Source organism: Heyndrickxia sporothermodurans (assembly GCF_003055045.1).
GTDB classification, from domain to species: domain Bacteria; phylum Bacillota; class Bacilli; order Bacillales; family Bacillaceae_C; genus Heyndrickxia; species Heyndrickxia sporothermodurans.
Map to the genome: position 1 here is coordinate 57,672 of NZ_NAZB01000002.1, position 57,671 is coordinate 115,342.

53 protein-coding genes, 1 tRNA gene, 1 other RNA gene and 1 pseudogene (2 of these 56 cut by a window edge) are annotated in these 57,671 nt (G+C 37.6%); 11 read left to right on the plus strand and 45 right to left on the minus strand.

From position 1 onward, the window contains the following. The 5 genes from pqqC to B5V89_RS00310 form a co-directional block, all read right to left on the minus strand. A protein-coding gene (pqqC, locus tag B5V89_RS00290) for a pyrroloquinoline-quinone synthase PqqC (RefSeq protein WP_235598287.1) crosses the window boundary here: on the minus strand, positions 1-489 show its 5' portion. It extends 270 nt beyond the left edge of the window; 489 of the gene's 759 nt are visible here — the first part of the coding sequence; it begins with the start codon at positions 487-489; its stop codon lies beyond the left edge, outside the window. A gap of 2 nt (positions 490-491) precedes the next feature. Then, positions 492-1,424 (minus strand): pyrroloquinoline quinone biosynthesis protein PqqB, encoded by a 933-nt coding sequence (gene pqqB / locus B5V89_RS00295; RefSeq protein ID WP_107920534.1) that lies wholly within the window; start codon positions 1,422-1,424, stop codon positions 492-494. Next, complete coding sequence (locus B5V89_RS00300; RefSeq protein WP_066229338.1) at positions 1,414-1,653, minus strand: hypothetical protein; 240 nt, start codon at positions 1,651-1,653, stop codon at positions 1,414-1,416. The genes pqqB and B5V89_RS00300 overlap by 11 nt, the downstream gene beginning before the upstream one ends. 58 nt (positions 1,654-1,711) lie before the next feature. Beyond that, entirely contained in the window at positions 1,712-1,786 is a 75-nt protein-coding gene (gene pqqA, locus B5V89_RS20675; RefSeq protein ID WP_133174944.1) for a pyrroloquinoline quinone precursor peptide PqqA, read from the minus strand. Positions 1,787-2,049: 263 nt separating this feature from the next. Then, positions 2,050-4,023: an outer membrane protein assembly factor BamB family protein gene (locus B5V89_RS00310; protein WP_108069955.1), complete on the minus strand. Its 1,974-nt coding sequence runs from the start codon at positions 4,021-4,023 to the stop codon at positions 2,050-2,052. Between the two features lie 271 nt (positions 4,024-4,294). Between B5V89_RS00310 and B5V89_RS00315 the strand changes: the two genes are divergently transcribed. Then, complete coding sequence (locus tag B5V89_RS00315; RefSeq protein WP_107920536.1) at positions 4,295-4,747, plus strand: hypothetical protein; 453 nt, start codon at positions 4,295-4,297, stop codon at positions 4,745-4,747. Between the two features lie 95 nt (positions 4,748-4,842). Here B5V89_RS00315 and B5V89_RS00320 read toward each other — a convergent pair whose 3' ends face one another. The 4 genes from B5V89_RS00320 to B5V89_RS00335 form a co-directional block, all read right to left on the minus strand. Then, positions 4,843-6,267 carry an aldehyde dehydrogenase family protein gene (locus tag B5V89_RS00320; RefSeq protein WP_108069957.1) on the minus strand — a complete coding sequence of 475 codons (1,425 nt, stop codon included), beginning with the start codon at positions 6,265-6,267 and terminating at the stop codon, positions 4,843-4,845. Positions 6,268-6,302: 35 nt separating this feature from the next. Continuing rightward, positions 6,303-7,610, minus strand: coding sequence for an aminotransferase family protein (locus B5V89_RS00325; RefSeq protein WP_108069959.1), 1,308 nt, complete (start codon positions 7,608-7,610; stop codon positions 6,303-6,305). A 132-nt stretch (positions 7,611-7,742) separates the two neighbouring features. Next, positions 7,743-8,840: an agmatine deiminase gene (aguA, locus tag B5V89_RS00330; protein ID WP_108069961.1), complete on the minus strand. Its 1,098-nt coding sequence runs from the start codon at positions 8,838-8,840 to the stop codon at positions 7,743-7,745. A gap of 182 nt (positions 8,841-9,022) precedes the next feature. Further along, the gene (locus B5V89_RS00335) at positions 9,023-10,411 is read right to left on the minus strand and encodes a sigma-54 interaction domain-containing protein (protein WP_108069963.1); all 1,389 of its coding nucleotides are present in this window, start codon (positions 10,409-10,411) and stop codon (positions 9,023-9,025) included. Positions 10,412-10,596: 185 nt separating this feature from the next. On the opposite strand from B5V89_RS00335, the gene B5V89_RS00340 reads away from it, so the two are divergent. The 6 genes from B5V89_RS00340 to B5V89_RS00365 all read left to right on the plus strand — a co-directional run bounded on the left by B5V89_RS00340 (position 10,597) and on the right by B5V89_RS00365 (position 19,637). Beyond that, positions 10,597-11,835 carry a M20 family metallo-hydrolase gene (locus B5V89_RS00340; RefSeq protein ID WP_107957886.1) on the plus strand — a complete coding sequence of 413 codons (1,239 nt, stop codon included), beginning with the start codon at positions 10,597-10,599 and terminating at the stop codon, positions 11,833-11,835. A gap of 74 nt (positions 11,836-11,909) precedes the next feature. Next, positions 11,910-13,295 carry an aminotransferase family protein gene (locus B5V89_RS00345; RefSeq protein WP_107920542.1) on the plus strand — a complete coding sequence of 462 codons (1,386 nt, stop codon included), beginning with the start codon at positions 11,910-11,912 and terminating at the stop codon, positions 13,293-13,295. A 231-nt stretch (positions 13,296-13,526) separates the two neighbouring features. After that, positions 13,527-15,005 carry an aldehyde dehydrogenase family protein gene (locus tag B5V89_RS00350; protein ID WP_412733868.1) on the plus strand — a complete coding sequence of 493 codons (1,479 nt, stop codon included), beginning with the start codon at positions 13,527-13,529 and terminating at the stop codon, positions 15,003-15,005. A gap of 159 nt (positions 15,006-15,164) precedes the next feature. Beyond that, the gene (locus tag B5V89_RS00355; protein ID WP_108069967.1) at positions 15,165-16,502 is read left to right on the plus strand and encodes an APC family permease; all 1,338 of its coding nucleotides are present in this window, start codon (positions 15,165-15,167) and stop codon (positions 16,500-16,502) included. A gap of 109 nt (positions 16,503-16,611) precedes the next feature. After that, positions 16,612-17,979 carry an APC family permease gene (locus B5V89_RS00360; RefSeq protein ID WP_108069970.1) on the plus strand — a complete coding sequence of 456 codons (1,368 nt, stop codon included), beginning with the start codon at positions 16,612-16,614 and terminating at the stop codon, positions 17,977-17,979. 20 nt (positions 17,980-17,999) lie between these two features. Next, on the plus strand, positions 18,000-19,637 hold the full coding sequence (locus B5V89_RS00365) for an amidohydrolase (protein ID WP_108069972.1): 1,638 nt from the start codon (positions 18,000-18,002) through the stop codon (positions 19,635-19,637). 449 nt (positions 19,638-20,086) lie between these two features. Here the strand turns inward: B5V89_RS00365 and B5V89_RS20345 are convergent. The 12 genes and pseudogenes from B5V89_RS20345 to B5V89_RS00415 all read right to left on the minus strand — a co-directional run. Beyond that, positions 20,087-20,260 (minus strand): annotated as a pseudogene (locus tag B5V89_RS20345) (HD domain-containing protein); the annotation flags it as partial. Between the two features lie 243 nt (positions 20,261-20,503). Beyond that, positions 20,504-22,927, minus strand: a complete 2,424-nt coding sequence (locus B5V89_RS00370; protein ID WP_108069974.1) for a heavy metal translocating P-type ATPase — start codon at positions 22,925-22,927, stop codon at positions 20,504-20,506. An 80-nt stretch (positions 22,928-23,007) separates the two neighbouring features. Beyond that, on the minus strand, positions 23,008-23,214 hold the full coding sequence (gene copZ / locus B5V89_RS00375; protein ID WP_066230449.1) for a copper chaperone CopZ: 207 nt from the start codon (positions 23,212-23,214) through the stop codon (positions 23,008-23,010). Between the two features lie 16 nt (positions 23,215-23,230). Continuing rightward, complete coding sequence (locus tag B5V89_RS00380) at positions 23,231-23,551, minus strand: metal-sensitive transcriptional regulator (RefSeq protein WP_107921408.1); 321 nt, start codon at positions 23,549-23,551, stop codon at positions 23,231-23,233. A gap of 149 nt (positions 23,552-23,700) precedes the next feature. Further along, complete coding sequence (locus B5V89_RS00385) at positions 23,701-24,720, minus strand: DUF3231 family protein (protein WP_108069976.1); 1,020 nt, start codon at positions 24,718-24,720, stop codon at positions 23,701-23,703. A gap of 217 nt (positions 24,721-24,937) precedes the next feature. After that, the gene (locus B5V89_RS00390) at positions 24,938-25,150 is read right to left on the minus strand and encodes a hypothetical protein (RefSeq protein WP_066230441.1); all 213 of its coding nucleotides are present in this window, start codon (positions 25,148-25,150) and stop codon (positions 24,938-24,940) included. A 71-nt stretch (positions 25,151-25,221) separates the two neighbouring features. After that, on the minus strand, positions 25,222-26,088 hold the full coding sequence (locus tag B5V89_RS00395) for an alpha/beta hydrolase (RefSeq protein ID WP_066230439.1): 867 nt from the start codon (positions 26,086-26,088) through the stop codon (positions 25,222-25,224). 44 nt (positions 26,089-26,132) lie between these two features. Then, positions 26,133-27,323 (minus strand): macrolide family glycosyltransferase, encoded by a 1,191-nt coding sequence (locus B5V89_RS00400; RefSeq protein ID WP_108069978.1) that lies wholly within the window; start codon positions 27,321-27,323, stop codon positions 26,133-26,135. Between the two features lie 40 nt (positions 27,324-27,363). Further along, positions 27,364-27,942 (minus strand): YitT family protein, encoded by a 579-nt coding sequence (locus B5V89_RS00405; protein ID WP_066230428.1) that lies wholly within the window; start codon positions 27,940-27,942, stop codon positions 27,364-27,366. Positions 27,943-28,000: 58 nt separating this feature from the next. Beyond that, positions 28,001-28,789: a hypothetical protein gene (locus B5V89_RS00410; protein WP_321165984.1), complete on the minus strand. Its 789-nt coding sequence runs from the start codon at positions 28,787-28,789 to the stop codon at positions 28,001-28,003. Further along, positions 28,743-28,991 carry a hypothetical protein gene (locus B5V89_RS20655; protein WP_321165983.1) on the minus strand — a complete coding sequence of 83 codons (249 nt, stop codon included), beginning with the start codon at positions 28,989-28,991 and terminating at the stop codon, positions 28,743-28,745. The genes B5V89_RS00410 and B5V89_RS20655 overlap by 47 nt, the downstream gene beginning before the upstream one ends. Before the next feature lie 425 nt (positions 28,992-29,416). Next, positions 29,417-30,178, minus strand: a complete 762-nt coding sequence (locus B5V89_RS00415; protein ID WP_066230420.1) for a methyltransferase domain-containing protein — start codon at positions 30,176-30,178, stop codon at positions 29,417-29,419. Positions 30,179-30,754: 576 nt separating this feature from the next. Here B5V89_RS00415 and B5V89_RS00420 point away from each other — a divergent pair. Next, the gene (locus B5V89_RS00420; protein ID WP_066230418.1) at positions 30,755-31,162 is read left to right on the plus strand and encodes an LAGLIDADG family homing endonuclease; all 408 of its coding nucleotides are present in this window, start codon (positions 30,755-30,757) and stop codon (positions 31,160-31,162) included. 370 nt (positions 31,163-31,532) lie between these two features. On the opposite strand, the gene ssrA is transcribed toward B5V89_RS00420, so the two are convergent. The 13 genes from ssrA to rpoN all read right to left on the minus strand — a co-directional run bounded on the left by ssrA (position 31,533) and on the right by rpoN (position 45,134). Then, positions 31,533-31,872: a transfer-messenger RNA gene (ssrA, locus tag B5V89_RS00425) on the minus strand. Between the two features lie 144 nt (positions 31,873-32,016). Further along, a complete protein-coding gene (smpB, locus tag B5V89_RS00430) occupies positions 32,017-32,484 on the minus strand; it encodes an SsrA-binding protein SmpB (protein WP_066230416.1) in 468 nt (155 codons plus the stop codon). Between the two features lie 77 nt (positions 32,485-32,561). Then, a complete protein-coding gene (gene rnr / locus B5V89_RS00435; RefSeq protein ID WP_108069982.1) occupies positions 32,562-34,901 on the minus strand; it encodes a ribonuclease R in 2,340 nt (779 codons plus the stop codon). A 12-nt stretch (positions 34,902-34,913) separates the two neighbouring features. Beyond that, positions 34,914-35,660, minus strand: a complete 747-nt coding sequence (locus B5V89_RS00440; RefSeq protein WP_108069985.1) for an alpha/beta hydrolase — start codon at positions 35,658-35,660, stop codon at positions 34,914-34,916. 189 nt (positions 35,661-35,849) lie between these two features. Beyond that, complete coding sequence (gene secG / locus B5V89_RS00445) at positions 35,850-36,083, minus strand: preprotein translocase subunit SecG (RefSeq protein ID WP_066230408.1); 234 nt, start codon at positions 36,081-36,083, stop codon at positions 35,850-35,852. Between the two features lie 175 nt (positions 36,084-36,258). Then, a complete protein-coding gene (gene eno, locus B5V89_RS00450) occupies positions 36,259-37,551 on the minus strand; it encodes a phosphopyruvate hydratase (protein ID WP_107920636.1) in 1,293 nt (430 codons plus the stop codon). A gap of 38 nt (positions 37,552-37,589) precedes the next feature. Then, on the minus strand, positions 37,590-39,125 hold the full coding sequence (gene gpmI / locus B5V89_RS00455) for a 2,3-bisphosphoglycerate-independent phosphoglycerate mutase (protein ID WP_108069987.1): 1,536 nt from the start codon (positions 39,123-39,125) through the stop codon (positions 37,590-37,592). Then, positions 39,118-39,879: a triose-phosphate isomerase gene (tpiA, locus tag B5V89_RS00460; protein WP_108069989.1), complete on the minus strand. Its 762-nt coding sequence runs from the start codon at positions 39,877-39,879 to the stop codon at positions 39,118-39,120. Before tpiA ends, gpmI begins: the two co-directional genes overlap by 8 nt. 26 nt (positions 39,880-39,905) lie before the next feature. Continuing rightward, on the minus strand, positions 39,906-41,090 hold the full coding sequence (locus B5V89_RS00465; protein ID WP_066230394.1) for a phosphoglycerate kinase: 1,185 nt from the start codon (positions 41,088-41,090) through the stop codon (positions 39,906-39,908). Between the two features lie 200 nt (positions 41,091-41,290). Then, on the minus strand, positions 41,291-42,298 hold the full coding sequence (gap, locus tag B5V89_RS00470) for a type I glyceraldehyde-3-phosphate dehydrogenase (protein WP_066230391.1): 1,008 nt from the start codon (positions 42,296-42,298) through the stop codon (positions 41,291-41,293). An 80-nt stretch (positions 42,299-42,378) separates the two neighbouring features. Further along, positions 42,379-43,401 (minus strand): sugar-binding transcriptional regulator, encoded by a 1,023-nt coding sequence (locus B5V89_RS00475; protein ID WP_066230388.1) that lies wholly within the window; start codon positions 43,399-43,401, stop codon positions 42,379-42,381. A gap of 126 nt (positions 43,402-43,527) precedes the next feature. Beyond that, on the minus strand, positions 43,528-43,776 hold the full coding sequence (locus B5V89_RS00480) for a glutaredoxin family protein (protein WP_108069991.1): 249 nt from the start codon (positions 43,774-43,776) through the stop codon (positions 43,528-43,530). Positions 43,777-43,793: 17 nt separating this feature from the next. Further along, positions 43,794-45,134: an RNA polymerase factor sigma-54 gene (gene rpoN / locus B5V89_RS00485; RefSeq protein ID WP_108069993.1), complete on the minus strand. Its 1,341-nt coding sequence runs from the start codon at positions 45,132-45,134 to the stop codon at positions 43,794-43,796. A 151-nt stretch (positions 45,135-45,285) separates the two neighbouring features. On the opposite strand from rpoN, the gene B5V89_RS00490 reads away from it, so the two are divergent. Both B5V89_RS00490 and clpP read left to right on the plus strand, forming a co-directional pair. Next, positions 45,286-45,357, plus strand: a tRNA-Arg gene (locus B5V89_RS00490). 544 nt (positions 45,358-45,901) lie between these two features. After that, positions 45,902-46,528, plus strand: a complete 627-nt coding sequence (clpP, locus tag B5V89_RS00495) for an ATP-dependent Clp endopeptidase proteolytic subunit ClpP (protein ID WP_268766454.1) — start codon at positions 45,902-45,904, stop codon at positions 46,526-46,528. Positions 46,529-46,571: 43 nt separating this feature from the next. On the opposite strand, the gene B5V89_RS00500 is transcribed toward clpP, so the two are convergent. From B5V89_RS00500 to hprK, 11 genes are all read right to left on the minus strand, one after another. Next, positions 46,572-46,826, minus strand: coding sequence for an HPr family phosphocarrier protein (locus B5V89_RS00500; protein ID WP_066230377.1), 255 nt, complete (start codon positions 46,824-46,826; stop codon positions 46,572-46,574). A 38-nt stretch (positions 46,827-46,864) separates the two neighbouring features. Beyond that, a complete protein-coding gene (gene whiA / locus B5V89_RS00505) occupies positions 46,865-47,824 on the minus strand; it encodes a DNA-binding protein WhiA (RefSeq protein ID WP_107920643.1) in 960 nt (319 codons plus the stop codon). A 120-nt stretch (positions 47,825-47,944) separates the two neighbouring features. After that, complete coding sequence (locus B5V89_RS00510) at positions 47,945-48,928, minus strand: gluconeogenesis factor YvcK family protein (protein WP_280523945.1); 984 nt, start codon at positions 48,926-48,928, stop codon at positions 47,945-47,947. Beyond that, a complete protein-coding gene (gene rapZ, locus B5V89_RS00515; RefSeq protein WP_066230371.1) occupies positions 48,925-49,812 on the minus strand; it encodes an RNase adapter RapZ in 888 nt (295 codons plus the stop codon). The genes B5V89_RS00510 and rapZ overlap by 4 nt, the downstream gene beginning before the upstream one ends. Before the next feature lie 44 nt (positions 49,813-49,856). Continuing rightward, on the minus strand, positions 49,857-50,315 hold the full coding sequence (locus B5V89_RS00520; protein ID WP_066230369.1) for an 8-oxo-dGTP diphosphatase: 459 nt from the start codon (positions 50,313-50,315) through the stop codon (positions 49,857-49,859). A gap of 312 nt (positions 50,316-50,627) precedes the next feature. Continuing rightward, the gene (gene trxB, locus B5V89_RS00525; RefSeq protein ID WP_066230366.1) at positions 50,628-51,572 is read right to left on the minus strand and encodes a thioredoxin-disulfide reductase; all 945 of its coding nucleotides are present in this window, start codon (positions 51,570-51,572) and stop codon (positions 50,628-50,630) included. Positions 51,573-51,906: 334 nt separating this feature from the next. After that, positions 51,907-53,418 carry a tetratricopeptide repeat protein gene (locus B5V89_RS00535; RefSeq protein WP_108069997.1) on the minus strand — a complete coding sequence of 504 codons (1,512 nt, stop codon included), beginning with the start codon at positions 53,416-53,418 and terminating at the stop codon, positions 51,907-51,909. Between the two features lie 160 nt (positions 53,419-53,578). Next, on the minus strand, positions 53,579-54,082 hold the full coding sequence (locus tag B5V89_RS00540) for an acyltransferase (RefSeq protein ID WP_066230361.1): 504 nt from the start codon (positions 54,080-54,082) through the stop codon (positions 53,579-53,581). A 112-nt stretch (positions 54,083-54,194) separates the two neighbouring features. Next, a complete protein-coding gene (locus B5V89_RS00545) occupies positions 54,195-55,142 on the minus strand; it encodes a nucleoside recognition domain-containing protein (protein ID WP_066230359.1) in 948 nt (315 codons plus the stop codon). A gap of 25 nt (positions 55,143-55,167) precedes the next feature. Continuing rightward, on the minus strand, positions 55,168-55,980 hold the full coding sequence (gene lgt / locus B5V89_RS00550) for a prolipoprotein diacylglyceryl transferase (protein ID WP_108069999.1): 813 nt from the start codon (positions 55,978-55,980) through the stop codon (positions 55,168-55,170). Between the two features lie 34 nt (positions 55,981-56,014). Then, complete coding sequence (gene hprK / locus B5V89_RS00555; protein ID WP_066230353.1) at positions 56,015-56,953, minus strand: HPr(Ser) kinase/phosphatase; 939 nt, start codon at positions 56,951-56,953, stop codon at positions 56,015-56,017. Positions 56,954-57,136: 183 nt separating this feature from the next. Between hprK and B5V89_RS00560 the strand changes: the two genes are divergently transcribed. Continuing rightward, positions 57,137-57,671, plus strand: the 5' portion of a protein-coding gene (locus tag B5V89_RS00560; RefSeq protein WP_341118621.1) for an N-acetylmuramoyl-L-alanine amidase. The gene runs 170 nt beyond the window's last position; the window shows 535 of its 705 coding nt (coding positions 1-535); the start codon lies at positions 57,137-57,139; its stop codon lies off the right edge, out of view.

Here is a 57,671-nt window from a genome sequence, read left to right on the forward strand (position 1 = left end):
TTCAGTTAATGAGGAGGCTACTGCTTCAATCCATGGCTTTGACCGCGCGAAGTTAACATAAGCGTCGACGGAAAAACGAACACCCGGTACAACATGCTCCTCCCGTACAATTTCTTCACGAGACAACCCTACAGCTTCGCCTAGTCGCAACCATGCTTCAATACCGCCATCTTCTCCGTGCGTGCCGTCGTGGTCAATGATGCGCCCGATCCATTCACGACGAAGCTCACTCGATGGTAAATTAGACAAAATGGCTGAATCTTTAATTGGAACCGATTTCTGATAATAGTAACGGTTAGCTACCCAACCACGGATTTGCTCACGACTTAGTTTTCCTTCGTGCATCGCCGTATGAAAGGGATGTTTATCATGATAGGAAGAACGCCCGACATCCCTCAATCGTTCAGTAAATTCTTCCCGTGTCCACACCTTTTCTTTCTTTTGATCCGGCTCCATTTCCCTATTAACGAACTTACGATGTTCGAGCACGATTACACCTCCACTTCCATTCCATCATAGGCAATCTCAAAACCAAGTTGTTCCAATGTATACCTCTCCCTTGAATCCTTTCTCAAAATAGGGTTGCTGTTATTTATATGGACCAAAATTTTCCGTTCTGCAGGGAATGATGCTAATTTTTGAGCGGTTCCTGATAATCCGCTAATTGGCAAATGTCCCATGTTTTTTGCGTTGCGATTGGTTGCCCCCATCCTTGTCAATTCATCTTCCGACCAAAAGGTTCCGTCGATCATTAAAACATCAGCCTTCCGCAAGTGTGCTTCTATATCCGGCGAAATGTTTTCTAAAGTAGGGAAATAAGCGAAACGTTTTCCGGTACCTTTATTGTGAAAAACTAAGCCAACTTCCCATACATCAACAAGACTATCATCCTCTTTATTTAATCGGATATAAAGCGGGGGTTTTCTCGAAACGGGTACAGTCTCAACAATTAATGTCAATTGCTCTTCTTCATCAAAAGCTCCGATTTTTTGCATAAATTCGGGATAAAGAGTTTGCCATTCCCATGAACAGTAGTTTTTAAGCATTGGAAACACCGGAAAAGCTGAATGCAAACTCTTTTTAACAGCCTCCGTTCCATATATAGTCAATCTGGACCCCTCGCGCAATGATAATAATCCAATCGTATGATCAAGCTGGGCATCTGTTAAAATAACACCTGCTAAAGGGGTTTCTCTTATTTCAGGACCTGCATGCAGTGGTTCAAAGGATTCAATTTGTTTCGTTACATCCGGTCCAGCATTGATAAGGTACCAGTCTTTTTCATTAGCACTTATCGCAAGAGATGATTGTAATAAAGGAGTGAGTGCTGTATCCCCTTCCCGAACATCTCGGCAGTTTGGACAGGCACAGTTCCACTGTGGGAACCCACCTCCTGCAGCGGTTCCTAAAACTCTAATTCGAATTTGTCTTCAGTCCTTTCCGAGAAGTTTCAAGATTGCCGTTATCAACATTTCGCTTTCTTTCCAAAACTCTTCCAACTTGCCATCCAATTGCAGCATTTGCAAGTCCCATGATGCCAAATAAGAGATAATCTCCAATTGGTTCCGGAAGCAGAAGATCAACAACCAACCAACCTCCTGCAGTTGCAGCCCCGATAATTGCACCGATCACCGCCTTTAAATAACCATTCATACTATCTAACACCACCTTGCGTATATTTATAAAGTGCTAAAATCGAGTATTAACATTGCTATTTTCCGATATAAGCATACATTGTCACTTCAGAAGATGTATTGATCTCTTTGTACTCAGGCTTCATCCACATGTAGTTCACCCCCTTTTATGTCATACGTTATAAAGACTATTGTTTTTATTAGTGTCTTATGTTTTTCCCTTTCGACTTTATCTTATGTCGATGGATTACTCGAAATAACCAGAATTTTGAATAATGGTTGTCCATTTTCGTAAGAAATGAGCCGTTACTTTCGTTAAAAAGGAGCCTAATAAAAAAACTGAGTCCGTATTCATGGACTCAGTTTTTATTGATAGTTCATAAAAGGTTAGGTTGACAATTTGTGCCTTAAAAAGTTATTTCTTTTGAGACAACCATTTCGCTAGCGCTTTTGCTTGGTCACCTTTAACAAGATTCCCCGGCATCCGTCCGCTTCCATTAATGATTTGATTTAAAATGTCCTCCTCAGACATGGTTCTACCAACATGACTAATGTCAGGGCCGACTGATCCTTCAAGATTTCCACCATGACAGGAAGCACAGCTCTTTTTATAAATAGCTTCGGCGTTAACACTATTATTTGCCGGCTGCTTCTTATCTTTTTCCTTATTACCGCTGCTGCCATGATTTGCCTCAGTTTCCTTACCTGATCCTTGAGGGTCTTTTGCTGGTGTAACGGTTTTGTTACCACCAAGGCCATAGGCAATAACCTTGGTTCCTGAAACGTACACTACATATTGTTTACCGTCCTGCACATAAATCGATGGCGCCATCATAATCTGGGCTCCTCCGCTATTCATGTTCCATAATACTTTTCCGCTTTTAATATCAAGAGCGTTAACCGTTCCATCCAGCTCCCCGTAGAAGGCCAGTCCTGTGGCCGTGCTCGTAAAGCCTCCGCGCATCGGTTGTTTCGTCTTATTCTGATACGCCTTTTTGCCGGTATTCATATCGATAGCCGTAATCGTTCCTGATATCTCAACATCTTTAGGAGTAGGTAAAATTTCCGTTCCCGGAAATAATCCATCCCTTTCCTCAATATCACTTATATCCTTTGCACCGACAGATAAAGATGGTTTGTTTATACCAGGTATCAAAACATAATTGCTTTTTGGATCATATGTTTCGGGCGCGTAATTTTGTCCGCCTTCCGTTCCCGGCCATTGGAGAACCGCCTTATTTTTATCAGTTGGCGGAGATGTGTGTTTGATTTTGACAAATGGTACACCATCATAAATGGTATCCCCTGTTTTCGCATCCCATGCATACCATTTTCCGTTCTTTCCCCCATGAACAACTGCTTTTCTCTTTTTGTTACCTACTTTGGCATTAACAACCATCGGAGTAGACCCTGCATCATAATCCCATTCATCCTCATCGACTTCAGACTTCGCCCAAATCAATTTCCCTGTTTTACTATCAAGCGCAACTACTGAATCAGTATGAGGATTTGTGCCAGGTCGAACTTTTTTAAAATAATCAGGGGCAGGATTCCCTACGCCAAAATACATCATATCGGTATCCGGGTCAAAAGACATCGGACACCATACAGCACCGCCACCTGTATATTTCCCTTTCATCCAACCTTTTCCCTTCTCGGGAACAGTATAGAATGGTTTTTCCCAAGCCGGAGTCAAATCACTCGCTTTAAAAGCCATTACAAAGCCTCGGAAACCTCCACTATCTCCTCCACTACTTCCAACATAAATGTTTCCTTTATAGTACATTGGAGCATTTGTTTCATAGTATCTATTTTCTAGTGTGGCTCCTTTTATCGTGTCCCAAAGGTTAATCATTTTCACGAGTTTTCCGGTTTTTGCATCCAGTTTCGCCAAACGATTATCCGCAATCAGTACAAACACGTTTCCCTCCGCAACCGCAACACCTCGACTAGCAATAATTGAAAAGGCTTCCATTTTTGCACTATCAAAATGATCCTGTACTTCTTTAGGCGGCTTCCAACTCCAAATCTTCTTACCAGTTGAAGCGTCCATCGCAAACACACGGTTATAGGAAGTTGTTACGTATATTACACCATCTTTAACAACCGGGAAATCTTCTGAAGCATTTGGAACGTTCGGGTCCCAATCTGCCAAATCCTTCTGCCAGACAATGCCTAGCTTTTTAACATTATCTTTTGTAATTTTGTCATAAGGTACATGCCTTGTTTGTTGATAGTCGTAGCCCCAATTGGGAAATCCGGTTTCGTTATTATTTTTGGCGGCTTGATTATTGGCATTGTTCTTGTTTTTGTCAGTTTTTGTTTGACATCCAACAACTAATACCAAAGCCATCAAAGCTATACCTATTACTTTTAAATAGCGTCTCAAGAAAAGACCTCCTATGCTTTAAATCTGAATTAGAATTTTCTCTTTTTCTATATTGAGTAAAACAATCCTTAATTATGCAAAAGAGCAAACAAAAAATACTTATACAAAGAAGATCAACGTTGTTCGTATGAATTTTCATAAAGCTCATTTGGAGTTAGCATATTTAAGAAAAATGGAGACAATCTATAAATGAGGTAGTTCACGAAGGGCTTTACATATATTTCCATACTTCCTTCTTGAACGCAAAATTACATGTTTAGGATGTGATTGAATGAAAGTTTTCTTAAATGGATTTAGTAGAATGATCTTTTTGCTTTGCTTACTTGTTGGGGTGGCATCTATTCCTCTTCAAAGTTCATTCGCCCAATCAGAAACAGTTATCGGGTCTGCAGAAAATAACGGTATCAAACTGATAATAAATAATTACACCATTACAAACCGTGGTCAGGAGATGGTGGTGTATTATACGATTCAATCAAAATCGAGGCATCAGATGGATGAAAACGCCAAAGGATTAATGGATAATCCTGTTATTTCCATTGGTGATAATCTCGTTCAAGGAAATCATACGTGGCATAAAAAAATAAACAACCAAACCTATCAAGGTGCTGTAAAGGTAAACTTGCCACAATATATACCTGCTACATCAAACGTGGCATTTAATACAAATGCCATTCTTCATCAAAAAGGAGAATGGACGATTAACTTCCAAATAAAAAAATAATGACGCTTGAAAAAAAGAGGCACATTTTTTAGCAGCCAAAGCGCTAAATTATGTGCCTCCACTATTAAAGTTTCTATTTAACATGTGAGCTCCAACTAATTATTATTAAAGATTACTAATTTAAGCTCAGTCATGTCTTTCATTGCATACTTGACTCCTTCTCTACCAATCCCACTTTCTTTGACGCCGCCATATGGCATATGATCAACCCGGAAGGTAGGTATATCATTTACCAATACACCTCCAACATATAGCTTTTTTGAGGCATACATAGCTGTATGAATGTTCTCCGTATAAATACCTGCTTGAAGACCGTAGCGTGAGTCGTTTACCAAATCAATCGCTTCTTCGACAGATTCAACTTTATTAATTAAAACAATTGGGGCAAAAACTTCCTGGCAAGAAACTTTCGCTGATTTTTCTACTTCTAGTAAAACTGTTGGATGTAAAATACTTCCTTCACTTGTCCCACCAATGGCAATTTTTGCGCCTTTTTGTTTGGCTTCCTCAATCCATGAAAGTGCACGATCCACTTCCTTACGATGAATTAAAGCCGATACATCTGTTTGTAGATTTAAAGGATCACCGACTTTAAGATTTTTTGTTGCTGTCACAAACTTTTCTACGAAAGTATCATAGCAATCTTTATGTACATAAATCCTTTGAAGAGAAATACATACTTGTCCTTGAGAACTAAATGCCCCTGTAACGCAACGCGGGATAATTTTTTCAATGTTAACGTCTTTATCAATGATTACTGCTGCATTTGATCCTAATTCAAGGGTAACTGGCTTTAAATTCGCTTTGTTACGAATACCAATACCGACCTCTGGACTACCCGTAAAGGAAATTTTCTTCACACGATTATCAGTGACAAGTTTTCCGCCAACTACAGATCCACTTCCAGTTATTACATTAAGACCACCTGGTGGTAATCCTGCCTCCTCCATAAGTTCAGCAAGAAAATAAGCTGAAAGTGGGGTTTGACTAGCTGGTTTTAAAACGACCGTATTTCCGGCAGCAATTGCCGGACCTACCTTATGCGCAACTAGATTCATTGGAAAATTAAATGGTGTAATAGCACCAATTACCCCAAGCGGCATGTTTACCGTATAGGCTAAGCGCCCCTCGCCTCCTGGTGCAGCGTCCATAGGAATTGTTTCACCGTTTATTCTTTTTGCTTCCTCTGCTGAAAATTTATAAGTTTGTACTGTTCTTGCTATTTCACCTTTTGCATCTTTAAGAGGTTTAGCAGATTCTTTAGAAATAAGAATGGCTGCTTCTTCCGCGCGATTTTCAAGTAAATTCGCAAGTTTTTCAAGAATTGTAGCCCGTTGGTGGATTGGCATTTCCGCCATAGTGTTCCTAGCTTGATAGGCAGCTTCGATAGCAAATTCTACTTCTTCCATCGTTGCATCGGGAACATTTGCAATCACCTCTCCCGTATATGGAGAAAGTAGAGGGGTATGTTTTTTTGCCTCAACCCATTCACCATTGATAAACAATTGTTTTTTTATCACAAAATTCCCCTCCTAATATCTGTACTAGGTCATTATTATAGAAACTTCTGTTCAATCGCATAAATTGAATCGTGAAGAATATTTATTAAACTTTCTATCTCTTGTTTATTAATGGTTAATGGCGGCGAAAATACTAGCGTATCCATATCATCAAATACTACAGATCTGCAAATTAGTCCTTGTTTTGCAGCTTCATTTACTATTATTGGAGATAATGGACCTTTATTACTTTTAATTTCCACTGCTCCCATTAAACCTAGACCTCTTACATCCCCAACGAGTTTTCTTTCACCTTGAATCCATTTAAAGCCTTTAAGCAGTTCTTCACCCATATTTTTCGCGTTTTCAATTAGGTTTTCATTCTCTATTATTTCAATATTCTTTAATGCTACAGCACATGCCATCGGATGGCCGCTATATGTGTAACCATGTAAAAGAGTGCCAACAGATCGTTCTTTAAAATCATCAAACATAGATTCTGAAAGAACAACCCCACCAAGTTGTGCATAGCCACTAGTTACTCCTTTTGCAAAACACATCATATCCGGGACAACACCATAATGTTCGATCCCGAATGTTTTTCCTGTTCTGCCAAAACCGGTAATTACTTCATCTGTAATAAATAAAATATCGTAGTCATCACACACTTTTCGAACTTCTTTGAAATAATTTTCCGGTGCAATATGAACCCCGCCAGCACCCTGCACAGGTTCTGCAACATATGCAGCAATGGACTCAGGACCTTCTGCTTCAACCATTTCACGTAAGGATCGAGCTGATAAATTATCGACATAATAAAAATCAGGCGCCAGTGAATTTGTGAAGTCTCTAAAAGGTTTAAGACCTGTTGCACTCGTTGCTCCCATCGCTACCCCATGATAGGATCTTTTTCTGGATATAATCTTCTTTTTTTCTGGCCTCCCTTTTAAAATCCAATAATGCCTGGCAAGTTTGTAAGCTGTGTCGTTTGCTTCGGATCCACCGGATGTAAAAAAGGTTGTATTTAAATTACCCGGAGTGATCTCAGCCAACTTTGCCGCTAAACGAATCGCAGGCTCATTACTGAATGTTGCGAAACAAGAACTAAAAGCCAATTTATTCATTTGTTCCATTGCTGCCTGCCCTAATTCTTTTCTTCCATGTCCAATATTCACATTCCAAAGAGAGGACATGCCATCAATCACTTTTTTCCCGCTTACATCTTCAAGATAAACACCTTCACCCTTAGTGAAAATAAACCCTGGACCTTGTTCTTGTTGTTGTTGAATGGAAGAAGTCGGATGTAAGAAATGTTTTTTATCAAGATCTGCCAACTCTTGAGCTACTATTTTGCTTTCACTCATGATCATCACCTCATAAATTCGTCTTTAAAAATATGAAAATATTTACTTTATCAGTTCGTGTTCTTACAGAAGAATGTTGCAAATTTCATGCCAATTATTTCATCTTATTCACACAATCCTTTACTCTATTTTTTAAGGTAAAGGTTGCTGTTGTGTAATACAATGTATATTTCCTCCGCCTACTGAAATTTCACGGGTGTTTACCGTAACAATTTTTCGATCCGGGAACATCTTTTCAAAAGCTGCAATCGCATGTTCATCTTGAGGATCATTAAACGTAGGTAATACGACACCACCGTTACATAGATAACAATTTACATAAGTTGAGATAAATGTTAGATTAGGCGATCGGTTGGAGCTATGTCTCGAGAAGTCAATTTCCATGCTTTCCGCTTCACTTAAAGTAATTTGTTCGGGCATTTGTATTTTATTTATCTTTAATTTTCTTCCTTTGGCATCTGTTGCCTCTGCTAATCGTTTATACGCATCTTGAAGTACATCGTATTGTGGATGATTCGGATCATCCGTCCATCCCATCGCTACCTCACCCGGCTTAACAAAAAAAACAACTTCGTCCACGTGACCATCTGTTTCATCGCCAACCAATCCATCTTTTAACCAAATTATTTTCTCTACATTTAAATATTCAATTAATTTATTTTCAATTTCCTCTTTTGATAGATTTCTATTTCGATTCGGGTTTAATACACATTGCTCTGTCGTTATTAATGTTCCTTCGCCATCTACAGTAATGGCCCCACCCTCAAGAATAAAATCAGTGGCATCATATCGGCTTATTTGCTCAATATCCATTACTTTATGTTTTACTAGCAGATCTAAATCCCATGGGAAATATAACCCTTCATCCAATCCACCCCAAGCATTAAATCCCCAATCGATCCCCCGAACTTCACCTTTATCATTTTTAACAAATGTTGGTCCGATATCACGCATCCATGCATCATTAGATGAAATTTCAACGATACGTATATTATGTGGTAATAAAGCACGTGCGTTTTCATATTGATCTGCTTTCACACACATAGTGACCGGTTCGAATTGTGAGATCGCTTTCGCTACTTCAATATATACTCTTTGAGCAGGTTTAGCACCGGACCTCCATGTATCTGTTCGGGTTGGCCAAAGCATCCACGTCCCCTTATGTTCCTCAAATTCTCCTGGCATTCTAAATCCATCTTTTCTTGGTGTACTATTTATAGTAAAAACCATGTCCAATTCCCCCTTTAAAAAGAAATCTCTATATAATTACATGCAAATTTTGTGCCACGTTTTCAAACTGTTCAGAAATTCAATTTTAGATAGTTGCAAGACAAATATACGTGATTCAGAAATTCGTAGAATAAATTCGAACCGAAATCGAATCATCGTTTATTTATTTAAAATTTGTATGATTAAATGTTGTACTTCTTTATTCTTCGCATCAATGAAGATTGGGTTAACCCTAACGATTGTGCTGCTTTTCGTGTCGATTTATGTTTATTTTGCGCTTCAATTATAATTCTTTTTTCGATTTCCTCTAGATAGTTTGGTAAACTTTTCCCATTTAAATAAAAATCATTACTTTCTTTTTTGTCAAACTCCTCCAATACTTTATTTGAAAGAGCAGTTTTTTCAATAACACCTGGTTTCGCAGTAACAACAAGCCTTTCGATCATATTTTCCAATTCACGAATATTCCCGGGCCAACTATAATTCTGTAAGTAATCTAGTAATTCTTGACTTAAAACCGATGCCTTATTGTACTTCGTTTTAAATAACTCAAAATAGTAATATATCAAGGGAAGAATATCATCTTTTCTTTCTCTTAATGCGGGTATATGTATTGAAACGACATTAATTCGATAATATAAATCCTCTCGGAAACGTTTTTCCTCCACCATCTGTAAAAGATTTTGATTTGTAGCCGTTATGATTCGAATATCGACTTTTTTTAGTTCAGTTGATCCAATAGGGATAAATGATTTATTTTGAACTAATTGAAGAAGTTTCGGTTGCAGTGTCAACGGAAGTTCGCCAATTTCATCAAGAAAAAGCGTCCCCCCATTTGCCTTTTCAACTAATCCGATTTTTCCGCTGCTATTTGCCCCAGTAAATGCCCCTTTTTTATAACCAAATAATTCAGATTCTAACAGTGATTCTGGGATTGCACCGCAATTTATTTGGATAAAAGGTTTCTCTTGTCGATTGCTTCTTTGATGTATAACCCTTGCTATCATACTTTTTCCCACACCGGTCTCACCATTTAATAAGATAGTAGCGTCCACCGTTGCGACCCTGTCTATTAAATCAAGCATTTCTTCATGTTTCTTGCTTTTACCAATGACAAATTGATGGCTGTCAGCTACATTTTGTTTTCGTTTTATTTGTTGAAGTTGCTCCCAATAGTTTTGTAGAAGTGTTTCAGCTTGCTCTAGCTTCAGAGAGTTCTTTACCGTCTCTGTGACATCCTTAACATGTACAAGAACATATTCCGTGTTATCTTCCTTTATATTCACCAAATATCCGGTCGCTAAATATTGTCTACCTTTAGATACTTGTACCTTTGTTACAGTCTCCTTTTTTTCTAATACAATTTTTGTTACGGAATGAGTAAACATACCATTATTCTCTAATTCCGTTACCGTTCTTCCTATTATTTTAGATCGTGGTGCACCTTGCTGCTTTGTACTCGTATCGTTAACCCATAATGCAACTCCATTATGATCCGCTATGAAAATACCATCTTTTAATTTGTTAAAAATATGATAAAAATGGCGATCTTCAAAAAACTTTTTGCCCATTTATATCCCCCCTTGTGAATTTTGTAAATGAAATTGAATCGAATTCGCTTCATTTTTGATTCGAATGTGGTTCTAAATTATTTATATAATACTAATTTTCTGAATTACAGTCTATTTTTTAGGCTTTTTTTTCTGATTGTTTTTTGGCACGCAACTTGCATTAATTACTAGTGAGGAGGTAGCATATGAATTCAATCTTACTAGAAGTAAATAGAAAGCGTTTACTTGAATCACTTAACATAAGCTCTTCGATTGGATCTTCTAAAAATGGCGGACTTAATCGTTTAGCCTTAACCGAAGAAGATAAAGTCATGAGAGACCTATTTATAAAATGGCTCCATGAAGAAAAATTAGAAGTTCGTGTAGATGACTTTGGCAATATTTATGGAAAAAGAAAGGGAACAATCCATAATGGTCCAGTCGTTGCTATGGGGTCTCACTTAGATACCCAACCTTGTGGAGGGCGTTATGACGGAATTGTTGGCGTTTTATCAGCTTTAGAGGTTATCCGTGTCTTAAATGAAAATAATATTGAAACGATTTACCCAATTGAAATTATTAATTTTACCAATGAAGAAGGTGCTCGGTTTGCACCACCAATGCTAGGGTCCGGTGGGATTGCAGGAGAATTTACAAAAGAGTTCATCTATAACTCAAGGGACAGCGCAAATATTAGTTACAAAGTTGCATTAGAGACGATTAATTACATGGGGGATGAAAAAAATCGATTGAAGGATGTTAAGTATTTCATCGAGCTCCATGTAGAACAGGGACCTATTTTAGCTTCCCAAAATAAATCAATTGGTGTTGTTGAAGGAATTCAAGGCATGAGTTGGTTAAGTGTGAAAGTAATCGGCGAGACAAATCACGCGGGTCCGACACCGATGGATAATCGCCGGGATGCTTTAGTACCCGCATCTAAAATGATTGCAAAAGTGAATGAGATAACAAAAGAAATTTTCGGGTTAAAAACGACGGTAGGCAAGATGAATATTAAGCCCAATGTTTCAAATGTAATACCTGGAGAAGTAGAATTTACGATTGATATACGACACCAGGATGACGAAATTAGATTAGAGGCTATTGAAAGATTAAAAGAGAAATTAAGCACCATTGCACTAATGAATAACGTAGATGTCACGATTACGACAGAATGGAACTCCGATGCCGTTAAATTTTCTCCAACAGTCATTGAAGCGGTAAATGAAGGCGCTGACAAAAGAGGCTACTCATCCTTAAAATTATTTAGCGGACCTGGACATGACGCAAAATACATGAATAAAATTGCCGATACAGGAATGATTTTTCTGCCAAGTATTAATGGAATTAGTCATAATGAACAAGAACTTACGTTAGACGATGATATCGAAAAAGGAGCTAATGTGCTTCTTTATGTCATTCACAAACTAGCAAATATGAAGTGAATTTCCTATTCAAGTAATCAATCATTATGCCTTATAACAAATCAAATTAGAAAATTAACATAGGAGTGATAGATATGAGTCAAAATCAAATCGTTCAAAAGGAATCTTTAGCCGCTGAATTAACGAAGCTTGATGTTAAACATCTTCTTCACCCATCTACCAATCCAAAAGCTCAAGCTGAAAGTGGACCAAAAATTATTTTTACGAGTGGAAAAGGGATCAATCTGTATGATATGAAAGGAAACACCTATATTGATGGTGTATCTATGCTTTGGAATGTCAATCTAGGGCACGGAAATAAAGAATTGGCGGATGCTTCTTATAAACAAATGACCGATATTGCATATGCTTCCGCTTTCTACGGATATGCCAATGAACCAACTGTCCGCTTAGCCGAAAAAATCGCATCCTTAACACCTGGAGACTTAAATACCGTTTTCTTTACATCTGGCGGTTCGGAGTCAAATGACACAGCATTCAAGCTTTCAAGATTTTATTGGCAGTTACAAGGGTATAAAGAAAAAAGAAAAATTATTTCATTAAGAAGAGGATATCACGGGGTAACTGTTGCAGCACAAAGAGCAACGGGAATCGATGTGTATCGTGATTTTTCTGGTTCAATGGATCCCGACATTGTAAATGCAAAAGCCCATGTTACTGAATGTGAACTTGGTGATAAGAATCACCCAGAATATGAAGGCAGTATTAGAAGCATTATCGAAAAAGAAGGAAAAGATAAAATCGCTGCTGTGATTGTCGAGCCTATTCAAGGTGCGGGCGGGGTTCATATTCCACCAGATGAATACTTACAAGCAATTAGAAAATTGTGTGATGAAAATGATATTCATCTCATTGCAGACGAAGTAATTTGCGGTTTTGGCCGTACTGGTAAAATGTTCGGCGTTGATCATTGGAACATTGTTCCTGATTTTATGTCGATTGCTAAAGGGATTACAAGTGGATATGCCCAGCTTGGCGGCGTAGTCATGCGGGAAAAAATTAGAGATGCGATTTCACAATTTGATGGGATGCTGGCACACGGATTTACCTATAGTGGACATCCAACTGCCTGTGCCGTCGGCTTAAAAAATATTGAAATATTAGAACGGGATGGTCTTGTTGAAAATGCGTATCGAATGGGGATTGAATTAGAAAAAGCACTGCATTATTTAGAAGATAAATATGAATTCGTTACAAAATCAAGGGTGAAAGGTTTATTGGCAGGTTTTGATTTAATGAAAGATCCTGATGCAATCATTCCATTCGACGAATCAGTAAAAGCGTCTGTTTCCCTCGTCGATGAATGTTATCAAAGAGGCTTACTAATCAGACCATTTGACTTTGAACCCGGAATGAATATTATCGCAATCGCTCCACCTCTTATCATCACGAAAAACGAGTTAGAACAAATTATCCATATTGTCGATGACTCGCTTTCAGCTCTGTCAAAAAAACTTTAAACTCTTTTCTAAAAGATTGTTGCATTAATTGAAAACGCAGAGTGGATTGGAGTGGAAGGAACCTGACTCCTGCGGGATATAGAGGAAAAGTCGAGACCCCACAAGCGCAGGAGCGCTGAGGAGGCTCGACTTCTCACCGCGAAAAAGCAGGTTCCTGCAGTGGAAAGGAACGGTCTATTATTTATTAAGAAAAGTAGTGAGAACAATTTTTAATATAGGAGGTTCGTTGTGATAGATCATGTCGTAAAACTACATCCCAAGGTGAGTGAATTTTTAAAAGGACCAAAAAAATTATTTATAAATGGAAAAGAAGTTGAATCTGTCAAAGGTGACACATTTCATACGATTAATCCGGCAACAGGTGAAGCGCTGGCAACGATTTATGAAGCGAGCGAAATTGATGTTGACCTAGCAGTTGAGGCCGCATCAAAGGCTTTTGAATACGGAACTTGGCCAAAAATGAGCGCCTATGACCGTTCAAAATTAATGTATAAACTAGCCGATTTAATGGAACGGGATTTTGATGTTTTAGCTCAACTAGATACATTAGACAATGGTAAATCGATCAATGAGATGGTCCATGGTGACTTACCAAATGCGATTGAAAATCTTAGGTATTTTGCTGGATGGGCGACAAAAATGATGGGTCAAACCATCCCTATTTCCAATTCCTTCTTGAACTATACACATCATGAACCTGTTGGTGTTGTTGGACAAATCATTCCATGGAATTTTCCTATCCAGATGGCACTATGGAAAATAGCACCAGCTTTAGCAACTGGTTGTACGATTATTTTAAAACCTGCAGAACAAACACCATTGTCTGCATTATATTTAGCAAAACTAATAGAAGAAGCAGGATTCCCTAAAGGGGTTATTAATATTATTAATGGGTTTGGGAAAACCGCCGGAAATGCTCTTGTTAAACATCCAAAAGTGAATAAAATTGCTTTTACCGGGTCCACTCCTGTCGGCCAGGCAATCATGAAAGAAGCAGCAAATACGATGAAACGTGTGACCTTAGAATTAGGCGGAAAGTCGCCAAATATTATATTGCCTGATGCCAATTTAGATAAAGCTATTCCCGGTGTATTTTCCGGCATAATGGTGAACCAGGGTCAAGTTTGCTGCGCCGGTTCCCGAGTGTTTATTCCAGACCATCTTTACAATGAAGTTGTCGATAGACTAGTAGATTATGCGAAAAATGTTAAATTAGGCAATGGACTTGATGAAACAACCGAAATGGGTCCACTAATTTCAGAAAGACAACAGGAAATAGTGACTTCCTATGTAAATAAAGGCGTTGAGGAAGGGGCATCTCTCTTAATTGGCGGAGAGAAGTTAGAAAAAGGGTTCTTTGTGAAACCAACAGTATTTGCCGATGTTAAAGATGAGATGACTATTGCAAAAGAAGAAATTTTTGGGCCAGTTGTTGTGACAATGCCTTATAGTAGTTTAGACGAAGTTGTTTCCCGTGCGAATAATAGTCGTTATGGCTTAGCAGCAGGACTCTGGACTGAAAACCTAAAAAATGCCCATACAATTTCTCGAAAATTAAAAGCTGGGACCGTTTGGGTCAATTGCTATAATCTCACGAATGCAGGCGTTCCTTTTGGTGGTTATAAACAATCCGGATTCGGCCGCGAAATGGGGTCCTACGCATTAGACAATTATACTGAAGTTAAAAGTGTGTGGGTTAATCTAGATTAAATACCGAACCTAACAATCCTTTATCTGATGAGGATTGTTAGGTAAACTTTTTCAATTTCTGAGTTTTTCCTTTTAAAAGCCGATTCAAAAAGTCTTATATAACCTTACTACAATTAGTAACGTCCGAAAATTCCAAATTGTATAGATAGGAATGGTTTTATGAATGAAACGAATCGATTGAAACGGAGGCTAAATTTATTCCATATTATTGCAATAGGGATTGCCTACATGTCACCTTTTGCTGTATTTGACACGTTTGGAATTGCATCTGATATTTCCTCAGGTCATGTCCCAGCAGCATACATAGTTGTCTTTACCGCAATTCTTTTTACTGCTTTAAGTTATGGAAAACTAGTAAAAAGATATCCTGCTGCAGGTTCTGTTTACTCTTATACTAAAAATCTTATAAATCCATACGTTGGGATAATGGTTGGTTGGGTCTCCTTTATCGATTACTTAGCACTTCCAATGATTAATGCTTTATTAGCAAATATTTACCTTTCCGCAGCATTACCCGGCGTTCCCGGGTGGGTCTGGATTGTAGGACTAATCATTATCATAAGTGTTTTAAACATCTTCGGTGTAAAGTTAGCAGCATCGGTAAATATGTTGCTCGTTGTGTTTCAAGTTCTAATTGGGATCATTTTTATTTTCCTAACGTATCATTCGATTGCACAAGGACCTGAGCATTTTATTGCTCCAATAAATCTATTTCCTTCTGGCAAGGAATTTTCCGGTCTTTTCACTGCTGCAGCATTACTAGCCCTAGCTTTTATCGGATTCGATGCAATCACAACACTTTCTGAAGAAACAATTAAGCCAAAAAAGACCATTCCTAGGGGAATTATCCTAGTTGCAACGTTTGGTGGAATTTTTTTCTTCACGGTCACATACTTTATGCAATCCCTATTTCCAGATGTATCTACATTTAAAGATATCGAAGGAGCTTCCCCAGAAATTGCATATATGATTGGCGGAAATCTATTTCTATCTATTTTCACGGCAGGAGCTTTGTTCTCCGTATTTGCTTCCGGTTTAGCAGCGCAAATGAGCGCATCACGTTTGTTGTATGCAATGGGTAGAGATAAGGTATTACCGCAACGATTCTTTGGGTATTTACATCCAAAGTTCAACTCACCGGTGTACAGTATTCTATTAATTGGGGTTTTAGCTTCAACAACCATTTTCTTAGATTTAGAAACAGCAACTTCTTTGATTAATGTCGGTGCCTTTACTGCGTTTTCCTTCGTGAATATTTGTGTCATCGTGTTGTTTTTTACATCTAAAGAGCAAAAAAACCTCGGCTTTACACTAGGGTATTTGATAGCTCCCCTTATCGGTCTAGGTTTTATCCTATACCTTTGGAGCAGTCTTAATATCATTGCGATTACACTTGGAATTAGCTGGGTTATTGTTGGTGTTATCTACCTAACTATATCTACAGGTTTTTTCAAAAAGGAGCCGCCAAAAATTGATTTTCAAGAACAGGAAATGTAAAGATCGTACCAGGGCATTGGTGAAATTTACTGTTATCACGCTGCGCTTTTCTTTGGGCGGTGTCATGGATAATAAATTTTTTAGACGTTTGGGGATGGAGGAATGGTAAATGAATGATACAAACTCACCAACTCTAAAGCGCTCCCTTTCATTAAAACATGTTGTCTTTTTTGGTTTAGCCTTCATGGCTCCAACAACGTTGTTTTCAACATATGGAGTTGCTGCTCATAGCACAAATGGAATGATTTCAACCGCTTATATTGTCGCCCTATTCGTTATGTTATTTACAGCCTACAGTTATGCGCAATTGGTGAAAGCCTATCCAAACGCGGGCGCAGCCTATACTTTTACGCAAAAATCACTTAGTCCGCACATTGGGTTTATCATTGGCTGGACAATTATACTAGATTATATGTTCAGTCCAATGATTAGTGCTTTATTACTAGGGATAGCCATGAGGGCTTATTTCCCTTCCATTCCTATGTACGTTTGGATCATTCTTTTTATCCTAATAATTACTGTTATAAATATACTAGGCATAAAGGTAGCAGCTAAAGTTAATACAGCACTTCTAATCCTGCAATTCGGAACACTTGCGTTGTTCGTTGTCTTTTCAATAAAAGGGCTTTTAAATGGTCAAGGAGCGGGAACACTTTTTTCAATCCTTCCATTTATTGATTCAAATGTAGATTTATCGTCTTTCATGTCTGTGATTCCAATTCTACGCTTTTCCTTTTTAGGTTTTGATGCAGCTACAACTCTTTCCGAGGAAACGAAAAATCCTCGAAAAACGCTCCCTAAGGCGATTTATCTTATTACTATCATTGGTGGATTGTATTATCTTATTGGGTCCTATTTTTTACAGCTAATCTGGCCGGATTACCAATCATTTAAAGACCCAGAGGCCGCTTATATGGAAATTGCATTTTATATTGGGGGCAACTTTTTGATTAGTTTTTTTCTTGCAGAAGGAATCATCGCAAGTTTAGCTTCATCAATTGCATCAGGAGCAAGCGCTTCACGTATTTTGTATGCCATGGGACGTGAACGTGTACTTCCTGCAAAAGTATTTGGATATCTTTCACCTAAATTTCGGACACCTGTCTATAATATATTAATTATAGGAGTCATTGCTTTAAGTTCACTTTTCTTAAGTTTAACAACAGCCGTATCTCTCATAAATTTTGGGGCACTTTTTGCTTTTACTTTCGTTAATCTTTCGGTTATCTCAAACTTTTTTTTCCGAAAAAAACAGAGATCGATGATCGGAACGATTCGGTACCTTATAATTCCGTTAATCGGAGCTTCACTAACAGGATTATTTTGGATAAAACTAGACATACATTCACTGATACTGGGGGGAACTTGGCTTCTTATCGGGGTTATCTATCTATTAAACTTAACAAAAATGTTTAGAAAACCACCTCCCGAACTTAGTTTTGATGAAAATTTGAGTAATAATGAAGCTAATCTATAAAAAGAGAGGATAGATTGATAATGAATCAACAACTAGCTGATATAATCGTTTCAAGTAACGCTGTATTTACAGGGCTTTCTGACCAACCGGAACCCGCTTCTATTGCGATAAAGGACAAGACAATTATTGCGATTGGTTCTGATGAGCAGATTAAACCTTATTTAGGAGAGAATACGAAAATCTATCAATTTAATGATCAATTAATTATGCCGGGATTTCATGATTTCCACCTGCATATTATGGATGGGGCGGTTGCGATGAACAGTGCCAATTTATTTCCTGCACGTTCGGAAGAAGAAGCGTTAGAAATCATTCGCAAATTTGCCGAGTCAATACCGGAAGATCAATGGGTGATCGGCACAACATGGGATGCAGGTTATTGGGATACGCAACAATTACCGAATCGCTATTCATTGGATCGTATTCTCCCCGATCGTCCAGCACTTATGTTTCACGCTGAAGGACATTATGTCTGGGTAAATTCGAAAGCTTTGGAAATTGCAAACATTCATCGAGATACAGAAAACCCCTCTTACGGCATTATCGGTAAAGATGAAAACGGGGAACCAGATGGCCTTTTATACGAAAAAGCAATGGGTTTAGTTATTCGTCATGCCTATAATTTTACAAAAGAAGAAAAGAGAGAACTATTCGCAAATTTCCTCGAACATGCTGCCAGTTCAGGCGTAACGGCCGTTCACGACTTATTTGCAACGGAATCATTGGAGATTCTTAATGATTTTGATGTTTTCAAAGAATTTGAAGACAATGGGAAATTAACAACGCGAGTTCATTTATGGCCTGCTTTAAATGGCAATCTTGAACATGTCAAACGATTAAGAGATACCTATCAATCGGATAAACTTCGTGTGTCAGGTCTCAAACAATTTATTGATGGCGTCATTACCCCTCGCACCGCCTATTTACTCGAGCCATATGCGGATCAACCCGAAACACGTGGAGAAATGTCATTTCCTTCTGATACGATAAAAAAATGGGTTGTTGATGTGGATAAAGAAGGATTCAGCATTCGTTTTCATGCAATTGGCGATGGCGCAATTCGTCTTGCTTTAGATGCCTATGAAGAAGCACAAAAGAAGAATGGTAAGCGAGATTCACGTCATTCGATTGAGCATGTTGAAGTGATTCACCCTGATGATATCGGTCGCTTCAAAGAGTTAGACGTTACTGCTTCCATGCAACCAGATCATTTCGCAATGTCTGAACGAGGTGTCTACACGGATCGAATTGGAAACGAAAGAGAAAAGTATGTCTTTCTAATTAATACATTACAAAAATCCGGTGCAAGATTAGCGTTTGGAACGGACTTCCCAATTGACGTCCTTAATCCACTCCTACAAATTTATCGGGCCGTAACGAGAATCGACAACAGCGGAAAAACGGTATGGCATCCACATGAACGGATCACACTTGCCGAAGCATTGAAGGCGTATACCGCCGGACCGGCTTATGGTACATTTAGAGAGCATGAACTAGGTACATTAGAAGCAGGTAAGCTTGCTGATATCGTCGTCTTAGAACGGAACCTCTTTGACATCCCTGTTGAAGAGATACCCGATACAAAGGTACAGCTAACAATTACTGACGGGAATATTGTTTTCGATGATACTAAGTCGTTAAACAAACAGTACACTTAAGTTAGGGGTCCCTTTTGAAGTGCAAAAAGTGAAAAAACAGGTTAGATAATTACGAAAAAGCATGGAAATTTAATGCCATGCTTTTTATATTCTTTAACCCCATGTAAAACTCCAAAATCAACCATCAAAATGCTGATATAATGGGATTTAGTTACACCGAGACGTGGTGTTCTTAAATGTAACTAGAATTTACATACGATAATTTGGAGGAAAATAGATATGAGAATTCATAGGCGGAGAAATTCCGGCTAATGCACATTAAAGAGGCTTAAGAAGCAGAAATAACCGGAAGTTTTCCGGTTAACTGCTCTAAAAAAGACAAAATCCAACGATTTTGATAAGATAACCGGAAAAACTTCCTTTATTTTTAGGGAAATATGGGTATTTCCCGATTTAGACGGAATTTTTCCGTTTATTTTACAACTTTCATTATATGATATTTTAAAAACTTATAGCTCATTTTTTAATTTAGAAGTATCAATACCTGCATCTCTCAACTTCTTTTCACCTTCAGCTTCAATTAATTCTTTGAATGCCGATAGAACAGGGTCAAAATCGGTATGTTTACCGAGCATAAATGTCATTTTTTGTTCAATCGGTAGCCATGTATGTATGTCAGCTTCTCAAAAAAGTCCGATACCGTATTCGGTGTATCGGACTTTTAAAATAACATTAATCTTCAGCAGGACAAGTCTCGTAGGCATAATCCATGCCCATTTATTATTTACGAATTAGAGGGTTCATCTGCTTTTGGATTTATGCTAGCAAAAAACACTGTATACTAAGATGATGATCCCAAGGTAAGCGATTGCTGAAGTCGCCCAAATCATGACACTTTTTTTCATGGAAGCTACTCCTTTCTATAATTAAACTTTTAACTTAACCCTCTGCAGTCTTAGAGCGTTGAGAACAACCGATACGGAGCTAAATGCCATCGCTGCACCGGCTAACCACGGTGCTAAGAAACCTACCGCTGCAATGGGAATGCCTATACAGTTATAAGCAAGCGCCCAGAAAAGATTTTGCTTAATATTAGTAATCGTCTTTTTACTCATGAATATTGCGTCCGCAATACTCTTTAAGTCACCACGAATGAGGGTAATGTCGGCAGCTTCCATCGCTACATCGGTACCTGTACCAATCGCCATCCCAATATTAGCTGTTGCAAGTGCCGGAGCATCATTAATTCCATCCCCGACCATTGCTACTTTTTTACCAGCTTTCTGAAGTTTTTCGACTTCTTCTGCCTTGCCTTCCGGTAAAACCTCAGCAATGACTTTCTTTATCCCCACTTGATCCGCAATGGCTTGTGCTGTTTGGGTATTATCCCCTGTAATCATCACAACATCTAATCCCATACTGTGCAAACGAGAAATGGCTTCTTTTGAAGTTTCTTTAATGGTATCTGCAACGGCCACAATCCCGGCAAAGTGTCCATCGATGGCAACGAGCATTGCCGTTTTCCCTTGCTTTTCCAAGTTCTCCATTTTTGCTAATTGATCCTGCACACTAATATTTCGCTTCGCCATGAGTCTGCGTGTTCCGATGAATAATTGTTTGCCATTCACTGTGGATTGAATGCCGAAACCGGGAATAGCTTCGAATGTTTCAGATGCCAGCAGCTCAATCCCTTTTTCTTTTATCCCTTCAACAATTGCCTCTGCAAGTGGATGTTCAGAGTTGCTTTCAGCCGTACCAACCAACGTTAGAAATTCCTTTTCATCCATGCCTTCTGCTAATATAGCATCTGTTAAAGACGGTTTTCCGTTTGTCACTGTTCCTGTTTTGTCAAGAATAATCGTGTCGATGCGGTGGGTTGTTTCAAGATGTTCTCCACCTTTAAATAAAATCCCAAATTCGGCTGCACGACCGGAGCCAGCCATAATCGAAGTTGGAGTAGCTAGACCTAGTGCGCAAGGGCAAGCGATAACCAATACCGCGATAAATTTTTCAAGGGCTTCCGCAAACTCACCAGGACTTACGAAGAAATACCATATTAAGAAAGTAATAACCGCAATACCGACTACAATCGGTACAAATATCCCTGATATGACATCAGCTAATCTCTGAATCGGTGCTTTTGAACCTTGTGCTTCTTCAACTACCTTAATAATTTGTGCTAAAGCTGTATCTTTACCGACTTTTGTTGCTTTGATTTTTAGGAAACCATTTTTATTAATCGTGGAACCAATAACTGCATCTCCAACCGCTTTATCAATCGGAATACTTTCCCCTGTTAACATCGATTCATCAAGTGCCGACTCGCCTTCTACAATTTCTCCGTCTACCGGAATTTTTTCTCCCGGCTTAACATACACAATATCCCCTTGTAAAACTTCTTCTATCGGAATAATCATCTCCCTGCCATCGCGAACGACAATTGCATTTTTAGCCTGTAATCCCATTAACTTCTTAATCGCTTCAGAAGAACGCCCTTTTGCTTTTGCCTCGAACAGTTTTCCTAACAGAATTAAAGTAATAAGGACAGCGCTTGTTTCATAATAGAGTTCTACCATATGAGCGCCGGAGCCAATCGATCTAATACTTAAATATAGACTATAGAAATAAGCAGCCGATGTTCCTAGTGCAACAAGGACGTCCATATTTGCGCTTTTATTTCTTAACGCTTTAAAAGCGCCCACATAAAACTGTTTACCGACGATAAATTGCACTGGTGTTGCAAGGGCAAATTGTACCCAAGGATTCATAAACATATCCGGAAGCCAAATGAAAGACGTAAATTTAAAGTGACTAACCATTGCCCACAATAACGGAAATGACAAGATTAGCGAGAATATAAATTTTCCTTGTTGTTTTTCAATTTCTTTTTGGCGATGGTCCACCTGTTCCTCTGCATTTTCTTTCTTTTGTTCAAGGCTATATCCAAGCTTTTTTATCGCCTCTTTCATTTCTGGTATAGAGACGTGTTCAGGGTTGTATTCCACAAGAACAGTCTCTAATGCAAAGTTAACAGCGGCATTGTCCACTCCATCTAATTTATTTAATCTTTTTTCAATTTTATTCGCGCAAGCAGCACAGGTCATTCCTGAAATATCGAATTCTGTTTTTTCCTTTACAACATCATATCCTAAACTTTGAATTTTCTTTTGAAAATCTTGATCAGATACTACCTCAGGATCGTATTTAATAGAGGACTTTTCGAGTGCTAAATTAACATTGGCTTCTTTTACGCCATCCATTTTTTTGAGCCCTTTTTCAATTCTTGTGGCACATGCTGCACAGGTCATTCCTATAATTTGATAATCTGTTTCTTTGATTTCATTACTCATATCTAGCACCTCTTTTATACTGGTGGGGGGTATATTTCATTGAAAAAGATAACGTGCTTTTTTAGGCACGTTTTCCTTTTTTATTCAACGTCATACCCCTGATCGTCAATTGTTTCCTTGATTTCATTTAAGGATACATCGGATGGATTAAATTCTACGTCTACAGTTCCTGATTCCAAATGTACTTTTACTGATTTCACACCTTGTAATTTCCCGACGCTTCCTTCAACAGCATTTACACAATGACCACATGACATTCCATTAACATTCAAAGTAATTGTTTCCATTTATACTCACTCCTATTTATTTTTTCATTAATTTTCCTATTGTTAAAAGTACTTCGTCTAAAACTTCTGTGTCACCCTCGTTCACTCGTTCTAAGACACACGTTTTTAAATGTCCTTCTAGAAGGATTTTTGCCACACTGTTTAGAGCTGACTGTGTAGCCGCGATTTGGGTAATAACATCGTCACAATAAGTATCTTTTTCGATTAATCCCTTTATTCCACGAATTTGGCCTTCAATTCGATTTAAACGAGTAACTAAGTTTTTCTTCACTTTATCGGAATGATGACTCTTTCTTCCTTCAGAAAGATTACAATCATGATTCATGTTTTCTCCCATCCCTTTCACCTCCACACTCAAAATATACAATACCCCCCTAGAGTATGTCAAGAGATTAAGAATACCTTTTTTTACATTTAATCACCCATTTTTAAATCAGTATTCATGCTCAAAGAAAAAAGCCCTCTACTAAGTCAGGGCTATATTGCCTATTCCTTCGTCTTTTGCATTGCTAATTCCTCTCTATCAAGAGCCATCGGGGGTTGTTCAAGAAACCCATTTTTAATCATGATTTTTGCACCGTCCTCAGCATACTTTGCAATTTCAGCGGAAAGTCTTACATATTGCAAAGCCAAATCCTTTCTTGGGCTCATTGCCATACTTGTGCCATAAAATCCTATACTGAGTGCAATAAGTGCTGTTGTATAAAACATCATTAGTTTGTCTGAAAAAGTATAAGAGGTTGAGTCTGTTACCTCTATATTCCATGTCATAGGTGCAGGAAGATAAGCCTCATTAAGAGTAGATTCAAAAATATCACAATGCTTTTTAGCAATCTCCACTCCCCTGAACAAAAACTCGGAAACCTCTTTTGATTGAGCAACCTGGCTAAATCCTAGTAAAGTTGCTGCTCCAAAAGCATTTCTCTCAAAATTGGTAATAAGATTCGTAATTTCTGTACCAGTTAAGGGTCTTTTTTCACCAAAAAAGCCTTTAAGGAAACTTTGCTTTTTAACAAAATCAATATCCTCTGGGATTGGTAAATAAGGAGCCCTAATATAAAGACCTTTGGATAATAACAGCTCCTTTATCTCTCTGAGAAATGTAGTCAATTGTGAAATACACTCACTGAAATAGCTGTATACATCTGCTCTAACTGATAAAGACAAATTAACACTGTAACCTTGAATGGCAATTTGACATGCTTGATGGAGGTAATACAAAACATAGGTATCTGAGTACAATCTAGCAGCTGATTGATCAACATCCTCATTCGTTTTAAACCCATATGGTATTGGGTACTTTTCTTTATTAAAAATTTCAGTTAAAGTTCTTAAATTACCTTGAGCAATCTCTATAGCATGTTGGATTATTGGTTTAATTTCTTTATCCTCCACTTTGGATAAAAAATATTCCAGTTTACACGAAATAGCACTGTCATTAATATAAGATCCCCAAAGAGCTGTAATTTCTGTTGATGTAAGCTTCACCTGATATTCTTTTTCCATGATGCACCTCCTATAATTCAGACTTTTTTTGTTATTTTTCACAAAATCTTCTGTAATATGTATATGGATAAAAAGTTAGTAAAAAAACACTACATTAGTGGATAGTTCGTTCTAAATCACCTGATATGCTCAAGAAATAATCCTTTTGGATTCCAATCTTGGGCTGCATTCACTCGCTTTGACGACCAAGTTTCCTTTTAGATTTCGATCTTGGGATTCATTCACTCGCTTTGACGACCAAGTTCCCTTTTGGATTCCAATCTTGGGCTGCATTCACTCGCTTTGACGACCAAGTTCCCTTTTGGATTCCAATCTTGGGATTCATTCTCTCATTTTGACGACCAAGTTCCCTTTTGGATTCTGATCTTGGGATTTCATTCTCTCGTTTTGACGACCAAGTTCCCTTTTGAATTCCAATCTTGGGCTGCATCTCTCATTTTGACGATTAATAGAAAGAAGAGGTGCTGCCTAATGTTGGACAACACCTCTAATTATTTTTAGTTATTTATTTAAATTGCTCAAAAACTTAAACACAGCGTTGGTCATGATGGTTGCTTCTTCGGTTTTGAATGTCCCTAGAAGCTCGGTTAATTCGCTATGGGAGAGAGTTCGGGCTTGAAAATATCCGACTGTGTTACCGGCTAATTTTGTTGTATCCATAAATTTTTTAATAGAGTTACTTCCGTGGTCAATCAAAAACATTGGTGGAAGGTTTTTACTTGCTGCATAAGTAATTGGTGACGCTTCTTCCCATACTTTTTGATCTTTTCCGAATACCTTTTTGTAGCTTCCAATTCTACTGATAAAATCTGTTAAATCAAGTGGACCTTCAATGTTCACAACAGAATTAATGACTTTGGGTGAAAGTCCAACATTATTCAAATAGTTAGGATTTGAAGCGACTAGCATGATTAAATGACCGCCGGCAGAATGACCCATTAGATTTATTTTCGACCGATCAAATTGATAATTATCAGCATTGTCATACACCCATTTTATCGCATTAGTAACGTCATTGGCCATTTCCTCATAGGTCGCTTTTGGAGATAGTCGATAGTTAATTGAAATAAATGCATATCCTTTTTCAGCAAAGAAATCAGGTTTTGCAGAAACATTTGATTTATCCCCTCCGCTCCATCCGCCACCATGTGCATAAATGATAACTGGCAATTTCTCCCCGTTCTGAACTTTAGGTGTGAAGAGATCTAATGTTTGCTTTCGGTTACTGCCATATTTAAGATTCGATTCTTTATTCCCTTGTCCATTAACATGCTGATAAAAATAAAATGTTAATCCTAAAACGACAATAAGGAAAATAATAAACGATATTAAAAGTTTTGGTTTCAGTTGTTTATTCCCTATTTCCATCTTTTCTCCTTCCTGAATCTACGGTTGTTGCGGTAATTATTATTTTAGATAGCATTTTGACTTTTAAAATTAAAAATATCATCAACTGCTTGATGATAACCACCCGATTTTTGAAAGGAATCCTTAACTTTTGCAACCGTATTATGGAAGGATGGTTGATGTAATACATGGTCTACAGCTTCATGGAGTTGATTTGCAGTCAAGCTTTGCATTTGCAATTTAATGCCAGCTCCAATAGTAGCAACTTGCTCGGCAATCATCGGCTGATCCGCACTTTGTGGAATGACAATTAGCGGAACCCCGTAATAAAGACCTTCATGTACACTGTTCATTCCACCATGTGTGATAAATAATTTGGTGTGTTTCAGCACCTCTGTTTGCGGAACATAGTTTTTCACAATGAAGTTATTAGGGATCTCACCCAAATCAGATAGTTGAACTTTCTCCCCAATAGACATGATGACACTATGATCAGTATTTTCTAATGCCTTTAAACAAAGCTTATAGAAATCTATTGCCTGATTTACGACAGTACCTAGTGAAATATAGATTGGGTTCTTTCCTTTGATTGAAGTAATGTCGAAAGTTTCTTTCTTTGATCTTGAAGAGATAGATGGTCCTACAAATTTATAAGTTTGATCGAAGTCTTCTCCAAAAGGTTGAAATTCTTTAATTGTATAAACGATTGTAAGTGATGCTGGATTACAAAAAACTTCGTATGGGGAACGGATCTCAACATCATACTTATCCTTTACCATTTCTGTTAACCTTTGAAACTCATCAAATGTTTCTTCGGGGATTTTTTGTGAAAGCTGTTCGAACATTTTATTGAACGATTCTTGGGTCTCAGCAAAAGTAGTGCACGAATTGACTGCCGGAAGTTTAAGGATTTGAGCAAGTATACGTCCACAACCAAACATGGAATCGTGGATAATGTAATCAAAATGTTCGCCTTCAATCTGTTCAAGAACGCTTGGTATGACAATATCTGCAGTATGTAAGAGACCATTAATTCTTTCGAGTACATTATTTCTGCCACCCGAGATAAACGCTTTAATAAATTTTTGACCGTCTACGGTTCGTACCGTTGCTCCCGTCTTTTCAATACGCTCTCGAAAATCTTCAATCGTAAAATACACGACCTCTTCTCCACGCGAAATAAGCTCTTGTACAACTCCGACCGTTGGATTAATATGCCCTTCAGATCCAATATTAATAAATAATACACGTGCCACCTTTGTCACTCCTTAAGTAATTTGATTACAATTTTAACACTTAGTTGGGGACAGACCCATTATTCGGACGTTCATAACAGATATTTGCTAGAAGCCCAGCAGACAAAATGGTGATGCTTGAAAATACGACGCTCCAAAGTCCCAACGTTTGAAACCCGATTAAGACGATGATACCATCCAATATAGCAATAATTAGCCCTATACTCAATGGGGTAGCTTTGGCTATGAAATAAGCAATCAAGTCGGTTCCCCCAGTGCTTGTCTTATAACGAAGCATTAACCCCACTCCAATTCCGCAAATGGCTCCACCTAAAATAGCACTTATCCATATAGGCAAAGGAAATTGATAAGGAGCTAGCAGATCCAGAAAAATAGCTGTCACAATCATTCCGTAAATACTGCCGTGAAATTGGCCGCGATCCTTCACCCATGCATAAAGGATCAATGGAATACTTAACAGCGCCGACCATAACCCTGTTTGAAAGTCAAAATAATAATGCAATATAAGAGCTAGACCGATAATTCCTCCATCTAGTAAATGATGAGGAACCAAAAAGCCATTCACTCCAATCCCTATAAGACCACTTCCTATTATCATTGCAGCAATTCTGGCAAACATGTTAATCCCCCCCCTATTTACTCTATTCATATGGGGGTTGTCCTAAAAACATTCTAAACTAAGGGTCGTTTTCAGTTTTTCCTATCGAAGGCATTCCCGTTACGAGATTGAGCTTTTTAATCCCCATTGTCCCACCTTTCGAATGATGTTGATTTTCCCAAGGCGCCTCATAGAACCTCACCAATGCCTTGGCACAGGCTATTTTCATGGCATTTACAATCATTTCCTTCGGTTGTAAAAAACTTGAATCATCCAACGACGACAACAACTGCTCTTTTGCATTTACATTCGTTAAACCAAATCCATTTGTATCCCAAAACTCGATAATTTCCTTCACATCATCATTACTCAGTGACGGATTCACTATGCGTAGATTATTCGCTATACTTGGATAGAGATCTTTTTGTTGTTTTTGTTTTTCTTTTTGTTTTTCTTTTTCTTTTTGCCCACGTGTCGTAAAACGAGTCGGCAACGTATCGTCAAATTCGATACAGAGAGCTTTTTCATCCTCTTCTTTTTGTCCACCAATCGTATAACGAAGCGGTAAAGCATCGTCAATTTCTTCACATGGAACTTTTTCATCATCCTCTTTTTCTTCCGTCTCCATGAGCATCTCTTTTTGCTGATAAAAAGCTTCATATAAGCTGCGGATCTCTTCTTTATGTATGCATTCCGAAACATATTGGATAAGCGAGTGATCCTCTACCTCTTTTAATTCGGAAACAATACAATCCATTACTGGTTTTCCAACTTTTTGAAGGTTCTCTCTTCCCCAGTTCTTAATAGCTAGCTCCCTTGTTTCAGGATTGTAAAGGATCAATTGATGGTGTTTCTCGAAAAGCTCCATTAGCGAATGAATACTCTCTACTCTCAATGGAATATCCCAGATCAAAAGCTATTTCCTTTTTCGTAATTTGATAGATTCCAATTTGCGTCGTACGCGGATTCGTCAGCAGATAAAAGTAAAAGTACTTTTCCTCAGGGGTCATCTCTTCTATAACAATCGGATTCTTCCAAAAATCCGTACGCACCATTCTATACTTTGCCATTTTCATCCCTGCCCTTTCTTCATTTAAAATTGCCTTCATATATGAAATATAAATTTATGAAGAAAAAAGGCACCCCCTTCTGAAAAATTGCGAACAATTTGTTTATCGTTCGAATTAAGTAAAAAAATTAACGATAGTCGACATTATAATAGCAATTGCCTTTAGATTACTATCATTTATTACGATTTGTAGCCGCTAAAATTCTGATATCGACTGGAATTCTATTCAGATCTCCCAATTCCGACTTTCACTAGCACATTGAACCAAATGCTTTTATGGCAGTATGTTGTATTAATGGAAAAATAGCCCAAATATACAAAAAGTGTACATTTAGGCTCTTTAATTAACTCCTTGTTGTGTTAAAGCACCCTTTAGCACAATAAGAGTAAAGTCGAGGTCTCCTTTTATAAGAAGACTTCATTTATTTATATCGCTTTAGCCTTAATAATAAAGCGATGCTGTTTCACATCATAAAATCCTTTTGACTGAATATGTTTGTGTATATCATATAAACTTTCTTCATATTTTTCGATACTAAAGTCGGGAACTTGCCAAGGTATTGCTTTTAGATAATATACTAATGCACCCACATCATAAAATCGTTGAATTGGGAACTCTTCATTTCTATACAATACTTCGAAATTATTCTTTTTAAGTTCCTGTAAAGCTGTCTTTAGGTTCCAATTTTCAAACTCAAGGTTCAATGAAACAGCAAATGATTCATTAATTTCTTTACAATCTAAGCCACCAACTTGCTGTGTTAGAAATACACCATTTTTTTGAATCGTCCTTCTTATCTCTTCGGATGAATATGATTCATGTTGATTTAAAATCAATTCGAACTGATTATCATTAAATGGTAGTTCAGAATCCTCTTCAAGTTGAACAACTTTTATTCCTAAAGGCTCAAGGTTTTCTTTTGCTATTTCGAAGTTTGGTTTGTAACCTTCTGTTGCATAAACAGAACGAGGAAATGGTCTCAACATTGATAAGAATTCTCCACCACCAGTTCCCATGTCCAACATAGAATCAACATTTTGAATTAGATGTCTTGCCATACTCCCATAAGACCAAGAAAGTAAGCCACTTCTCATTCGTCCAGTTCCCGTAATAAACGAGAAGTCCCATCCAGAAAATTCTTTATTTACATCGTTTAAATAACTTAAAAATTGATTATCTCTTATCATAATTTACCTCCCAAATTGTTTAAAGCTAGGTATGAAACGTATAATGGGAGGTCCTCTTACATAAAAAGTAAGTTGTTATATTTCATGTTCTAATAAATTCATATTTAAACACCCCGAATAATAGTAAGTATTTATTATCTAATTATATCAGAAAATTACATTTATTACATATTATTTGGCTTATTCAATAATCCTGCCCCGATAGTGATAGATGCAAAACTCCACAGATTTTTATTTCTTTTCCAATTCCAGTCGGTAGCTTTATGAGAGCATTTTTGTTACTTTACTTCTAAGATATTATTCAATTGTAAGTAGCGCTTCTTACAGAAAAGAGTATAACTTCCGAAACAATTCAATGTGACTACAATGGTTATAAAAAACCAAGCAGAATTTAAGTGTATCTGTTTGGTTTTTTTATGAAACCAGTTTTCTATTATTTACACAAATTCATTTAAATACGAAACTGCTTACTTTTCTGCGAACTATTTTTAGTTTAATATTGCAAATGAAAATTATCTAAAATACAATAATACAAGAACATATGTTTGTTTCAGTTTAAAAACAGGAGGAATCATAATGAAAAAATGGGAAGCCTCTTATGTGGCTGGCATTATTGATGGAGAGGGTAGCATTACATTAACTAGAATGCACGAAAAAGAAAATCGACGTCCATGTATAACAATTGCATCAACAGATAAAGAACTTCTCATTTATATCCAATCTATTACCGGTGGAACAATAAACAATAAAAAGAATTATCATCCAGATAAGTATAAAGATTCATATACTTTATATATAAAAAAGAAATCAGATGTTTTCTATACATTGCAGAATGTATTACCATTTCTAAGAATTAAACAAAAAAGATTGCGCTCGATTTGGATTCTCGAAAATTATGATTCGGTAACTCCTCGTAATGGGAAATATACTCCGGAGCTTCTTAAAAAGAAGATATTGTTTGAAGATAACTTTTTTAAATTATAAAAAGCGACTCATTATTATATGAGTCGCTTTTATAATATATTGGTTATTTTCCACCAATGTACATTAAATATGTATTTGGTGGAGACGGTGGGACGTGCTATTCCATACTTTCGTAATGGCACTGACTATATCTTGTACCTGAATATCCTTCAGGTACCCCGGCGTATTATGCGAAATATAAATTTACACGAGTTCCTTCATGCAGAATTCCGCATCCTAGTACTACCCATGAGGCAGCCTATAAGTCGATACACGGCTGTTGGATTGCTCCACATACCGCTCGGCATTGCCCTATCACTATTTGTGACTTAGGTTTCACCGATAAAGCCGGATTTTCACTTATGTGTTACCACATAAGGCGACTATTTACTAATCGAACCCACGTCCAGAAACATTGCCACTTAAGCGTCTACGAGTGTAGTCGATATATTCGCATTTCGCAGCTTCATCTGCCTATCGACGGGCGTCCGAAGTGCTAGCCTGATTGGTCTCTTCCATCGTCCTCAGGCGGAGGACAACCGGCGTAGCCCACTAAAGTTGAGACCCTGACCCTACCACATGGGCGATGGAGGGAGGATCCGCTATGCTAGCTTACGCTGCAAAAGCGAGGTTATTGTTGTTTTTGCCAGTTATTATTGGCTTTGGCGTTTTTACGAGGACGACCCCCTCGACTCGCAACTTAAGCTCAAACTGTCCCTGTCGAATCCGTAACGTCCCCATGATAGAAAGGTTACGATCTCTTTTATAAAGAGAAAGACGCTCGAGACAACTGAGCTTAACATTAAAAGTAACTGGCTGTTACATGTCTTATTATACCATGTTTCGCGATAAATGCAATTGTAAATTTGTGTAAGCTACATTTGCTGACGTGCTTTAAACGCTTTTTCAATCTCACGTTTTGCTTCTTTTTTCTTTAAATCTTCTCGTTTGTCATATTTCTTTTTCCCTTTTCCAAGTCCAATTAAAACCTTTGCATAGCCATCTTTTAAATACATTTTAAGAGGAACTAATGCATATCCTGCTTCCTTCGTTTCACCGATTAATTTATTAATTTGTTTACGATGAAGCAATAATTTTCTTTCCCGCAATGGATCATGATTATAGCGATTTCCTTGTTCATATGTGCTGATGTGCATATTATAGATGAACACTTCACCTTTATGAATTCGCGCATATGAATCCTTTAAGTTCACACGTCCTGCACGAATCGATTTAATTTCCGTTCCTTGAAGGACGATCCCTGCTTCAAATGTTTCCTCGATAAAATAATCATGATTTGCCTTTTTATTTTGGGCTACAACCTTGCCTTCTCCTTTTGGCATATTTTCAACTCCCCCTAGATCTTAAGACCTAAAAGGTGCCTGACACCAGGTGCCTGACACCTAATTGATGCTACAATTTATTTGCGTTTTTTTGTTCGTTTATTTTTTGGTGTGTTCGCAAAAGATTTATTTTTTTTCTTTTTTGCTTTCGGTGGGCGTGTGGACCATTCGCCTTCATCTTTATTTCCTTGTGGGCCTTTTTGTTGCGAATCTTTTTTGTATCCCCGTACTTTTACGATTCGCGGTTTTTCTTGTGCGCCCCTTCTTGCTCGATTATTTTTCATACCTACAATTTCAAAGTCGATGTCGTGCTCGTCTTTATTTACGTTTATAACACGAATAGTAATTTCGTCGCCAATCCGAAAGACATTCCCTGTTCTTTCCCCTATCATAGCATATTGACGCTCATCATAATGATAATAATCATCTGTCATATAGCTGACATGAACAAGTCCTTCAATCGTATTTGGTAATTCTACAAACATACCAAAGTTAGTTACAGAACTGATAATTCCATCAAACTCTTCGCCCACTTTGTCTTCCATGTACTCTGCTTTTTTCAACTCATCTGTATCGCGTTCGGCATCAACAGCCCGTCTTTCCATTTTCGATGCATGATCAGCAATTTCCTGTAAGGATGCATCCCATTTGGCTCTTGTTGCTTCATCCATTTTGCCTTCGATTAAATACGTACGAATTAATCGATGGACGATTAAATCGGGATAACGTCGGATAGGTGAAGTGAAATGTGTATAGAATTGTGTTGATAATCCAAAGTGACCAAGACTTTCCGGGTCATATTTTGCTTGCTGCATAGAGCGAAGCATGACGGTAGAGATGACCATTTCCTCCGGTTTTCCTTGGACCGCTTCGATAATTTCCTGAAGTGCACGTGGATGAACAGAATTAGCAGTTCCACGGACAATTAATCCGAAGTTTGTAATAAATTCAAAGAATCGTTGCAGCTTTTCTTCTTTAGGATCTTCATGGATTCGATACATGAACGGGACATCGAGCCAGTGAAAATGTTCTGCAATCGTTTCATTCGCCGCCAGCATGAATTCTTCGATTAATCGTTCCGCTACAGAACGTTCACGTGTAACAACGTCAACAGGTTTTCCTTCATCATTTACAATCACTTTTGCTTCTTTAAAGTCAAAATCAATGGCGCCGCGTTCCATCCGTTTCGTTCGTAAAATTTGTGCCAACTCTTCCATCGTTTCAAACATCGGAACAATTGGCTCGTACCGCTCTCTTAATTCCTCATCTTTATCAACTAAAATTTTATTTACATCGGAATATGTCATTCGCTCCGTCGTCTTAATGATACTTTCGAAAATTTCATGATTAACGACTTCACCTTTATCATTGATTTCCATTTCACAAGATAATGTAAAACGATTCACTTTTGGATTCAATGAACATATCCCATTTGATAAACGATGTGGAATCATCGGGATGACTCGATCGACTAAATAAACACTTGTGCCTCTTTCTAAAGCTTCCCGATCAATTGGGGAGCCTTCCGTCACATAATGTGTGACATCTGCAATGTGTACCCCTAATTTATAATGGCCATTTTCTAATTTTGATACTGTCACCGCATCATCTAAATCTTTAGCATCGGCACCATCAATGGTCACGATTGTCTGATCACGAAGATCCCGGCGGTTTCCTATTTCATTTTCATCAATTTCTTCCGGTACACTATTCGCCTGTTGCAGTACTTCTTCCGGGAATGCCAGCGGAAGCCCGTGTTTATGGATAATAGATAAGATGTCTACACCTGGGTCATTTTTATGACCAAGAATTTGGACAACTTCACCCTCGGCATTTTTATGTCCTTCAGGATATCCCGTTATATGTACAACAACTTTATGTCCTTCAACTGCACCTTTATTCGCGTTTTTCGGAATAAAAATGTCGCTGCCAAATTTTTTATCGTCCGGAATAACAAAGCCAAAATATTTACTCTCGGTATAAGTTCCGACAACTTCTGTAATACCACGTTCTAAAATTCTTACAACTGAACCTTCACGTCTTGAACCGGAACTTTCAGATGAAACGCGAACTAATACGACATCACCATGGATGGCATTATTTTTTTCATGTGGTGGGATAAAAATATCATCAAATCCCGGTTCATCGGGTGTTACAAAGGCAAAGCCTTTCGCATGACCAATCATTTTTCCGCGGACTAAATTCATTTTGGCCGGGAGTCCATAGCGATTGCTTCTTGTTCGGACGACAAGTCCTTTCTCTTCCATTAACACGAGCGTTTTTACAAAATCTTTAAATCCAGTAGAGTCTTCAATTCCGAATACTTCTTCCAGTTCCTGCACTGTCAATGGTTTGTATGCTTCGTCTTTCATATAGGTTAAAATACGTTCAATCTGCGATTGCGTTTTTTCATCCATTTACATCCCTCCTTATTCGGACCAGTTTAGTTGTTCAAGAAAATGGAAAACATCTTGATGCAATTGTTCTTTTTCCTTATCTAACGTAATAACATGTCCGGATTCTTCATACCATTTTATTTCTTTCTGTTCAGATTCCACATGATTATAAATAATATTCGCACTGTCAGTATTAATCATTTCATCATGTCTTGCCTGAACGACAAAGGTCGGTGAGTAGATCATATCGACATTTTCCCTTACCTCTGATATCAAGTTTTGTAATCCTTTTAATGTTTCCATTGGCGTTTTCTTGAATTCCTCAATTTCTTTATTAATTTGAAGATCATCTTTTCCTTCAAATTTTTTATACTGGCGCGCATAGTCGACAACACCGTTGTACATTGTTTCTTCACTTTTAATATACATCGGAGCACACATAGGAATTATTCCCTTTACAGGTACAGTGTAACCTAATTTCAGGGAAAATACCCCACCTAGTGATAATCCGGCTACAGCTATTTCTTCGTATCCTTTATTTTTTAAATGTTCATAGCCAGCCATGACATCTTTCCACCAATCGTCCGGACCTGTATGTACTAATTCTTCGGGTGGAACTCCGTGTCCTTTGTAGATGGGTGCGTGAGAAGTATATCCTTGTTTTTCAAGAAATCGTCCTAACATCCGAACATCGGCTGAACTGCCTGTGAAACCATGTAATAACAAGACAGCACGTTTTCCAGCTTCGAATGTAAAAGGCTTTGGTGGTACTATTTTCATGATGTGAACTCCTTTACATACGTATTCTTACCTTATTTTTAACAGAGAAATAAAGAACAATCCAGAAATATGATTTAAATAAACCGTTCCTTTCAACTCTGAGCTTTGCTAAAAGCAACGGTTTTATAGAAAAGGGGCAAAACAAAAAACCCGACCAACCGTACGGTAAGTCAGGTAGCTTTAGTATTATTATATTCCGAAATACGACACGCCTAACGCTAAAATAATAAATAATACTGCAAGAACAACTGTAATTCGGTGTAAAACTAAATCCATCCCGCGAGCTTTTTGCTTTCCGAATAACTGCTCTGCACCACCGGAAATCGCTCCTGATAATCCAGCACTTTTCCCCGACTGTAAAAGCACTACAATAATTAAAGCAATCGCATCAATCACCAATAAAGTCAAAAATAAAGTATGCATGAGACCCCACCTCCAAATCGAACATCTAAACGTACTTTAAATGTACCACACTTCCAACTTGTACACAAACGAAATTTTGGTGCCTGACACCGGATATTCATTTTTCTGCATAATTATTCTAAAAAGTGAATAAAGTGAAAAATGCCGGCAGTTTAGTGCCGGCATTTTTGGTTTACTATTTTTTTAGGTTGTAGAATGTGTCTTTTCCTAAGTATTGAGCTGTGTCTGCTAAGCCGTCTTCGATGCGAAGTAATTGGTTGTATTTTGCGACACGGTCTGTTCTTGAAGGAGCACCTGTTTTGATTTGTCCTGCGTTTGTAGCAACGGCGATGTCTGCAATTGTTGTGTCTTCTGTTTCACCAGAACGGTGAGAAATGATTGCAGTATAACCAGCACGTTTAGCCATTTCGATTGCATCAAATGTTTCAGTTAATGTACCGATTTGGTTAACTTTAATTAGGATCGCGTTACCTACGCCTTGTTTAATACCTTCAGAAAGTTTTTTCGTGTTTGTTACGAATAAATCGTCACCAACTAATTGAACTTTATGGCCGATACGTTCGGTAAGAAGCTTGTGACCTTCCCAGTCGTTTTCATCTAAACCGTCTTCGATAGAGATAATTGGGTATTTAGAAGTAAGTTCTTCATACCAGTCAACCATTTCAGCAGATGTACGAACAACACCTTCACCTGATAAATGATATTTTCCGTCTTCTTTATTATAGAATTCAGAAGATGCAGCATCCATTGCTAGCATAACTTCTTCTCCTGGTTTGTATCCGGCTTTTTCAATTGCTTCAATAATTGTTTGAAGTGCTTCTTCGTTAGATTTGAGGTTAGGAGCAAATCCACCTTCATCACCAACAGCTGTGTTTAAGCCTTTTGCTTTTAATACAGATTTAAGGTTATGGAAGATTTCAGCACCCATACGTAATGCTTCTTTAAAAGTAGGAGCACCAACTGGCATAATCATGAATTCTTGAATATCAACGTTATTGTCGGCATGTTCTCCACCATTAACAATATTCATCATTGGCACTGGAAGTTGTTTAGAGTTGAATCCTCCAAGATATTCGTAAAGTTCTACTCCAAGGAAATCAGCTGCTGCACGAGCGACTGCCATAGAAACACCAAGGATCGCATTCGCACCTAGTTTCCCTTTATTTTCAGTTCCATCAAGCTCAATTAACAATTTATCAATAACAACTTGTTCTGTAACATCATAACCAATTAGTTCTTCAGCGATGATATCATTTACATTTTTTACTGCAGTCTCTACACCTTTACCTAAATAACGGCCTTTATCGCCATCGCGAAGTTCTACTGCTTCATATTCTCCAGTTGATGCACCACTTGGAACAAGTGCACGTCCGAATGCACCTGAAGCTGTATAAACTTCAACTTCTACAGTGGGATTTCCGCGGGAATCTAGTACTTCTCTTGCATATACTTCAGTAATATGTGGCATGTTTATTTCTCCTATTCTTAAATTAGTTTTTTATAAAATTAATGTTTAATAATGGTCTTTCCAGTCATTTCTTTAGGTTGTTGAACACCTAGTAAATCAAGCATCGTTGGAGCTAAATCACCTAAGATTCCTCCATCACGGAGCTCAATTCCTTTTTTCGTAACAATCACAGGAACCGGATTTGTTGTATGTGCAGTCATTGGCTGCCCTTCAAGTGTAACTACTTCGTCGGCATTACCATGATCAGCTGTGATGATGGCAGTACCACCTTTTTCGATAATAAGGTCAACAATACGACCTAAGCACTCATCAACTGCCTCAATTGCTTTAACAGTCGGCTCAAGCATACCTGAATGACCAACCATATCCGGATTCGCGAAATTCAATATGATTGCATCTTGTTTATCCTCTTCAATTTCTTTCAACAAGGCATCCGTCACTTCGTAAGCACTCATCTCCGGTTTCAAATCATATGTTGCCACTTTCGGTGAGTTAATGAGAATTCTTGTTTCGCCAGGGAACTCTGCTTCACGGCCCCCACTCATAAAGAAAGTCACATGCGGATATTTTTCAGTTTCAGCAATACGTAACTGTTTCAAACCATTTTGCGATAAAACCTCACCAAGAGTATTATCAAGGTTTACTGGTTTAAAAGCAACATATCCGTCTACTGTTTCAGAAAAATGAGTTAAGCAAACGAAAAATAAGTTTTTAGGATGCTTTGGTCCTCGATCAAATGATCGAAAATCTTTATTTGTAAATGTATTAGAGATTTGGATCGCACGGTCAGGTCTAAAATTATAGAAAATTACCGAATCATTATCCTTTATCGTTGCAACGGGTTCACCATTCTCTTTTGTAATAACAGAAGGTATGACGAATTCATCGAAAATTCCATGTGAATATGAATCTTCTACAAGTTCCAATGGATCAGTATAAGTAGGTCCTTCTCCATATACCATTGCACGATATGATTTTTCTACACGATCCCAACGTTTATCCCGGTCCATCGAATAATAACGGCCGGAAATCGTAGCAAATTCACCAACACCGTATTCATCCATTTTTTCTTGTGTTTCTTTAATGTATTTTGCAGCAGTTTTCGGTCCAACATCACGCCCATCTAAAAATGCATGAACATAGACATTTTTCAATCCTTCATTTGCAGCAAGTTGTAATAAGGCGAATAAATGATTAATATGACTGTGAACACCGCCATCAGATAATAAACCAAATAAGTGAAGACTCGTGCCATTTTTTTTCGCATGTTCAATCGCTTGAAGGAAAGTTTCGTTTTTAACAAACTCCCCTTCACGAATCGCCACGTTTACACGGGTTAAGCTTTGGTAAACAATTCGTCCTGCACCAATGTTTAAATGTCCTACCTCGGAATTACCCATTTGTCCTTCCGGCAGTCCTACTGCTTCACCACTAGCTGTTAAAGTATTATGCGGGTAATTTTCCCAGTAGCGGTCAAAGTTAGGCTTTTTCGCATGTGTAACGGCATTTCCTTTCGTTTCTTGGCGAAGGCCAAACCCATCTAAAATGATGAGAGCAACAGGTGATTTACTCATGGCTTACCGCCTCCAAAAGTTGTAAAAAGCTTTGCGGCTCAAGACTTGCTCCGCCGACTAACGCACCATCTATATCCGGTTGGGACATATATTCATTAATATTTGTTGGTTTTACACTACCACCGTACTGAATGCGAACAGCGTCTGCTGCTGCTTTTGAAAATTGACCTTCAACTACAGAACGAATATGGGAGCAAACTTCATTTGCATCTTCTGCTGTCGAAGATTTTCCTGTTCCAATCGCCCAAATAGGTTCATAAGCAATAACTGTTTGTTTCACTTGATCTTCTGTTAAACCTGCTAATGCTTTTTGTACTTGAGAAGCGACTAAATCTTTTGTTTCATTGTTTTCTCTTTGTTCAAGTGTTTCACCGACACAAACAATTGGAACTAAGTTGTGCTTGAATGCAGCTAATACTTTTTTGTTTACTGCTTCATCTGTTTCATTGAACATTTCACGACGCTCAGAATGTCCTAAAATGACATAGTCAACATTTAAATCTTCAAGTGCTTTCGGACTAATTTCTCCTGTAAAAGCGCCACTTTCTTCAAAATGCATGTTTTGAGCTCCGATCGCTACATCAGAGCTATGAGTTGATTCAACAAGTCGATCTAAAAATAATGCTGGTGCACAAATAACGGAATCAACAACATCTTTTTTAGGGACTAAACTAGCTACTTCTTCAGCAAATGCTTTCGCTTCAGACATTGTTTTATGCATTTTCCAGTTTCCAGCGATAATTGGTTTACGCATTTCTAACACCCTTTCTTCATTATTGATTATTTATCGTTTAAGGCAGCTACTCCTGGTAATGTTTTACCTTCCATAAATTCAAGGGAAGCTCCGCCACCTGTTGAGATATGGCTCATTTTATCCGCAAGATTGAATTTTTCAACTGCGGCTGCAGAGTCTCCGCCGCCAATGACAGAATACGTATTTGATGCTTCAGCTAACGCATTTGCGACACCTTTTGTTCCATTTGCAAATGATTCAAGTTCAAATACACCCATTGGTCCGTTCCAAATGACAAGCTTAGATTGTCCAATCACTTCACGATAAATTTCAACTGTTTTTGGACCGATGTCTAGCGCTTCCCAATCGGATGGGATTTCATCGATTGCTACGACTTTTTTGTTGGCAGAATCAGAAAAATCGTCGGCAACTACTACATCGACAGGCATATAGAATTTCACATTTTTTTGTTTAGCTTTTTCCATAAAGGATTTTGCTAAATCAATTTTATCTTCTTCTAATAATGATTTCCCTACTTCATGGCCGTTCGCTTTCACAAATGTATAAGCAAGCCCGCCACCGATAATGAGATTATCGACTTTATCAAGCAAGTTATCGATAACACCAATTTTATCTTTTACCTTCGCTCCGCCAATAATCGCTGTGAAAGGACGTTCAGGATTTGAAAGAGCCTTACCAAGCACTTCAAGTTCCTTTTCCATCAAGAAGCCGGCAACTGCTGGTAGATATTGAGCAATTCCTTCTGTTGACGCATGGGCACGATGAGCAGCACCAAATGCATCGTTCACATATACATCCGCTAATTCTGCAAAACTTTTCGCTAATTCCGGGTCATTTTTTTCCTCACCAGGGTAGAAACGAACGTTTTCTAAAAGGAGGACATCACCATTTTCTAACTTATCAATTTCTGCTTGGGCAATTTCACCATAAGCTTCGTTTGATTTACGGATATCTTTTTTTAATAGTTCACTTAGTCGTTTCGCGACCGGAGTTAATCTCAATTCTTCAACTACTTGACCCTTTGGTCGGCCTAAATGGCTAGCTAAAATTACTTTTGCACCTTGGTCAATTAAATACTGAATTGTTGGTAATGCGGCGCGGATACGTGTATCATCCGTAACATTTCCATTTTGCAACGGTACATTAAAATCAACACGGCAAAATACTTTTTTCCCATTTAAATCGATATCTTTAATGGTTTTCTTATTCATCTGTAAGGTACCCTCCTTTTTGTGTACAAAAACTATGTAAAAAGGGAGAGGGGAATGTTCCCCGCTCCCCTTTGTCCACTTCATAGAAAAGCTAAAAGTGCCTCGACCAGCCCCGACAAGCAAAGGGGCTAGACACTGTAGCTAGACATAATAGAAATGGTTCAAGAAAAATATACCATTAGTTTACGTTATTTAAAAGATTACAAACCTTTTTTTGCAATATATGCAGCTAAGTCAACTACACGGTTAGAATAGCCAGTTTCATTGTCATACCAAGAAAGTACTTTTACCATGTTGTTTTCAAGAACCATTGTTGATAACGCATCAACAGTTGAAGAAACTTTAGCACCATTATAATCGCGTGATACAAGTGGAAGATCACTGTATGCTAAAATTCCTTTTAATTCACCTTCAGCTGCTTCTTTTAAAGCTGCGTTTACTTCTTCAACAGTTACATCTTTATCAAGTTCTGCAACTAAGTCAACGATAGAAACGTTTGAAGTTGGTACACGCATAGCCATACCATTTAGTTTTCCTTTTAATTCAGGTAATACTAACGCAACAGCTTTAGCAGCACCAGTTGTTGTAGGAATCATGTTTTCTGCAGCTGCACGAGCACGACGGTAGTCTTTATGTGGTAAATCAAGAATTTGTTGGTCATTTGTGTAAGAGTGAACAGTTGTCATCATACCACGTTTGATACCAAATTTTTCGTTTAAAACTTTAGCAAATGGAGCTAAGCAGTTTGTTGTACAAGATGCATTAGAGATCACATTATGATTTGCTGCATCATATTTATCTTCGTTAACACCCATAACGATTGTAATATCTTCATCTGTTGCAGGAGCAGAGATAATTACTTTTTTCGCACCAGCTTCTAAATGTTTAGCAGCATCTGCACGTTTTGTGAAGCGACCAGTAGATTCTACAACGATATCTACTCCAAGATCTCCCCAGCCAAGTTGTGCTGGTTCACGTTCAGCTAGAACTTTCACTTTATGACCGCCAACAACTAGGCTATCACCGTCTACTGTTACATCTTGTTCAAGAGTTCCGTGAACAGTATCATATTTCAAAAGATGTGCAAGCATGTTTGCATCTGTTAAATCATTTACAGCAACTACTTCTACATCAGGATTATTTAAAGCAGCGCGAAATACATTACGTCCAATACGTCCAAAACCATTAATACCAACTTTTACAGTCATTTATAATTTCCTCCTTAAGTTCACTTAATTATTTATTTAATTTCAAAAGTAAATTCTTTTGAAAAAGAATAACTTAACTACTAGCTTAATATTTTTTTTGCGGCACCTTCATCAGTAATTAACACGGTTGAATTAGTAGCACTTTTCATGCAAGCCTTTATTGCTTTTGCTTTTGAAGATCCGCCTGCAACCGCAAGAACATGCTCGATATGAGAAAAATCATCAAGTTTCAATCCAACAGTAGGAACTTTATGTACTACCTCTCCGGCTTCATTAAAATAATAACCAAAAGCCTCCCCTACCGCATGTCCATCCTGAATGATTTTCATATCTTCTTCCTTCGTATTACGGCGCTCCGCCATTACGTTAGCATCCCCAATACCATGTAAAACCATGTTGGCTTTCTTAATTAAACTTAAAACCTCTTTAATAATAGGTTCTTTGACAAAGGAGTCATAAACCTCTTTACTTACTTGATCAGGTACATATAGAACACGATGTTTGCAGCCGGTATTTTCAGCCATTTTTGCACAAATGGAATTCGCTTCGTTTTTGACATCTTCACCTATCCCGCCTCTTGCCGGGACGAACAGCGTATTGGTATTCCCAATAAAATCAAATGTCAGCATATCAGCTACAGCCGCCATCGTCGTTCCGCCAGCTACTGCGATGATATTTTCCCCAACTAAGCGCTTTTTCATTCTTTTTGCACAAGCTCTTCCTAGTTCTTGTTTAACCCATGGCGTTTCATCGCTATCTCCGGGAACGATTACTACTTCTTGAAGATTTAATTCCTTTTTTAATCGCTCTTCCATTTCATTAATACCCGATACATCTCTCATTATTCCTTCCAAACCTTGTAAAACGGATAGGCCTTGCTGAGAAATAGTCATACCACTTGTTTTAATCGTGATTAACTTTTGGTCATTTAAAAATTCAACTTCACTACGCAATATGCGTTCTGATAGACCAAGTGCTTGTGCCAAAGTTCTTCTACCAACAGGCTCCATAAATCGAATAGAACGAAGAATTTGGTATCTCTTTTGCATAATTAAAAGCATGTCAGGTAATAATTTCTTTTGAAGCTCAATTAAAGAATACATAGAATTAATCCCTTCAGTTCTTCTGGTCGTATTACGTCCCGCGTAGACATATTATGTCCCATTAGCAATAAAAAAAATTACCCTTGCTACATCTTCTATTTTAGCAGGGTAAATATAGAAATTCAACTATGATGGATCAACTTTTTTTTGCAATCGTTTACTTAATGTATAATAATCAATTTGTCCATATTGAACGATATCTTTATTCATTTCAATGACTGGTATCATTAAGCCGTATTTTTCTGTCAGCTCATCACTATCGTCAATATTTTTCTCTATTAATTCAAAATCATAGTCACTTTGAAGAATTTTTAATACTTCCTTTGCTTCCTTACAAAGTTGACATTTCTCTCTTGTATAAAAAATTACTTCCATATAAACGCTCCTTACTATTATCCATACCGTTTCCGCTTTGCAGAAGAAGGTATCTTCAATTGTTCACGATATTTTGCAATCGTTCTTCTTGATACAACGATTCCGTGGTTCTTTAATTTATCAACGATTAACTGGTCAGATAGCGGTTTTAATTTATTTTCCTTCTCAATGAAATTTGCGATCATCGTCTTCACTTGAAATGCGGATGCTTGCTCTTCTTCTTCCCCCGTCGTTTTCATTAAGCCGGCAGAAAAAAAGTATCTTAATTCATAAGTCCCAAACGGTGTTTGAATATATTTTTCTCGAACGGCCCGACTTACAGTAGATTCATGTATGCCAATTTCCTGAGACACTTCTTTCATCGTTAACGGTTTTAAATACGCCGGTCCTTTTAAAAAGAAATCAAACTGCTTTTCGATAATCGCCATTCCTACTTTTAAAAGTGTTTCATTTCGTTGTTGAAGGCTTTTCATGATCCACTGATAATCTTTTGTTTTCTCTTTCAAAAAGTGTTTTACTTGTTGATCTTTATATGCAGACATTTTCGTATAATAATCCTTTTGAAATTGCACATTAGGTAGATGTTTTTGAAAAAGACTAACTTCAATATTATCATTTTCTATCGTTACAATTAAATCCGGTACAATATATTGCGGCTGTTCTTTATGATAAGCTGAACCAGGCCGAGGTTCAAGTTTTTTAATATAATCTGCTGCCTTTTGAATTTCATTCATTTGAACGTCAAGTTCATGTGAAATAACTTTCCATTTTTTCTCCGCAAATTCATTAAAATAGTTTACTACAATATCCTTTACAATTTGTGGGCAATCCGCTTTTCGATTAATTTGGAGCAATAAACATTCTTTAAGGTTACGTGCTCCTACTCCTGCTGGTTCTAAATTATGGATTAATTTAAGACACTGATCCGCCATTTCGATTGTCAAACCGCAAATCCGCGCTGCCTCCTCAAGCGAAATCGTTAAATATCCATTTGCATCAAGATTATAAATAAGCTGAGTAAGCATTCTTTTTTCATCTTTTGATAGCGTTTTCAAAGAGATTTGAATAAATAGATAGTCCTGAAGGCTCATTGACGTTTGGGATATTTGATCTATCCATTGCTTGTCGTCCCGTTCTTTAACTTTCGACCTACTTTTTTTCGATCCATCGTTACGTATATCTATATATTTTATATTCGTATTTTCTAATTGAATAAGAGGATTTTCAGTCGCTTTCGCTTCCAAAAAAGAGGTCAATTCTTGTGTAGAATATTGGAGAAGTTCGATTGCCTGTTTCAATTCTTGCGTCATAGACAATTTTAAGGTTTGTTGTTGGTATAAGCCAAATTTTAAATCCAATTAAATCTCCCCCCTTTGCCTTTCAATTACATTTTACCTTACATTCAAGTATCCGTACATATATATATATTCATAACTTTTTGTTTTCATATTATTTATTGCAATTTCAAGTGTTATAGGATATAATTTTTTATCGTACGGTTTATAAAATGCCCTCGTGGTGCAACGGATAGCACGTAAGATTCCGGTTCTTAAAATGGGGGTTCGATTCCCTCCGAGGGCGTACCTACCTCTTGTTCTAATAGAACAAGAGGTTTTTTATTAGCTGTTTTTTCTTTAGTTTTTGCTTTAATAATATTATTGAAAGCACAGAGTGGATTGGAGCGGAAGGGTGCGAGACTCCTGCGGGATCAGCGGGACAGTAAGAAAAGCGGAAGCGCCTTGGTCAGCCCCGACAAGCAAATAACCTTCGACAAATGANNTCATTTGTCGAAGGTTATTTGACCTCGAGGGGCTAGGCGCTGGAGCTAGACAGGTGAGACACCGCGGGGAGCGAAGCGATGAGGAGGCTCACCGCCCGCCCCGCGGAAAGCGAGCACCCTGGAGCGGAAAGGAACGTTCAACGAAAACAACAAAAAACTAACCATTTACGAAAAAGTTTAAAAACCATTTATTTTGGATACTATGATTAAAGTGTAATCAAAAGAAGAAAAAATTTTATAAATAGAAAGTGATTTGTTTGACCTTTATTGACCATCAGTGTATGATAACATTACATAAGGATTTATTTTCCTTTGAATAAAAATTTGATAAAAATCTCGGCAACCATTCGCCGAGCCAATCAAAAAGGAGGAACAAGTATGAACTTAATTCCTACAGTTATTGAACAAACAAATCGTGGTGAACGTGCATATGATATTTATTCACGCTTGCTTAAAGACCGTATCATTATGCTTGGTAGTGCAATCGATGATAATGTAGCAAACTCGATTGTTGCTCAACTATTATTTTTAGATGCTGAAAACCCAGGTAAGGACATTTCCCTTTATATTAACAGCCCTGGTGGCAGTATCACAGCTGGTATGGCTATCTATGATACAATGCAATTTATCAAATCCGATGTATCAACAATTTGTACAGGTATGGCAGCATCTATGGGTGCTTTTTTACTAGCTGCCGGTGAAAAAGGAAAACGCTATGCCCTTCCAAATAGTGAAGTAATGATTCACCAACCACTTGGAGGTGCGCAAGGTCAAGCGACTGAAATTGAAATTGCTGCTAAACGTATTTTATTCTTACGTGAAAAATTAAATAAAATACTAGCTGAACGTACAGGCCAACCTCTAGAAGTCATTGAAAGAGACACTGATCGCGATAATTTCATGACAGCTGAAAAAGCAAAAGAATATGGTTTAATTGATCAAATTATTACACGTTCAGAAGAAAAAAAGTAAATTAAAGCGAAAAAGAACTGTACAAGTGACAGTTCTTTTTCTTTTATTCATTTTCAATAAATTTAGCTAACGTGTCTAAAGCTTCTGTTTCATCAGGACCATCTGCGCTTAAGCTAATCGTTGAGCCCACACCAGCTGCAAGACTCATTAATCCCATAATGCTTTTGGCGTTTACCTTTTTCCCATCTTTTTCAAGAAAAATCTCTGAAGAAAATCGATGGGCCTCCTGAACGAACAATGCTGCCGGGCGTGCCTGTAATCCGGTTTTTAGTTTAACTTCAACTTGTCTTTCTATCATTTATTCTTTATCCCCCTTTTTATTCAGCTTCAAATTATTTATTTTGCCATTGAATTTTTATCTATTTCTCCTGCTCGCAACTTATCAGCAATTTCGTCGATTTTTCGCAAACGATGATTAATGCCCGACTTGCTTATATTACCGGATGAAACCATTTCCCCTAATTCCTTTAAGGTGACATCTTGATACGCCACACGCAATTCCGCAATTTCCCTTAACTTATCCGGAAGAATTTGCAGCCCAACCGTTTCATCAATATACCGAATGTTTTCTACTTGTCTTAATGCTGCACCGATCGTTTTATTTAAATTTGCCGTTTCACAATTGACTAAGCGATTGACTGAATTTCTCATATCTCTTACAATTCTTACGTCCTCAAAGCGAAGAAGTGCATTATGGGCGCCAATTACATTTAAATATTCGGTAATTTTTTCCGCTTCTTTCAAATACGTAATAAACCCTTTTTTTCGTTCTAATGTTTTGCTATTCAAGTGAAAGAAATTCATAAGTTCACACAACGAATCATTATGTTCTTTATATAGTGAAAAAATCTCCAAATGATAGGATGAAGTTTCCGGATTGTTCACTGATCCCCCTGCAAGAAAGGCTCCCCGCAAATAAGACCGTTTACAACACTTTTTCTTAATCAATGCAGGTGAAATATGATGAATAAATGTAAATCCCTCACCTAAAATATCAAGATCCTCTAAAATTTCCTTTGCCTTTGTTCTCAATCTAACAATATACACATTATTTTTCTTTAGACGCATTTTCTTTCTAACTAATAATTCAACAGGAGTGTCATAAATCCTTTTAATTAATGTATAAATTCTTCTGGCGATTGCTGCATTTTCGGTTTGAACGTTTACGACCAAGATTTTATTTGAAAAAGACAATGAACCGTTCATACGAATAAGAGCAGATAATTCTGCTCGTGCACAGCAATCTTTAATTTGTAAATTAGTGAGCTCTTTTTTTGTTTCCGAAGCAAATGACATTCTTCATACCTCCTTTCCCTATTCTTTTTAGCAATCATCGATTTGACTACCAAATAAAAGGGGAGAAGCTTTTCATATAAAATGTAGGTAATGGAAATTATAATTAATCCCCGAGCTTCTTTATTTAGAATCTACATTCATTAAAGGCTGATCAAGTAATGAGTAAAGTATTTTAGCAACCTTTTCGGTATCATGACGGATGACTCCATCATGATAAGTGACGAATTTATCATAGATGACATCAATCCCAAGTGCTACTAATTTTTCGACGTCATAGACTACAGGTTTGGCAAGCTCTTCTTTGTATTTCTCCTGTATATTTGCCGGAATTTCCTCATTATTTACGAGTATCGTATCAATAAACGAACAATCCATATGATCATAAATCGCTTTCACATGATCACTTGCAGTGAAATCTAATGTTTCACCTGCTTGTGTCATTAAGTTACAAATATATACCTTTCTTGCTTTGGCATTACATACCTCTTTACCTAACTCTGGAACGAGTAAATTAGGTAAAATACTTGTATATAAGCTCCCCGGTCCAACAACGATTAAATCTGCTTTTCGAATAGCGCGAATGGTTTCTGGCATAGGATGGATGACTTCGGGAGTCAGAAAAACGCGTTTAATTTTCTTCCCGGAAAAAGGTATTTTTGACTCACCGGAGACAATTGTCCCATCTTCCATTTCTGCATGGAGAACGACACTCTGATTAGCAGCCGGAAGCACCTTGCCTCGCACATTTAACACTCTGCTCATTTCTTGTATAGCATGAACAAAATCACCGGTAATTGAAGTTAAAGCTGCAATAATTAAATTTCCTAACGAATGTCCTGCGAGCTCATTCGATGTCTTAAAGCGGTGTTGAAACATTTGTTCAATTAACGGTTCCACCTCCGAAAGTGCTGCCATGACATTTCTAATATCACCTGGTGAGGGAATATCCATTTCATCTCGGATTCGTCCTGAACTTCCTCCATCATCTGCTACTGTTACAATTGCTGTAATATCAACCGGATATTTTTTAATCCCTCTTAATAATACAGGTAATCCAGTCCCGCCGCCGATAATGACGATCCGCGGCTTTTTTTCTATGCTCATGTTGTTACCTTCCTTTTTTTAATATCACGATGTGTAATTCTAGTATGATAATCATTTTTAAAATATTGTCCAATATATTCTGTTAACGCTACGGAACGATGTTGTCCACCTGTACAGCCTATCGCAATGATTAATTGACTTTTTCCTTCACGCTTATAATGAGGAAGCATAAAGGCTAATAAGTCTATAACCTTTTCAAGAAATTTATTCGTTTCGTTCCATTTTAAAACATAGTCATAAACCTCTTGGTCAAGACCTGTTTTTGGACGCATATTTTCAATATAGAAAGGATTAGGAAGAAAACGGACATCGAACACTAAATCCGCATCTATTGGAATCCCATGTTTAAATCCAAACGACATAACATTGACGGTGAATATCGATTGTTTATTTATTGAGAACTCTTCTAGAATTTTTTCCCGCAACTCTTTCGGCTTTAATTCTGATGTATTAAAAATTATTTGCGCCCGTCCTTTAAGCTCTTCCAGAAGCATTCGCTCTTGACGGATTCCTTCTAGCGGTAAACCGGACGGAGATAATGGATGCATTCGTCTTGTTTCCTTATACCGGCGCACTAATACTGAATCATCGGCATCTAAAAAGAGAATACGCGGAGATACCCAGGAAGTTTCGGTTAGATCATCCAAAGCCTTGAATAAGTGCTCAAAAAATTCCCTTCCTCGCAAATCCATAACGAGTGCCACTTTATTCATTTTGTTGGTCGCGTCTTTCATTAGTTCCAAAAACTTCGGAAGCAGTGTAGGAGGCAAATTATCTACACAAAAAAAGCCGAGATCCTCAAAGCTTTGAATTGCAACGGTCTTACCAGCACCAGACATTCCAGTAATGATCACTAATTGAACATTATTTGCACCTGTGCTCATTCTTTCTCCTCCTAAAATTAGTTTCCAATACCGTGTCTATGTAATTAACTAGGATCTAATCGATACGATAGTAATTCAAATTCCGGTGTATAGGTAAAATTCCCATAAATGATCCCATTCCCGTGGATCACATAATCCAATATATGATAATCGCCCGCTGCCATTGGCAATTTGTTTATTTCCTTAATAGGATGCCATTTTAGAATGCCTTCCTCGGAGTATTGCAGAGGTTGGCCATCTCCTTCAGTTGACTTAAATGAAAACATCATCCATTCCGAAATGATGTCTTTGCCGTCTTTTATATTGAAAGTAAAAACACCTTTAAGTAGTGGTTGTTTAATATATATTCCCGTTTCTTCGCGAAATTCACGAATGACTGATTCACGAACAGATTCCCCCTGTTCCATTTTTCCACCAGGAGCAACCCACCAGTTTCTACTCGGTTTTTGTAAAAGCAACACCTTATCTTCTTTAATATACACATTATTAGTTACTCGTTGCATCGGCATCACCTCAGTAGGGTAAAAAAGTAAATTTCTTATATAAGTCACTTAATTATACTATTTTTAAAGGTTTCAAACAATGAAAGACAAAACATTCCATGTTAGTGAGTAAAAATCGAGAACAAAGGTGGTTAAAAGCAAAAAAAAGCATAGGCATTGAGCCTATGCTAACAAGGGATCTTATAAAAAAGGGGGTCAATTTCAACTACTTATATCATACCGAATGTTTATTTCAAGAGCGTTACAAAACAATGACTTTTTAGTTAAGGTTATATTCCTAAGAAAAAGTTCAGTCAACCCGATTGACATTCGTTACACGTGAAGCTTTTCTTTTAGTTCTTCTACATAGATTTGAGCATTTTGAGCTGCAATACTTCCATCACCTGTTGCAGTGACGATTTGGCGTAATGTCTTTTCACGTACATCCCCTGCTGCAAAAATTCCAGGAACTTTTGTAACCATATTTTCGTCGGTTACAATATAGCCAGCTTCGTTAGTAATCCCTAAATTTTGGAATGGCTTTGTTAGTGGAACCATTCCTATATAGATAAATACACCATCCGTTTTAAATTCCGTTTCCTCGCCATTTTCGGTTGAAATAAGAGTAACGGAACCAACCTTACCATTCTCTTCGTGTATTTCTTTAATTGTATGATTCCAAATAAAATCAACTTTCTCGTTAGAAAAGGCACGGTCTTGAAGAATTTTTTGGGCACGAAGCTGATCACGTCTGTGAATAATTGTTACTTTGCTTGCAAAACGTGTTAAATAAACTCCTTCTTCAACTGCAGAATCACCGCCACCAACGACAACTAATTCTTTGCCTTTGAAGAATGCACCGTCACAAACAGCACAATAAGAAACGCCGCGTCCACCTAATTCTTTTTCACCGGGAACACCAATTTTTTTATATTCCGCTCCAGTTGCGAGAATAATCGCTCTGGCTTTATATTCCTTTGCGCCCGCTTTGATTGTTTTGTATTCTTCCCCATCAACAATCTCTTTAATATCACCGTAAGCGTATTCTGCCCCAAATTTTTTCGCATGTTCAAACATTTTATTTGAAAGATCAGGTCCGAGAATGTGATCATACCCTGGATAATTTTCTACTTCCTCGGTATTGGCCATTTGACCACCCGGGATTCCACGTTCAATCATTAATGTTGATAAATTGGCACGTGATGTATAGACGGCTGCAGTCATTCCTGCTGGACCTGCACCTATAATGATGACATCATAAATTTTTTCCTCTGACATACTCAACACTCCTTAGCAAATGTCAAAAATAATCGTTATCGTATAGATTGTTTTTTGGAAATAACATAGTCCGTTTCTTTCCGCTGCAGGAGCTTGCTTTTTCGCGGTGAGAAGTCGAGCCTCCTCGGGCATTCGCCCTGCGGGGTCTCGACTTTTCCTCTATGTCCCGCTGGAGTCAAGCTCCTTTCGCTCCAATCCACTCTGTATTTATACAGAAAAAGCATTTAGAAAAGAACCTTTACTAGTCGACAGCTTTTCAATCTATTTAATGCTATAAGCATTCCCTAACTACCTCTATCCTATAAGACAAAGTCAGTTCCGTCCAAATATATGCTTACTTGCAATATTGGAGGACAATTTTTGTGTATTTTTGCAAGGTTGAGTTTGAAATTTCATAGGTTTTAGATATTTCTGCCTGAGATTTTTTCTCATGCTTTAATTTATTCCATAGATATTCCGTTGCAGCGGCAAATCCGCGTAGGTTTGTAAATTCTTGCCCATTTTTCACGCCTTCCAAGAAAACGGAAAACCACATTAGAAATAGGCCAGACGAAGCGGCGTCGATCGGATGATGCTTTTCATATAAAATATCCGCCACTTGATGTGCCCTTGAAATAATCCCATTCGGATCAAACTGTTTTTTTAAATCCGCATCAAGTACATTTGCTAAATAAACCTTTTCTGTGAGTGAAAATTCATCTAGCGATTTAAAATCAGGATGTGAAACCATTTCATCTTTACGAGTTGACTTTGATAGGATGAAAATCCCAAACAATCGTTCCTCCATATAATCACTACGCAGTTTTTTGAGTGTCGAAGTTACATCGTCTTCAAATCCTACTCCTTGCGCATTTCTATCATTCCATGGTTCCTGTCCTTCTTTTTCAGGATTAAGCTCTAATAATTGCTTCCACGCATTTTTCGCCGTTTGTTCGTGCCCGGTATAATATGCTGATTGTGCCAACCAATAATAATAACTGGAATCCCCTTCAAATCCATACTTTTTTAATTTATTCAGCCACATATAAGCTTGCTTGTATCTCCCTATTAATGCAAAGGTAGCACCTAATTTATATTTATGTTCAATCAATAGTGGCTTGACTTTTTCCAATCCTTCAAGTAAAACTTGCAGTTCTTGATCACGTCGTTGGTGATAAAGAAATACAGCTAAATTGCATATGCCATGCAGATTACCGGGATTTTTAACGAGGAGTTCGTCTAATACGGATGCTGCTTTATCCATGTCACCTAAATAGAAATATCCTAGTGCTAGGTTGTTATATGCAGACCAAAAGTCAGGAAACTCTTCGATTACATTAGTGAGAATTTCTACTGCTTTTTCAAAATTACCTGATTCAAGGAGTTGTCTTGCTTTATCTTGTTTTAAAATCAACTCATCCTTGATTGGAAAGTCATCCTCGCCATCTTCTTCCATCCCAACAATATAAAGCAAATCTTCCGCACACTCTATAAACTCACCGTATGGATCTGTATCGAGATATGAAGTTGCATAGTTTTTCGCCTCACTAAATAATCCAAGTTCAGCAAAATTATTCGCCAAAAAATAAAGACACTCGGTCATACTCGGATCAAGTTCCTCAAGAATTCGATTAAAGAGGTCATTAGATTCTTGGTATTGTTCTAATTGCATATATACTAAGCCAAGTTGACAAGCAATCATCGGTTCATATGGTTCCAGTTGAATTGCACGTTCAAGGTATTTCCTTGCGCCTGTCAAATCATGACGATGAAAAGCATTTATTCCTTTATTAAAATAATATTCTCCAGTAGGTATGAACGACAAGACTACTCCATTTTCTTGTCTTACCTTTGAGTCTTTTGCCATGAAAGTCCCTCACAAATCGTACATAGTTAACTTCTGTAGTATAACATATAAACGAACAATGATTAACAGTCAAACATTGTATATTAAAGAGGCAACCCTTCATAAAGCTTATACAACAAGAAAAAACCCCCTTAAAAAAATTAGGGGGATAGAATCTTCTTTACTTGCGTTTTTCCATTTCCTCTTTCGTATAGATTATTCGCATTGGATTACCACCAACGAATGCTCCGGCAGGTACGTCCTTATGAACGAGTGTACCCGCTGAAACAATTGCTCCATCCCCAATTTCGACACCGGGTAGGATTGTTGTATTTGCTCCAATCATTACTTCACTGCCAATTTTTACTTCTCCTAGACGATATTCTTTAATTAAATACTCGTGAGCAAGAATTGTTGTATTATAACCGATAACCGAATTCTCACCGACAGAAATTTTTTCCGGAAACATAACATCCAGCATGACCATCAGAGCGAAAGATGTTTTGTCCCCAACTTTCATTTTTAAAAATGTACGGTATAGCCAATTTTTCATCGATAGAAATGGGGTATATCTAGCGAGTTGAATCACTAGAAAGTTTTTGACTACCTTCCAAAATGGGACAGTCTTATACACATGCCACAAGGAATTAGCACCCGAAACAGGGTGACGACTAGTATTACGCATTAAACATGTATCCCTACGATTTTATTAGTCATAATAGAGCTCTTCCTTTCTATTTATGTATAAAAAAGGGGTTCCCGTAGTTGAATTGTTAACGGGGGAATCTTTCCTCCAACTACCTTTCAAATGCATTTTGAATATTATTTTTTGCAATTTCCCTACGATTCCAAATAAATCCGACGATCAGGGTTAATAGAATGGCCGTAAACAGCCGAATGAATAACAATGGTAAAACAGGAATTCCTAACGGGACAAAAATTAACGTATCTTCTACTACCGCGTGACAACCTACTAGAAATATAAATGCTAATGTCACGTCTTTTTTACTTACGCCATCTTCTTTTACCGCTTGAATCATCACTCCGGCACCGTAGGCTAAACCAAATAATAATCCGGCGGCTAGAGTAGTAGATGTGTTTTCTTTCATTCCAAGAATTCGGGTAAATGGTGCCATCATTCGCGAAAACCATTGTAAAACTTTTAAATCTTTTAAAATCTGAATCCCAACCATTAACGGAATAACGATAATCGCTAACTGATAAACGCCTAATGCAGCCTTTTCAACTGCATGCCAAGCAATTGCCCATATTCCGGACAATTGTTCATCCTGTGGGGCAATCATTCCGTACTGGGCCGTTTCATGTCCACCATGCCAAACAAGATTAATAAAAAGAGCTGACAAAATGGCTAATCCTACCCTGACAAGAATCATCACCCAAACCTTCACGCCCACCTTAACTGCTACACTTGATTCGATTAAAAGATTGTGTGCAAATGAAAGCATAACTGCGATCGTAAACACCTCTTTTACCGAAAGATCCACCGAAAGAATTCCTGCGATCCCCGCGTATAAGTTTAGAAAGTTACCAAGCACAATAGGAATGGCTGCATCCCCTGATAAACCGAAAATCCCCATTAAAGGCGAGATAAGTTTAATTATCCACGGTAACACGGGCGTATATTGTAAAACGGCTACAATTAAAGTAACAGGAAAAATTATTTTCCCCAATGTCCACGTTGTTTTTAAACCTGACCATATCCCTATTTTTAAAGACTGAACCATTTTTCATTTCTCCCCATCATTTGTTCTACTCACGATAGCGTTCTTTCGCCATTCCAGTTACTTTACGAATAATCCAAAGAACGATCGCAATGGCAACTAAAGCAATCGAAATCACTTGTGCCATTCTTAAATTGCTCGTAAGCATTAAACTGTCCGTCCTTAAACCTTCTACAAAGAAACGACCGATTGAATACCAAATAATATAGCTTAAGAAAAGTTCCCCTCTTCGCAAATTCACTCTTCTCAATAAAATAAGTATGATAAACCCAACAATATTCCAAATTGATTCATATAAAAATGTTGGCTGGTAGTATGTTCCATCAATATACATTTGATTAATAATAAAATCAGGTAAATGGAGATTTTCTAGAAATGAACGACTCACCTCACCGCCATGGGCTTCTTGGTTCATGAAATTTCCCCAGCGACCAATTGCTTGTCCGAGAATAATACTTGGCGCTGCAATATCCGCTAATTTCCAGAATGAAACCTTTTTTAACCGTGAAAAAATAATCGTTGTAATGATCGCGCCAATTAATGCACCATGGATGGCAATTCCGCCGTTCCAAATTTTAATAATGTCTTGCGGGTGTGTTGAATAATAATTATTCCATTCAAATATTACGTAATAAATACGGGCGCAAATAATTGAAATTGGAATCGCCCAGATTAACAGATCGGCAAACAAATCTTTATTAAGACCAAGTCTCTCGGATTCTTTCATTACCAGGTACAAACCAAGAGCAATACCTACTCCAATAATTATTCCATACCAATGAACCTCAAGCCCTCCTAATTTAAAGGCAATCGGATTCAAAGGTGTAATGTTTGATTCCATATGTATTTAACTCCTTCCCTCTTCTATGTAAATTCTACATTTCTTCCCGATCACCTTCATCAATAATGACATCTGCCAAACGATCGGTAAATTGTTGGGCGGCATTTACACCCATTCGTTTTAATCGGAAATTCATAGCTGCCACCTCAATAATAATCGCTAAGTTTCTTCCCGGTCGAACAGGGATTGTCAGCTTAGTTAATTCCGTATCAATGATTTTCATTTTTTCTTCGTCAAGGCCAAGGCGATCATAGTGCTTACTCTGATCCCATAATTCAAGATCAACAACTAAAGTAATTCGTTTATGACTTCTAACAGCACCTGCTCCAAACAAAGTCATGACATTAATAATTCCTAATCCGCGAATTTCAAGCAAATGTTCAATTAAATCAGGGGCATTACCAACAAGCGTATCGGTATCTTCTTGGCGAATTTCCACACAATCATCCGCTACAAGACGATGTCCCCGTTTCACAAGTTCTAAAGCGGCTTCACTTTTACCGACACCGCTTTTCCCAGTGATTAAAACGCCTACACCGTAAATATCAACTAGGACACCATGAACAGCTGTAGTTGGAGCTAGCTTAAACTCTAGATAATTCGTTAAATGGCTGGAAAACCGTGTCGTCTTCATTTTTGTACGCATGAGGGGAATAGAGTACTCCTCTGACGCCTCTATTAATTCTTCCGGGACATCCATTTCCCTTGAAATAATGATTCCCGGCGTAATATCATTACAAAGTTTTTCTAAACGAATTTTTCGTTCAGTTGGATCCAATCGCTCACAAAAAGTAATTTCTGTCATCCCTAACAGCTGGATTCTATCAGCCGGATAATAATTAAAAAAACCAGCCAACTCTAACCCTGGACGTGAAATATCACTCGTTGTAATTGGTCGATGGATCCCTTCCTCACCACTAATTAATTCTAAATTAAATTTTTTAATTATATCCTCTATACGAACCTTTGCCAAATTGGCATCCTCCCTTAAAACCGACTATGACTATTTTCATCAGTCTGGAATATTAAACTTTCTTTATTTTAGCATTTTACCACTATTTAAGACCACCCCAAATACCTCATTCATTTGCTAAGGGTACCGAAAACGAAGTGAAATTCATATTATGAAAGTGAGACATAATGAAAGGAGAAGATTATGTTGAAGATTATGCTTGATGCGGGTCACGGACCGAATACTCCTGGAAAAAGAAGTCCAGATAATTATAAAGAATTCTCATTTACAAGTTCTGTAGCCGATCATGCGAAAGCATTACTTGAAACATATGAAAATGTTTCGGTTTACTTCGCACACTCCAAAAAAGAAGATGTTCCATTAAAGGAAAGGACAGATAAAGCAAATCGCTTAAAGGTCGACTGTTACGTAGCCATTCATGCAAATGCTTACGGAACAACTTGGACAAGTGCAAACGGCATTGAAACGTATGTATATTTAACAAAGCCGAAGGAAGCAGTTGCTCTTGCAAATAAAGTTCAAAAAAATCTGATCATCGCTACCGGACTTGCTGACCGAGGAGTTAAAACAGCGGATTTTCATGTGCTTCGAGAAACGAATATGACAGCCATTCTTACCGAATGTGGATTTTATACGAATAAAAGCGAACTCAAACTAATCCGCTCAGAATCGTATCAAAAAACATGTGCAGAAGCAATTGTAAAAGGTATTGTTGATC

What these genes read in the sequence shown, in the direction of transcription:
- B5V89_RS00300 (WP_066229338.1), bottom strand. Translation starts at nt 1,653, where the DNA reads ATGAATGGTTATTTAAAGGCGGTGATCGGTGCAATTATCGGGGCTGCA.
- B5V89_RS00315 (WP_107920536.1), top strand. Translation starts at nt 4,295, where the DNA reads ATGAAAGTTTTCTTAAATGGATTTAGTAGAATGATCTTTTTGCTTTGC.
- B5V89_RS00325 (WP_108069959.1), bottom strand. Translation starts at nt 7,610, where the DNA reads ATGAGTGAAAGCAAAATAGTAGCTCAAGAGTTGGCAGATCTTGATAAA.
- aguA (WP_108069961.1), bottom strand. Translation starts at nt 8,840, where the DNA reads ATGGTTTTTACTATAAATAGTACACCAAGAAAAGATGGATTTAGAATG.
- B5V89_RS00335 (WP_108069963.1), bottom strand. Translation starts at nt 10,411, where the DNA reads ATGGGCAAAAAGTTTTTTGAAGATCGCCATTTTTATCATATTTTTAAC.
- B5V89_RS00340 (WP_107957886.1), top strand. Translation starts at nt 10,597, where the DNA reads ATGAATTCAATCTTACTAGAAGTAAATAGAAAGCGTTTACTTGAATCA.
- B5V89_RS00345 (WP_107920542.1), top strand. Translation starts at nt 11,910, where the DNA reads ATGAGTCAAAATCAAATCGTTCAAAAGGAATCTTTAGCCGCTGAATTA.
- B5V89_RS00355 (WP_108069967.1), top strand. Translation starts at nt 15,165, where the DNA reads ATGAATGAAACGAATCGATTGAAACGGAGGCTAAATTTATTCCATATT.
- B5V89_RS00360 (WP_108069970.1), top strand. Translation starts at nt 16,612, where the DNA reads ATGAATGATACAAACTCACCAACTCTAAAGCGCTCCCTTTCATTAAAA.
- B5V89_RS00365 (WP_108069972.1), top strand. Translation starts at nt 18,000, where the DNA reads ATGAATCAACAACTAGCTGATATAATCGTTTCAAGTAACGCTGTATTT.
- B5V89_RS00370 (WP_108069974.1), bottom strand. Translation starts at nt 22,927, where the DNA reads ATGAGTAATGAAATCAAAGAAACAGATTATCAAATTATAGGAATGACC.
- copZ (WP_066230449.1), bottom strand. Translation starts at nt 23,214, where the DNA reads ATGGAAACAATTACTTTGAATGTTAATGGAATGTCATGTGGTCATTGT.
- B5V89_RS00380 (WP_107921408.1), bottom strand. Translation starts at nt 23,551, where the DNA reads ATGGGAGAAAACATGAATCATGATTGTAATCTTTCTGAAGGAAGAAAG.
- B5V89_RS00385 (WP_108069976.1), bottom strand. Translation starts at nt 24,720, where the DNA reads ATGGAAAAAGAATATCAGGTGAAGCTTACATCAACAGAAATTACAGCT.
- B5V89_RS00390 (WP_066230441.1), bottom strand. Translation starts at nt 25,150, where the DNA reads ATGCAGCCCAAGATTGGAATTCAAAAGGGAACTTGGTCGTCAAAACGA.
- B5V89_RS00395 (WP_066230439.1), bottom strand. Translation starts at nt 26,088, where the DNA reads ATGGAAATAGGGAATAAACAACTGAAACCAAAACTTTTAATATCGTTT.
- B5V89_RS00405 (WP_066230428.1), bottom strand. Translation starts at nt 27,942, where the DNA reads ATGTTTGCCAGAATTGCTGCAATGATAATAGGAAGTGGTCTTATAGGG.
- B5V89_RS00410 (WP_321165984.1), bottom strand. Translation starts at nt 28,789, where the DNA reads ATGGAGCTTTTCGAGAAACACCATCAATTGATCCTTTACAATCCTGAA.
- B5V89_RS20655 (WP_321165983.1), bottom strand. Translation starts at nt 28,991, where the DNA reads ATGGCAAAGTATAGAATGGTGCGTACGGATTTTTGGAAGAATCCGATT.
- B5V89_RS00415 (WP_066230420.1), bottom strand. Translation starts at nt 30,178, where the DNA reads ATGATAAGAGATAATCAATTTTTAAGTTATTTAAACGATGTAAATAAA.
- B5V89_RS00420 (WP_066230418.1), top strand. Translation starts at nt 30,755, where the DNA reads ATGAAAAAATGGGAAGCCTCTTATGTGGCTGGCATTATTGATGGAGAG.
- smpB (WP_066230416.1), bottom strand. Translation starts at nt 32,484, where the DNA reads ATGCCAAAAGGAGAAGGCAAGGTTGTAGCCCAAAATAAAAAGGCAAAT.
- rnr (WP_108069982.1), bottom strand. Translation starts at nt 34,901, where the DNA reads ATGGATGAAAAAACGCAATCGCAGATTGAACGTATTTTAACCTATATG.
- B5V89_RS00440 (WP_108069985.1), bottom strand. Translation starts at nt 35,660, where the DNA reads ATGAAAATAGTACCACCAAAGCCTTTTACATTCGAAGCTGGAAAACGT.
- secG (WP_066230408.1), bottom strand. Translation starts at nt 36,083, where the DNA reads ATGCATACTTTATTTTTGACTTTATTGGTGATTGATGCGATTGCTTTA.
- eno (WP_107920636.1), bottom strand. Translation starts at nt 37,551, where the DNA reads ATGCCACATATTACTGAAGTATATGCAAGAGAAGTACTAGATTCCCGC.
- gpmI (WP_108069987.1), bottom strand. Translation starts at nt 39,125, where the DNA reads ATGAGTAAATCACCTGTTGCTCTCATCATTTTAGATGGGTTTGGCCTT.
- tpiA (WP_108069989.1), bottom strand. Translation starts at nt 39,879, where the DNA reads ATGCGTAAACCAATTATCGCTGGAAACTGGAAAATGCATAAAACAATG.
- B5V89_RS00465 (WP_066230394.1), bottom strand. Translation starts at nt 41,090, where the DNA reads ATGAATAAGAAAACCATTAAAGATATCGATTTAAATGGGAAAAAAGTA.
- gap (WP_066230391.1), bottom strand. Translation starts at nt 42,298, where the DNA reads ATGACTGTAAAAGTTGGTATTAATGGTTTTGGACGTATTGGACGTAAT.
- B5V89_RS00475 (WP_066230388.1), bottom strand. Translation starts at nt 43,401, where the DNA reads ATGTATTCTTTAATTGAGCTTCAAAAGAAATTATTACCTGACATGCTT.
- B5V89_RS00480 (WP_108069991.1), bottom strand. Translation starts at nt 43,776, where the DNA reads ATGGAAGTAATTTTTTATACAAGAGAGAAATGTCAACTTTGTAAGGAA.
- B5V89_RS00500 (WP_066230377.1), bottom strand. Translation starts at nt 46,826, where the DNA reads ATGATAGAAAGACAAGTTGAAGTTAAACTAAAAACCGGATTACAGGCA.
- whiA (WP_107920643.1), bottom strand. Translation starts at nt 47,824, where the DNA reads ATGTCATTTGCTTCGGAAACAAAAAAAGAGCTCACTAATTTACAAATT.
- B5V89_RS00510 (WP_280523945.1), bottom strand. Translation starts at nt 48,928, where the DNA reads ATGAGCATAGAAAAAAAGCCGCGGATCGTCATTATCGGCGGCGGGACT.
- rapZ (WP_066230371.1), bottom strand. Translation starts at nt 49,812, where the DNA reads ATGAGCACAGGTGCAAATAATGTTCAATTAGTGATCATTACTGGAATG.
- B5V89_RS00520 (WP_066230369.1), bottom strand. Translation starts at nt 50,315, where the DNA reads ATGCAACGAGTAACTAATAATGTGTATATTAAAGAAGATAAGGTGTTG.
- trxB (WP_066230366.1), bottom strand. Translation starts at nt 51,572, where the DNA reads ATGTCAGAGGAAAAAATTTATGATGTCATCATTATAGGTGCAGGTCCA.
- B5V89_RS00535 (WP_108069997.1), bottom strand. Translation starts at nt 53,418, where the DNA reads ATGGCAAAAGACTCAAAGGTAAGACAAGAAAATGGAGTAGTCTTGTCG.
- B5V89_RS00540 (WP_066230361.1), bottom strand. Translation starts at nt 54,082, where the DNA reads ATGCGTAATACTAGTCGTCACCCTGTTTCGGGTGCTAATTCCTTGTGG.
- B5V89_RS00545 (WP_066230359.1), bottom strand. Translation starts at nt 55,142, where the DNA reads ATGGTTCAGTCTTTAAAAATAGGGATATGGTCAGGTTTAAAAACAACG.
- lgt (WP_108069999.1), bottom strand. Translation starts at nt 55,980, where the DNA reads ATGGAATCAAACATTACACCTTTGAATCCGATTGCCTTTAAATTAGGA.